This window comes from Actinomycetospora sp. NBRC 106375 (assembly GCF_030269665.1).
Classification (GTDB): Bacteria; Actinomycetota; Actinomycetes; order Mycobacteriales; family Pseudonocardiaceae; genus Actinomycetospora.
Window position 1 is genome coordinate 113,020 of the sequence record NZ_BSTS01000010.1, and the last position, 56,492, is coordinate 169,511.

54 protein-coding genes (2 of these 54 only partly in view) are annotated in these 56,492 nt (G+C 74.6%); 26 read left to right on the forward strand and 28 right to left on the reverse strand.

What is annotated here, in order from left to right:
* The 3 genes in view from QSK03_RS17905 to QSK03_RS17915 are tightly spaced (at most 60 nt apart) and all read right to left on the reverse strand, a layout consistent with a single transcriptional unit that may run on beyond the window.
* A protein-coding gene (locus QSK03_RS17905) for a class II 3-deoxy-7-phosphoheptulonate synthase (protein ID WP_502872186.1) crosses the window boundary here: on the reverse strand, window positions 1–268 show its beginning. 1,133 nt of this gene lie to the left of the window's left edge; the window shows 268 of its 1,401 coding nt (coding positions 1–268); the start codon lies at window positions 266–268; its stop codon lies beyond the left edge, outside the window.
* 60 nt (window positions 269–328) lie between these two features.
* The gene (locus QSK03_RS17910) at window positions 329–847 is read right to left on the reverse strand and encodes a polyadenylate-specific 3'-exoribonuclease AS (protein ID WP_285654618.1); all 519 of its coding nucleotides are present in this window, start codon (window positions 845–847) and stop codon (window positions 329–331) included.
* A gap of 57 nt (window positions 848–904) precedes the next feature.
* Window positions 905–1,597 (reverse strand): lysophospholipid acyltransferase family protein, encoded by a 693-nt coding sequence (locus QSK03_RS17915; RefSeq protein ID WP_285654620.1) that lies wholly within the window; start codon window positions 1,595–1,597, stop codon window positions 905–907.
* Between the two features lie 258 nt (window positions 1,598–1,855).
* Between QSK03_RS17915 and QSK03_RS17920 the strand changes: the two genes are divergently transcribed.
* The gene (locus QSK03_RS17920) at window positions 1,856–2,683 is read left to right on the forward strand and encodes an alpha/beta hydrolase (protein ID WP_285654621.1); all 828 of its coding nucleotides are present in this window, start codon (window positions 1,856–1,858) and stop codon (window positions 2,681–2,683) included.
* A complete protein-coding gene (locus QSK03_RS17925; protein WP_285654622.1) occupies window positions 2,680–3,297 on the forward strand; it encodes a hypothetical protein in 618 nt (205 codons plus the stop codon). The genes QSK03_RS17920 and QSK03_RS17925 overlap by 4 nt, the downstream gene beginning before the upstream one ends.
* On the opposite strand, the gene QSK03_RS17930 is transcribed toward QSK03_RS17925, so the two are convergent.
* From QSK03_RS17930 to QSK03_RS17950, 5 genes are all read right to left on the reverse strand, one after another.
* Window positions 3,294–4,235 (reverse strand): ROK family protein, encoded by a 942-nt coding sequence (locus tag QSK03_RS17930; protein ID WP_285654623.1) that lies wholly within the window; start codon window positions 4,233–4,235, stop codon window positions 3,294–3,296. The genes QSK03_RS17925 and QSK03_RS17930 overlap by 4 nt on opposite strands.
* Window positions 4,229–5,458 (reverse strand): hypothetical protein, encoded by a 1,230-nt coding sequence (locus QSK03_RS17935; protein WP_285654625.1) that lies wholly within the window; start codon window positions 5,456–5,458, stop codon window positions 4,229–4,231. The genes QSK03_RS17930 and QSK03_RS17935 overlap by 7 nt, the downstream gene beginning before the upstream one ends.
* Entirely contained in the window at window positions 5,455–6,687 is a 1,233-nt protein-coding gene (locus QSK03_RS17940; protein ID WP_285654627.1) for an ArsA family ATPase, read from the reverse strand. Before QSK03_RS17940 ends, QSK03_RS17935 begins: the two co-directional genes overlap by 4 nt.
* The gene (locus QSK03_RS17945) at window positions 6,688–7,116 is read right to left on the reverse strand and encodes an SRPBCC family protein (protein ID WP_285654629.1); all 429 of its coding nucleotides are present in this window, start codon (window positions 7,114–7,116) and stop codon (window positions 6,688–6,690) included.
* 107 nt (window positions 7,117–7,223) lie between these two features.
* Window positions 7,224–7,628 carry a polyketide cyclase / dehydrase and lipid transport gene (locus tag QSK03_RS17950; protein WP_502872190.1) on the reverse strand — a complete coding sequence of 135 codons (405 nt, stop codon included), beginning with the start codon at window positions 7,626–7,628 and terminating at the stop codon, window positions 7,224–7,226.
* 136 nt (window positions 7,629–7,764) lie between these two features.
* Between QSK03_RS17950 and QSK03_RS17955 the strand changes: the two genes are divergently transcribed.
* Window positions 7,765–9,606, forward strand: coding sequence for an AMP-dependent synthetase/ligase (locus QSK03_RS17955; protein WP_285655043.1), 1,842 nt, complete (start codon window positions 7,765–7,767; stop codon window positions 9,604–9,606).
* 82 nt (window positions 9,607–9,688) lie between these two features.
* Here the strand turns inward: QSK03_RS17955 and QSK03_RS17960 are convergent, their stop codons facing one another.
* The 5 genes from QSK03_RS17960 to QSK03_RS17980 form a co-directional block, all read right to left on the reverse strand.
* A complete protein-coding gene (locus QSK03_RS17960; RefSeq protein WP_285654633.1) occupies window positions 9,689–10,834 on the reverse strand; it encodes a glycosyltransferase family 4 protein in 1,146 nt (381 codons plus the stop codon).
* 53 nt (window positions 10,835–10,887) lie between these two features.
* Entirely contained in the window at window positions 10,888–11,775 is an 888-nt protein-coding gene (locus QSK03_RS17965; RefSeq protein WP_285654635.1) for an alpha/beta fold hydrolase, read from the reverse strand.
* Window positions 11,776–11,838: 63 nt separating this feature from the next.
* A complete protein-coding gene (locus tag QSK03_RS17970) occupies window positions 11,839–12,858 on the reverse strand; it encodes a C40 family peptidase (protein WP_285654637.1) in 1,020 nt (339 codons plus the stop codon).
* A gap of 352 nt (window positions 12,859–13,210) precedes the next feature.
* Window positions 13,211–13,570, reverse strand: coding sequence for a hypothetical protein (locus tag QSK03_RS17975; protein WP_352232014.1), 360 nt, complete (start codon window positions 13,568–13,570; stop codon window positions 13,211–13,213).
* Between the two features lie 60 nt (window positions 13,571–13,630).
* Entirely contained in the window at window positions 13,631–15,058 is a 1,428-nt protein-coding gene (locus QSK03_RS17980) for an NYN domain-containing protein (protein WP_285654640.1), read from the reverse strand.
* 105 nt (window positions 15,059–15,163) lie between these two features.
* Here QSK03_RS17980 and QSK03_RS17985 point away from each other — a divergent pair, with 105 nt between their 5' ends.
* Window positions 15,164–16,915 (forward strand): DEDD exonuclease domain-containing protein, encoded by a 1,752-nt coding sequence (locus QSK03_RS17985; RefSeq protein ID WP_285654642.1) that lies wholly within the window; start codon window positions 15,164–15,166, stop codon window positions 16,913–16,915.
* A 70-nt stretch (window positions 16,916–16,985) separates the two neighbouring features.
* Window positions 16,986–17,264: an Lrp/AsnC family transcriptional regulator gene (locus tag QSK03_RS17990; RefSeq protein WP_285654644.1), complete on the forward strand. Its 279-nt coding sequence runs from the start codon at window positions 16,986–16,988 to the stop codon at window positions 17,262–17,264.
* A 35-nt stretch (window positions 17,265–17,299) separates the two neighbouring features.
* On the opposite strand, the gene trpD is transcribed toward QSK03_RS17990, so the two are convergent.
* The gene (gene trpD, locus QSK03_RS17995; protein WP_285654647.1) at window positions 17,300–18,364 is read right to left on the reverse strand and encodes an anthranilate phosphoribosyltransferase; all 1,065 of its coding nucleotides are present in this window, start codon (window positions 18,362–18,364) and stop codon (window positions 17,300–17,302) included.
* Window positions 18,361–18,777: a response regulator transcription factor gene (locus tag QSK03_RS18000; RefSeq protein ID WP_285654650.1), complete on the reverse strand. Its 417-nt coding sequence runs from the start codon at window positions 18,775–18,777 to the stop codon at window positions 18,361–18,363. Before QSK03_RS18000 ends, trpD begins: the two co-directional genes overlap by 4 nt.
* 231 nt (window positions 18,778–19,008) lie before the next feature.
* Between QSK03_RS18000 and ctaE the strand changes: the two genes are divergently transcribed.
* The 4 genes from ctaE to qcrB all read left to right on the forward strand — a co-directional run bounded on the left by ctaE (window position 19,009) and on the right by qcrB (window position 23,461).
* On the forward strand, window positions 19,009–19,632 hold the full coding sequence (gene ctaE, locus QSK03_RS18005; protein ID WP_285654653.1) for an aa3-type cytochrome oxidase subunit III: 624 nt from the start codon (window positions 19,009–19,011) through the stop codon (window positions 19,630–19,632).
* 78 nt (window positions 19,633–19,710) lie between these two features.
* Window positions 19,711–20,538 (forward strand): cytochrome bc1 complex diheme cytochrome c subunit, encoded by an 828-nt coding sequence (gene qcrC, locus QSK03_RS18010; RefSeq protein ID WP_285654656.1) that lies wholly within the window; start codon window positions 19,711–19,713, stop codon window positions 20,536–20,538.
* A complete protein-coding gene (qcrA, locus tag QSK03_RS18015) occupies window positions 20,535–21,773 on the forward strand; it encodes a cytochrome bc1 complex Rieske iron-sulfur subunit (protein WP_502872187.1) in 1,239 nt (412 codons plus the stop codon). Before qcrC ends, qcrA begins: the two co-directional genes overlap by 4 nt.
* The gene (qcrB, locus tag QSK03_RS18020; protein WP_285654659.1) at window positions 21,770–23,461 is read left to right on the forward strand and encodes a cytochrome bc1 complex cytochrome b subunit; all 1,692 of its coding nucleotides are present in this window, start codon (window positions 21,770–21,772) and stop codon (window positions 23,459–23,461) included. Before qcrA ends, qcrB begins: the two co-directional genes overlap by 4 nt.
* Before the next feature lie 736 nt (window positions 23,462–24,197).
* On the opposite strand, the gene QSK03_RS18025 is transcribed toward qcrB, so the two are convergent.
* Both QSK03_RS18025 and ctaC read right to left on the reverse strand, forming a co-directional pair.
* Window positions 24,198–24,596 carry a cytochrome c oxidase subunit 4 gene (locus QSK03_RS18025; RefSeq protein WP_285654662.1) on the reverse strand — a complete coding sequence of 133 codons (399 nt, stop codon included), beginning with the start codon at window positions 24,594–24,596 and terminating at the stop codon, window positions 24,198–24,200.
* Window positions 24,597–24,624: 28 nt separating this feature from the next.
* Entirely contained in the window at window positions 24,625–25,515 is an 891-nt protein-coding gene (gene ctaC / locus QSK03_RS18030; protein ID WP_285654665.1) for an aa3-type cytochrome oxidase subunit II, read from the reverse strand.
* 317 nt (window positions 25,516–25,832) lie between these two features.
* On the opposite strand from ctaC, the gene asnB reads away from it, so the two are divergent.
* The gene (gene asnB / locus QSK03_RS18035; RefSeq protein WP_285654668.1) at window positions 25,833–27,740 is read left to right on the forward strand and encodes an asparagine synthase (glutamine-hydrolyzing); all 1,908 of its coding nucleotides are present in this window, start codon (window positions 25,833–25,835) and stop codon (window positions 27,738–27,740) included.
* A gap of 95 nt (window positions 27,741–27,835) precedes the next feature.
* On the forward strand, window positions 27,836–28,825 hold the full coding sequence (locus QSK03_RS18040) for an adenosine kinase (RefSeq protein ID WP_285654671.1): 990 nt from the start codon (window positions 27,836–27,838) through the stop codon (window positions 28,823–28,825).
* A gap of 62 nt (window positions 28,826–28,887) precedes the next feature.
* Here the strand turns inward: QSK03_RS18040 and QSK03_RS18045 are convergent, their stop codons facing one another.
* A complete protein-coding gene (locus QSK03_RS18045; protein WP_285654676.1) occupies window positions 28,888–29,259 on the reverse strand; it encodes a HesB/IscA family protein in 372 nt (123 codons plus the stop codon).
* A 146-nt stretch (window positions 29,260–29,405) separates the two neighbouring features.
* A complete protein-coding gene (locus QSK03_RS18050; protein WP_285654679.1) occupies window positions 29,406–30,581 on the reverse strand; it encodes a glycerate kinase family protein in 1,176 nt (391 codons plus the stop codon).
* A gap of 45 nt (window positions 30,582–30,626) precedes the next feature.
* Between QSK03_RS18050 and QSK03_RS18055 the strand changes: the two genes are divergently transcribed.
* The 4 genes from QSK03_RS18055 to QSK03_RS18070 are packed head-to-tail and all read left to right on the forward strand — an operon-like array spanning window position 30,627 to window position 33,643.
* A complete protein-coding gene (locus QSK03_RS18055) occupies window positions 30,627–31,280 on the forward strand; it encodes a DUF3043 domain-containing protein (RefSeq protein ID WP_285654681.1) in 654 nt (217 codons plus the stop codon).
* 11 nt (window positions 31,281–31,291) lie between these two features.
* On the forward strand, window positions 31,292–31,816 hold the full coding sequence (cobU, locus tag QSK03_RS18060) for a bifunctional adenosylcobinamide kinase/adenosylcobinamide-phosphate guanylyltransferase (RefSeq protein ID WP_285655051.1): 525 nt from the start codon (window positions 31,292–31,294) through the stop codon (window positions 31,814–31,816).
* Window positions 31,817–31,869: 53 nt separating this feature from the next.
* The gene (locus tag QSK03_RS18065) at window positions 31,870–32,886 is read left to right on the forward strand and encodes a nicotinate-nucleotide--dimethylbenzimidazole phosphoribosyltransferase (RefSeq protein ID WP_285654684.1); all 1,017 of its coding nucleotides are present in this window, start codon (window positions 31,870–31,872) and stop codon (window positions 32,884–32,886) included.
* 1 nt (window position 32,887) lies between these two features.
* The gene (locus QSK03_RS18070; protein ID WP_285654686.1) at window positions 32,888–33,643 is read left to right on the forward strand and encodes an adenosylcobinamide-GDP ribazoletransferase; all 756 of its coding nucleotides are present in this window, start codon (window positions 32,888–32,890) and stop codon (window positions 33,641–33,643) included.
* 6 nt (window positions 33,644–33,649) lie between these two features.
* Here the strand turns inward: QSK03_RS18070 and QSK03_RS18075 are convergent, their stop codons facing one another.
* Both QSK03_RS18075 and QSK03_RS18080 read right to left on the reverse strand, forming a co-directional pair.
* A complete protein-coding gene (locus QSK03_RS18075; protein WP_285654689.1) occupies window positions 33,650–34,750 on the reverse strand; it encodes a branched-chain amino acid aminotransferase in 1,101 nt (366 codons plus the stop codon).
* 10 nt (window positions 34,751–34,760) lie between these two features.
* Entirely contained in the window at window positions 34,761–36,119 is a 1,359-nt protein-coding gene (locus QSK03_RS18080) for a PLP-dependent cysteine synthase family protein (protein WP_285654691.1), read from the reverse strand.
* A 29-nt stretch (window positions 36,120–36,148) separates the two neighbouring features.
* On the opposite strand from QSK03_RS18080, the gene QSK03_RS18085 reads away from it, so the two are divergent.
* Window positions 36,149–36,808 carry a DUF2461 domain-containing protein gene (locus QSK03_RS18085; RefSeq protein WP_285654693.1) on the forward strand — a complete coding sequence of 220 codons (660 nt, stop codon included), beginning with the start codon at window positions 36,149–36,151 and terminating at the stop codon, window positions 36,806–36,808.
* A gap of 51 nt (window positions 36,809–36,859) precedes the next feature.
* Here the strand turns inward: QSK03_RS18085 and QSK03_RS18090 are convergent, their stop codons facing one another.
* A complete protein-coding gene (locus QSK03_RS18090) occupies window positions 36,860–37,348 on the reverse strand; it encodes a cupin domain-containing protein (RefSeq protein ID WP_285654694.1) in 489 nt (162 codons plus the stop codon).
* Window positions 37,349–37,358: 10 nt separating this feature from the next.
* Window positions 37,359–38,483 (reverse strand): glycine cleavage system aminomethyltransferase GcvT, encoded by a 1,125-nt coding sequence (gcvT, locus tag QSK03_RS18095; RefSeq protein ID WP_285654696.1) that lies wholly within the window; start codon window positions 38,481–38,483, stop codon window positions 37,359–37,361.
* A 69-nt stretch (window positions 38,484–38,552) separates the two neighbouring features.
* Here gcvT and QSK03_RS18100 point away from each other — a divergent pair, with 69 nt between their 5' ends.
* From QSK03_RS18100 to QSK03_RS18130, 7 genes are all read left to right on the forward strand, one after another.
* On the forward strand, window positions 38,553–40,103 hold the full coding sequence (locus QSK03_RS18100; RefSeq protein ID WP_285654699.1) for a leucyl aminopeptidase: 1,551 nt from the start codon (window positions 38,553–38,555) through the stop codon (window positions 40,101–40,103).
* A 117-nt stretch (window positions 40,104–40,220) separates the two neighbouring features.
* Complete coding sequence (lpdA, locus tag QSK03_RS18105) at window positions 40,221–41,597, forward strand: dihydrolipoyl dehydrogenase (protein ID WP_285654701.1); 1,377 nt, start codon at window positions 40,221–40,223, stop codon at window positions 41,595–41,597.
* Between the two features lie 34 nt (window positions 41,598–41,631).
* Window positions 41,632–43,575, forward strand: coding sequence for a 2-oxoglutarate dehydrogenase, E2 component, dihydrolipoamide succinyltransferase (gene sucB, locus QSK03_RS18110; protein ID WP_285654704.1), 1,944 nt, complete (start codon window positions 41,632–41,634; stop codon window positions 43,573–43,575).
* A 176-nt stretch (window positions 43,576–43,751) separates the two neighbouring features.
* Window positions 43,752–44,642 (forward strand): TIGR01777 family oxidoreductase, encoded by an 891-nt coding sequence (locus QSK03_RS18115; RefSeq protein WP_285654707.1) that lies wholly within the window; start codon window positions 43,752–43,754, stop codon window positions 44,640–44,642.
* Window positions 44,639–45,913: an NAD(P)/FAD-dependent oxidoreductase gene (locus QSK03_RS18120; protein ID WP_285654710.1), complete on the forward strand. Its 1,275-nt coding sequence runs from the start codon at window positions 44,639–44,641 to the stop codon at window positions 45,911–45,913. Before QSK03_RS18115 ends, QSK03_RS18120 begins: the two co-directional genes overlap by 4 nt.
* The gene (lipB, locus tag QSK03_RS18125) at window positions 45,910–46,659 is read left to right on the forward strand and encodes a lipoyl(octanoyl) transferase LipB (RefSeq protein WP_285654712.1); all 750 of its coding nucleotides are present in this window, start codon (window positions 45,910–45,912) and stop codon (window positions 46,657–46,659) included. The genes QSK03_RS18120 and lipB overlap by 4 nt, the downstream gene beginning before the upstream one ends.
* 181 nt (window positions 46,660–46,840) lie before the next feature.
* Window positions 46,841–47,833, forward strand: a complete 993-nt coding sequence (locus QSK03_RS18130; RefSeq protein WP_285654714.1) for an LLM class flavin-dependent oxidoreductase — start codon at window positions 46,841–46,843, stop codon at window positions 47,831–47,833.
* Window positions 47,834–47,888: 55 nt separating this feature from the next.
* Here QSK03_RS18130 and QSK03_RS18135 read toward each other — a convergent pair whose 3' ends face one another.
* The gene (locus QSK03_RS18135; protein ID WP_285654716.1) at window positions 47,889–48,821 is read right to left on the reverse strand and encodes an LLM class F420-dependent oxidoreductase; all 933 of its coding nucleotides are present in this window, start codon (window positions 48,819–48,821) and stop codon (window positions 47,889–47,891) included.
* A 133-nt stretch (window positions 48,822–48,954) separates the two neighbouring features.
* On the opposite strand from QSK03_RS18135, the gene lipA reads away from it, so the two are divergent.
* Together lipA and QSK03_RS18145 are read left to right on the forward strand one after the other, a co-directional pair.
* The gene (gene lipA / locus QSK03_RS18140; protein ID WP_285655054.1) at window positions 48,955–49,947 is read left to right on the forward strand and encodes a lipoyl synthase; all 993 of its coding nucleotides are present in this window, start codon (window positions 48,955–48,957) and stop codon (window positions 49,945–49,947) included.
* 31 nt (window positions 49,948–49,978) lie between these two features.
* Entirely contained in the window at window positions 49,979–50,731 is a 753-nt protein-coding gene (locus QSK03_RS18145; RefSeq protein WP_285654717.1) for a DUF4191 domain-containing protein, read from the forward strand.
* A gap of 9 nt (window positions 50,732–50,740) precedes the next feature.
* Here the strand turns inward: QSK03_RS18145 and QSK03_RS18150 are convergent, their stop codons facing one another.
* Complete coding sequence (locus tag QSK03_RS18150; RefSeq protein ID WP_285654719.1) at window positions 50,741–51,256, reverse strand: RDD family protein; 516 nt, start codon at window positions 51,254–51,256, stop codon at window positions 50,741–50,743.
* A 241-nt stretch (window positions 51,257–51,497) separates the two neighbouring features.
* Here QSK03_RS18150 and glnA point away from each other — a divergent pair, with 241 nt between their 5' ends.
* Window positions 51,498–52,919, forward strand: a complete 1,422-nt coding sequence (gene glnA / locus QSK03_RS18155; RefSeq protein WP_285654722.1) for a type I glutamate--ammonia ligase — start codon at window positions 51,498–51,500, stop codon at window positions 52,917–52,919.
* A 67-nt stretch (window positions 52,920–52,986) separates the two neighbouring features.
* On the opposite strand, the gene QSK03_RS18160 is transcribed toward glnA, so the two are convergent.
* The 3 genes from QSK03_RS18160 to QSK03_RS18170 form a co-directional block, all read right to left on the reverse strand.
* Window positions 52,987–53,199, reverse strand: a complete 213-nt coding sequence (locus tag QSK03_RS18160; RefSeq protein ID WP_285654725.1) for a hypothetical protein — start codon at window positions 53,197–53,199, stop codon at window positions 52,987–52,989.
* Window positions 53,200–53,220: 21 nt separating this feature from the next.
* The gene (locus QSK03_RS18165; protein ID WP_285654728.1) at window positions 53,221–53,547 is read right to left on the reverse strand and encodes a hypothetical protein; all 327 of its coding nucleotides are present in this window, start codon (window positions 53,545–53,547) and stop codon (window positions 53,221–53,223) included.
* Between the two features lie 338 nt (window positions 53,548–53,885).
* Window positions 53,886–56,492, reverse strand: partial view of a bifunctional [glutamine synthetase] adenylyltransferase/[glutamine synthetase]-adenylyl-L-tyrosine phosphorylase gene (locus QSK03_RS18170; protein ID WP_285654731.1) — the 3' portion only. Its footprint extends 477 nt past the window's final position; 2,607 of the gene's 3,084 nt are visible here — the last part of the coding sequence; the start codon falls outside the window, past its right edge; its stop codon occupies window positions 53,886–53,888.

Below are 56,492 nucleotides of genomic sequence, written 5' to 3' on the forward strand. Positions count from 1 at the left end.
TCTCGGCGCAGTCGCCGCCCTGCAGCAGGAACGCCTCCCCGCGGGCGACGGCCGCGAGCTGGGTCTGCAGACGGTCGACCTCGGCGGGCACGGTGATCGGCGGGACGTGCTCGAGCACCGTGCGGACGTCGGTCACCGCCTGCTCGTCCGGCCACTCGGGCTGCTGCGCCGCGGGGCGCGCGAGGGCGGCATCGAGACGCTCGCGCAGTTCGGCGGAGAGCGGGGGCAGGCCGGGCAGGGCATCCACGGGAAGGTCGACGGACCACACGTCGCCCAGCGTAGTCGTGGCCCGTCGGGGCCGGACGTGTTCCCCGCGACGCCCGGCCCGTCACCGCCCCGCGGGCGCCGTCCCGTCGTGGAGCCGCTGCCACGCGGCGTCGATGACCTGCCACCGCGCGAGGTTGTGCCGGGCGTCGGCGAGGGCGTCGTGCGCGTCCGCGGGCGCCGGCGGGAGCTCGGGGCGCCCGACGTCGTCCCAGCGCTGGCGCAGGTCGCGGGTGAAGCGCGGCAGCGCGCGCGGGAGGTCCGGCATCGCGCCCCAGAGCTGGGCGATCGCCACGTGGTCGTACGCCGCGTACCAGGCCCACAGCTCGACCGGGCCCTCGCCGGCGGTCACGAACTCGTAGAACGCCTCCCGGATCGCCAGGCGGCTGCGCCACGCCGGGTCCGAGGTCGGGGGCAGCTTGTCCAGGACGTTCTTCCGCACCCACGGACCGGCGCGCATCGGGTCGAACTGGCGCGAGATCGCGTAGAACTCGTGGCCCTGCTCGTCGACGACACCCACCGAGACCAGCTCGATCGTGGTCCCGTCCTCGATGAACTCGCAGTCGTAGAAATAGCGGGCCACGGGCGCATTCTGTCCGCAGCGGCCCCCGACCGCGTGACGGGGCCGCTCACGACGGGCTCAGGCCGCCTCGGCGTCGGCGCCCTTGTCCTTCATCGTGCTCGCGTAGACGTCGACGTACTCCTGCTCGGAGAGCGCGCGCACCGCGTCCATGACCTCGTCGGTGATCGCCCGTTCGACCTGCCGGTCGTCGGTGATCCCGTGGAAGCGGGAGAAGTCGAGGGGCTCCCCGATGCGGATGCCGATGCGGCAGGGCCGCCAGAAGCGGGAGCCGACGGGGTTGGCCCGGTCCGTGCCGATCATGGCGACGGGGACGACGGGCACGCCGGCCTCGAGCGCCATCCGGGCGACGCCCGTGCGGCCCTTGTAGAGACGTCCGTCGGGCGACCGGGTGCCCTCCGGGTAGATGCCGAAGAGCCGCCCCTCGCGCAGCACGCCGATCCCGGTGTCGAGCGCCGCCCGCGCCGCGCGGCCGTTGCCCCGCTCGATCGGCACCTGGCCCATGCCGGTGAAGAACCAGCGCTTGAGCGTGCCGACCGGGCCGGGCTGGGTGAAGTACTCGGACTTGGCCGGGAAGGCCATCCGCCGGGGCACCATCAGCGGCAGGACGAACGAGTCGATCACCGCGAGGTGGTTCGACGCGACCAGCGCCCCGCCGCGGCGCGGCAGGTGCTCGGCGCCCTCGACCTGCGGGCGGAACGCCACGCGCATGAGCGGCCCGAGCAGGGCATATTTCATGATCCAGTACAGCACCCGGGCTCCGTTCCTCGCCGCCGTCGACACCGGTCCGTGGTGGCGTCCTCGACCCACTGTCGACCCTCTGTCGACCCATCTGCCCGTCGGTTGCGCCGAGCGTAGGCGTCCCCGGACCGGTCCGGGGAACCGTCCGGCGCGACACGACCCCCACCGCGTGACCCGGACGTGTGGGACGTGCCACGATGGTGGTCCCGATCCGCTCCCCCGCCCGCCCGGCGGGTGCCGACGTCGCGCCGCCGCGCCCGGAGGAACCACGTGCCCGTGATGCCCGGAGCCGAGCCGTTCGCCTCCGATCCCCGCGACGGCTCACGGGACATCGGCGTCGTGCTCAGCCACGGGCTCACCGGCACGCCGCAGAGCATGCGCGCCTGGGGCGAGTACCTGGCCGGCGAGGGCGTCGGCGTCCGTGGGCCCCGCCTGCCCGGGCACGGCACCCGGTGGCAGGACCTCAACCGCACGCGCTGGCCGGACTGGTACGCCGAGGTGGAGCGCGCGGTCGACGACCTGCGGGGCGAGTACCGCTCGGTGTTCGTGTTCGGGCAGTCCATGGGCGGCACGCTGACGTTGCGCCTCGCGCAGGAGCGCGGCGACGACCTGGCCGGCATCGCCCTGGTCAACCCCTCGGTCACGACGCTGCGGCGCGACGCCGCGATCGCGCCGTACATCCAGTGGGTCGTGCCGTGGGTGCCGGGCGTCGCCAACGACATCCGCAAACCGGGGGTCACCGAGCTCGCGTACGACCGGCTGCCCACCCGTGCGGCCGTGTCGCTCACGGCGCTGTGGCGGCTGGTGCGCGCCGACCTGCCGCGGGTGCGGTGCCCCGTGCTGCTGTTCCACTCGCCGTCCGACCACGTGGTCGAGCCGGTGAACAGCACGCTCGTGCTCGAGGGCATCGGCTCCGACGACGTCACCGACGTCGTGCTTTCCGACAGCCACCACGTCGCGACCCTCGACAACGACGCCCCGACGATCTTCGCCGACAGCCTGGCGTTCGTGCGCCGCGTGCACGCCGACCGCACCGGCGTTCCGACCGACTCCATCTCCGGCACCACCGCCGGGACCACCACAGGGACCACCGCATGACCGCGCCCGAGCCCGACGGTCCGGACCAGACCCGCCCCGACCCGGCGGGACGCGACGCGGGTGGTGCCCGCCGTCCGGACCTGCCCGAGGACGTCGACGCCGCCTTCGCCTCGATCGTCGCCGACTGGGCCGCCGACGGCGCGCCCCGCTGGCCCGACGAGGCGCCCGACGTCCCCGAGGCGCCCCGCCCCGCGACCGACCCGCGCGACGACGGTCCGTCCTCGGGGCTCGGCACCGCCACCCCGCCCGGCGGGCAGCCCGCCCCGCGCGACCTGCCCGGGCGGCGTGCGCCGCGCCCCGGCACGGGTCCCCGCGTGGACCCGCCGGTGCCCGACGCCCGGCGGTCCCCGCCCGCGCGGCCCACCGAGGACGAGCACTACGTGCCGCCGGACCCGCCGCCGCTGCCCCGACTCGGCCTGAGCAGCCTGCTCGGCATCGGCCTGCTGATCGTCGGGGTCGTCCTGCTGGCGGTGCCCGGCTTGCTCGGCGGACCCATCGGGCTGGGCATCGTGCCCGGCCTGCTCGCGATGACCGCCGGCCTGGGCTGGCTCGTGTTCGGGCTCCGGCGCGGCCGCGGGTCCGACGACGGGTCGGACGACGGCGCCATCCTCTAGCCGCCCGCACGCTCCCGGGCGTCCAGCGCCGCGCCGATCACGCCCGCACGCCCGCCGAGCTCGGCGGTCCTGATGTCGGCCAGCCGGCGGTGTCCGTTGCCGGTGACCTCCTCGGCGTAGCGGCGCCGGGCGCGCTCGAGGTAGAGCGGCGCCGACGCGGACACCTCGCCGCCCACCACGACGACGTCGGGGTCGAAGACGTCGGCGACCAGGGCGAGCGCCTGTCCCAGCCAGTCGGCGAACTCCGCGACCACCCGCAGGGCCAGGGCGTCGCCCTGCTCGGCGGCCCGCGCGACGTCGCGGCCGGTCAGGGGCTCGGCCCGTTCCCAGGCGGCGCGCAGCACCGAGAGGTCGTCGGTCGCGGCGACCAGCTCCTCCGCCGACCGGCCCAGCGCGCTGCCGCTGCAGTACCGCTCGAGGCAGCCGGACTTGCCACAGGGACAGGGACGACCGCCCCGCACCACGGTGAGGTGCCCGAGCTCGGGCGCCACGCCGTGGGCGCCCCGGAACACGGCCCCGTCGATCAGCAGGGCCGCGCCGATCCCGGTGCCGAGCGCCACCAGGACGGCCACCGAGGCGCCGGCGGCGGCGCCGACCCGGTGCTCGGCCAGCCCGGCGGCGTTCGCGTCGTGCTCGATGACCACCGGCAGGGCCAGCCGTTCGGCCAGGCGGTCGACCACCGGGTCGTCGCGCCACGGCAGGTGGGCCCCGAAGGCGACCGTGCGCCGGTCGGGGTCGACGAACCCGGCCACGGCCAGGCCGACCGCGCGGACGGGGTGGGTCGCGGCGAGCCCGCCGACCAGCTCCACCACCGTGTCGTCGAGCGCCGACGCCGCGCGGGCGGTCGGGGCCGCGGCCTCGGCCAGGACCCGGCCCTCGCCGTCGACCACCGCGGCGCGCACCGACGTCCCGCCGATGTCGACGCCGACCGTCAGCACAGCGGCTCGGTGTCGCTGGTGTCCCCGGGCGCGGCGCCGGACCGCCGTGGCGGGCGACGGATCGCGATGCGCTGGACGGACGGACGCGCTGGGGCGGTGGGTGTCCCGTCCCGTCCCGGCCTGGCGGTACCCGACGCGGCCGAGCGGGCGGTCTCCGGTGCCGTCGTCGAACGGGTCGCGGGCGGCGGGGTCCCCGGGGATCCCGCTGCCGCCGCTGATGTCGGCGTCGGCGCTGGCGTCGCCGCGGCGGTCGCCGCGGGCCGCGGGGTCGCCGCGGGCCGGGCGCTCGCCCGGCGCGGTGCCGGTCGGGGCCCGGCGCCGGACGCCCGGGGTCCCGGCCGCGGTGCGCCGACCGGGGCGCCGTCGTCCGGCGTGGCGTCCTGCTCGGGACGGGCGTCGGTCGGGGCGGCGCGGCGCGCGGCGTCGCGGCCGGCGGTGCTCGTGCCCGGCGTCGCCTCCGCCGCCGACCTCCCGGCGCCTTCGGGGTCACGGAAGGCGGCGGACCGCGGCGAGGCCCGGCGGATCGGCACCCGGCGCCGCGCCCGGGCGTCCGCGGCGGAACCGACGTCCCGGACGTCGCCAGGGGCCGCAGGCGTGCCCGACGGCACCCCGTCGCCCGTCTCGTCGGGGACCGTCTCGTCGGGGACCTCGTCATCCACGGCGGGGACCTCGTCGTCCACCGCGGGGTCCTCGTCGTCCACGGCGGGGACCTCGTCGTCCACGGCGGGGACCTCGTCGTCCACCGCGGGGTCCTCGACGGAGCCGGGACTCGCGCCCCAGCCGTCCCATGCGCCCCACTCTGCCGGCCAACCGGGCGGCGGCCCGCTGCCGGGGCCGGGGGTCGCCTCGGGAGCCGGCCCGCGACCGTGCCCGTGCCCGCCGTCCTGGTGGGTCTGCAGCATGAGCCGCAGCAACATCATCAGCCCGGACGCCTGCTCCGCGAGGCGCGCCGTCAGCTCGGGCTGCTCGCCGCGCAGGGCCGCGACGAGGGCGCAGACCGGGCACCACGCGCACGGGCCGGGGCTCTGCGGCGGGCGCATCCCCAGCCGGCGCGATCCGGTCACGCCGTCGGATCCCGGGGGCCGGGCCGCGGCGTCGGTCGGCACGTCCATCCGCGTGCCGAGCCAGTCGAGCAGGGCCGACGCCGTCGCGCGGGCCTCCTCGGTCAGCCGCTCCTGCGCCGCCCGGCCGGCGTCGCCCGCACCGCCCCCCTGGCCGGTCACCGCATCCACACCGACGGGTCGGGGCGGAAGACCACCGAGAGCAGGTCGTCGGCGAGGTCCGCGCCGGTCACCTCGCAGCGGCGCAGCACGGGCGGCAGGGCGACCGCCCGGCGGCGGCCGTCGACGGTGACGGCCAGCTCGTCCCCGATGCGCGCGAGATCGACGTCGGCGTCACCGATCCCCGCGACGTGCAGGTCGAGCACGAACTCGCTCTCCTGCTCCGTCCCGGTGCCGGCGGTGCGCCGCACGGCCACGAGGGCCCGCCCGATCGGCCCGTCGAGCGGGTCGTCGTCGCCGTAGAGGGTGTCGGCGAGATCGGCGAGGGCGTCGACACCGACGGGCTCGCCCGGGTGGTGGGCGACACGCCGGACGGGGACGTCGCCTCCGGCGCCGGCGAGGTCGGCGAGCACCGTCTCCTGCTCGGCGCGCCGGGCCCGGACCCAGTTCGCGGCCGCGCCCCGTCCTTTGCCGGCGTCCGGGACGAGCCGGTTGGCCACCATCCCGTCGACGTGCAGGCCGTGCAGGGCCAGCGCGGTCAGGGTGCGTCGTGTCTCGGCGGCGACGACCCGTTCGGGGGTGAGGACCAGGCGGATCGTGGTGGTGCGGTGGTCGCCGAGCAGGTCGCGCAGGCCGGCGAGCTGCTCGGCCAGCCGCGACAGCGACGCCGCCGCGGCGTCCCACTTCGCGACCGTCGCGCTGCTGCCGGCGAGCCCGGCGAGGACCCCGCGGACCGCCCGGCGGTGCGCGGGGAACAGCCGCTCGAGGTAGGAACCGAGGGCCTCGGGCAGAGCGAGCAGCCGCAGGGTCTCGGCGGTCGGTCCGCAGTCGACGACCACGACCTCCCAGGGACCGTCGACGGTCGCACGCCGTACGTCCTCGAGGGCGAGGAGCTCCTCGACGCCCGGCAGCACGGTCAGCTCGTCGGCGACCATCTCGTCGACCCCGGCCCCCGCGAGCAGGGTGCGCAGCTGGGTGCGGAGAGGTTCCCAGGCGTCGTCGACCAGCGCGCGGGTGTCGATGTGGGCCGCGAAGAGGCCCGGGAAGGTCTCGGGCGCGACCTCGGTGGGCGTGCCGTCGAGACGGGCGGCGAACGCGTCGCCCAGGGAGTGCGCGGGGTCCGCGGACAGGACGAGCACCTTGCGCCCGCCACGGGCGAGCGCGACCGCCGTCGCGGCCGCCGTGGTGGTCTTCCCGACCCCGCCCTTGCCGGTGAACAGCAGGACCCGCACTCAGCCCTCCACGCGACGCTTCAGCCCGGTCAGTGCCTGATCCATGATCCGCTTCTCGGCGCGTCGCTTGAGCATGCCGGGCAGCGGCACGGCGAGATCCACCGACAGGGTGTAGGTGACCTCGGTGCCGTCGCCGGCCTCCGCCAGCCGGTAGCGGCCGCGCTGGGAGCGCTGCATCTGCCCGGAGACGAGGTCCCAGGTGACGCCGTCGTCCTGCCAGTCGTAGGCCAGCACGTAGGTGTCCTTGATCGGCCCGGCGTCGAGGGAGAAGCGGACCTGCTCCGGACGTCCCTCGTCGTCGTGCGTGAGCACCGAGGCCGAGGTGATCGAGTCAGCCCACTCCGGGTAGGCCGGGAAGTCGGCGATGACCCCGAGGACATCGGAGGCCGGGGCCGCGATGGTGATGGACTGGGTCGACTCGTCGGCCATGGCGCGGAAGGCTACCGCCGAGCCCGACGCGCACGTCACGCCCGGTGCACCCCGTCCGGAGCGCCGTGACCAGGCCCTCACCGGGCCGGATCGGCGTGATCGGGCCCTCACCGCTCCCCGGTCGGGAGCGGTGGCACGCCCGGCGATCGGCCGGCCTCGAGACGGTCCTTGAGCGCGAACGCCAGTGCCTTCGCCGCGCGCTGGCGGCGGACGCCCTCCCGGGTCGCCGCCCGCCGCGAGAGGGTCCCGTCGGCCGGGTCGACGCGCAGGAAGTAGTGCAGCACCGTGCCGTCGCCGACGGCCTCGAGCCAGACCTCCATGCTGCCCCGCCACGCGTCGCCGACGACACTCCAGCGCACGCCCTGGGGGCCGCGGTCGGCGAAGACGCGCAGCGCGAGGTCCGGCCAGAGCCGACGCCATGCCGCCGGGTCGGCGAACTCGGCCGCCAGGCGCTCGGGCGGCACGGCGAGGAACGTCTCGTCCACCACATCCACGCTCGCCACGGGTCCCAGCGTCCCAGGACCCCTCCTTCTCCGTCCGTCACGCCCCGCGCGGCTGGGCGAAATGTCCGGCTACCGGGAGGTAGACCCCGCGACTAGGGTCACAGCCGGACGCAGCGAGGCGCGCGGGGCAGGAGTGGTGGACGAGATGCAGCAGTACACGGAGCCGGCGATCGCGAAGGTCGCCGACGACGACAACCTCACCGCCGCACCCTGGGCGAACGCCGACGCCCACGGCGGTGACGTCGCCTACAAGCGCCTGCTCCGCGGCACGCAGCGCAGCGGAGCTGCCGCGCCGGAGGCCGACGACAGCGACCAGTGGCAGGACGTCACCTTCGCCGCTTTCCGCGACGAGGTGGTCGCGACCGCCAAGGGCTTCGTCGCCGCGGGCATCCAGCCCGGCGACCGCGTCGGGCTGATCTCGAAGACCCGCTACGAGTGGACCCTGCTGGACTACGCGCTCTGGGCCGCCGGCGCGGTGACCCTGCCGATCTACGAGACCTCCTCGTCCGACCAGGTCGAGTGGTGCCTCTCCGACTCGGGCGCGCGCGGCGTGATCGTCGAGTCCGACGAGCACCTCTCGATCGTCTCCGCGCTGCGCGAGAAGCTCCCGGAGCTGGAGCACGTCTGGCAGATCGACGGCGCCGACGGGGCCGTGGGCGGCCTGCGCGAGGCCGGCGCGGACGTCGACGACGCGACGCTCGAGGCGCGGCGCACGGCCGTGCACGCCGACGACCTCGCGACGCTGATCTACACCTCCGGCACCACCGGGCGCCCGAAGGGCTGCGAGATCAGCCACCGCAACCTGCTGTTCGAGGTGCGCGCCGTGGCCGAGACCTTCGGCGACCTCATGACCCCGGGCAACTCGACGCTGCTGTTCCTCCCCCTCGCCCACATCTTCGCCCGCGTCATCCAGTGCGCGGCGCAGGAGTACCGCTACACCATCGGCCACTTCGCCGACACCAAGAAGCTGACCACCGAGCTCCCGCGGTTCCGGCCGGACTTCCTGCTCTCGGTGCCCCGGGTGTTCGAGAAGGTCTACAACGGCGCCAAGGTCAAGGCCCACAACGACGGCAAGGGGCGGATCTTCGACGCCGCCGAGGCCACGGCCGTCTCCTACAGCGAGGCCCTCGACGCCGGCGGTCCGGGGATCGTCCTGCGCCTGCAGCACGGGCTGTTCGACAAGCTCGTCTACGGCAAGCTCCGCGCGGCGCTGGGCGGGCGGTGCATCGGCGCGGTGTCGGGCGGCTCGGCGCTCGGCGCGCGCATCGGCCACTTCTTCCGCGGCATCGGCGTGCCGATCCACGAGGGCTACGGCCTCACCGAGACCAGCGCGGCGATCACCGCGAACCCGAGCGGCCACATCAAGGTCGGCACCGTCGGCAAGCCGATCCCGGGCATCACGGTCGCGATCGGCGAGGACGGCGAGATCCTCGCGAAAGGCGACGTCGTCTTCCGCGGCTACTGGAACAACGAGGAGGCCACGAGGTCGACGATCGTCGACGGCTGGTTCCACACCGGCGACCTCGGCAGCCTCGACGACGAGGGCTACCTCTCGATCACCGGCCGCAAGAAGGAGCTCATCGTCACCGCGGGCGGCAAGAACGTCGCCCCCGCCGTGCTCGAGGACCGCGTCCGGGCCCACCGCCTGGTCAGCCAGGCGCTCGTCGTCGGCGACAACCGGCCCTACGTCGGCGCGCTCATCACCCTCGACCCCGAGGCGCTGCCCGGCTGGAGCACCGAGCACGGCAAGGACTCCTCCGACGCCGCCGCCCTCGCCGACGACCCCGACGTCCGCGCGGAGATCACCGCGGCGATCGACGACGCCAACAAGGCGGTCTCGAAGGCCGAGGCCATCAAGCAGTGGCGCATCCTCTCGACCGACTTCACCGAGGAGAGCGGCGAGCTCACGCCGACGATGAAGCTCAAGCGCAACGTCATCGCCGAGAAGCGCGCCGCCGACATCGACGCGGTCTACGAACAGCGCTGAGGCCCGGGGTTTCCGCAGCGAACGGGTATCTCGCTGCTTCTCGGCGCCCGAAGTCCCCGTTGATCACCCGTCCGCGGGGTGCTCAGCCGGCGGCGAGGGCGCGCAGGCGCGCGGCGCGGGACTCCCAGGTCCACTCGTCGCGCATCCACCGCCGACCCGCCTCGCCCATCGCCCGGGCGGCGTCCGGGTCGACGAGCAGGTCGGCGAGGGTGTCGGCGACGTCGCGGCGGTCGCGGCCGTCGACGAGACGCCCGGTCCGGCCGGGGCGCACAGTCTCCGGGGCGCCGCCCGAGCGGCCGGCGACGACGGGCACGCCGCTGGCCTGCGCCTCGAGCAGGACGATGCCCAGGCCCTCGACATCCAGCCCGCCCCCGAGGGTGCGGCACGGGAGGGCACCGACGTCGACGGCGGCGTGGTGCGCCGGGACCTCGTCGGGCGCCATGGGGCCGGTGAACACGACGTCGTCAGCGACACCGTGGGTGCGCGCGAGGCGCCGCAACCGATCGCGATCGGGCCCGTCGCCCGCGATGAGCAGCGCGACACCGGGCACGCGCCCGCGCAGGCGGGGCAGCGCGGCGATCAGCACGTCCTGACCCTTGCGACGCACGAGCCGCGAGACACAGCCCACGAGCGGCCGCTCCCCCAGCCCGTACCGGCGCCGGATCGCGTCCCGGGCGCCGGGGTCGGGCCGGAAGCGTTCGCCGTCGATCCCCGACGGCAACGGTTCGAGGGCGGCGTCGGGGCCGAGGGCCGGGGCGATCCGGCCGCGGGTGTAGCGGCTGACCGTGGTGACGACGTCGCTCGCGCGCCCGATGTGCCCCAGCGCCTGGCGGCTGCCCGGCAGCATCGACCACCCGACCTCGTGGCCGTGGGTGCTGGCCAGGACCCGGCGTACCCCGGCCCGGCGCAGCGCGGGCGCCATCAGCCCGAGCGGAGCCGCCGCGCCGAACCACGCGGTGTCGATCTCGCGCGTGCGCACCAGCTCCGCCGCGCGCCGCGTCGCGTCCGGCGTCGGCAGCATCATCGTGGTGGGCAGGCGGTGGATCTCGAAGCGCTGGTCCGCGTCGAAGCGCCGGCACGCCGCCCGCGCCTCGTCCGTGCGCTGCCAGGTGGAGGCGAGGACGACGAGCTCGTCAGCGGGGAGGCGGGTGGCGAGCGCGTGGAGGTAGGACTGGATGCCGCCCGGCCGGGGCGGGAAGTCGTTGGTGACCAGCAGCGTGCGCGCCACGCCGCGGAGCCTCGCACGAACCCCCGCGGCGCCAGCCACGGGCCGGAACGCCGCTAGGACGACCGGCGCAGGAACTCCACGACGGCCGCGTTCACGACCTCCGGGTGCGTCGCGCTGAGGAAGTGCTGGCCCCCGTCGACCACCCGCAGCTCGGCCTGCGGGGAGTTCGTGAACCGCCCGATCTCGTCCTCGGCGTTGGCGACCGAGTACACGCGGTCGTCGGTGCCGTGCAGCCAGAGCACCGGGCAGCGCACGGCGTCGAGCCGCGCGTGGAGCCCGTCGCGGTCCCGCAGGTTGATCGAGCTGGTCCGCAGCCGCCTGCGCCCGGCGTCGCCGGTGTAGTTCCGCTGGTGGGTCGCGTGCCAGAAGGCGCGCTCCTCGGGGTCGACGTCCTCACCGAAGCCCTCCGCGAGGACGGCGTCGACGAGCTCCACAGGGATGACCCAGTCCTCGCCGACGGGCTCGGCGAGGGCGTCGATCGCCGGGCTGAGGAACGCGATGCCGTCCCAGCACCCGAGATCGCGGCTGCGGGGGCTCTCGAAGTCCATCGAGGTGCCCAAGGGGATCACGCCGCGGACGACGTCCGGGGCCAGCAGGGCCATCCGGACCGCGATCCAGCCGCCCTGGGACGTGCCCAGCACGAACGCCCGGTCGATCCCGAGGGCGTCGAGCACCTGGAGCGCCGCCGCGGCGCTGTCCCAGTAGGTGTAGTCGGCGTAACCGGCTCGCGTGGCGCCGTGGCCGTAGGGCTCGATCGCGAGGAGGTTCGCGGTCCGGATCAGCTCCTCGCCGGCGAGCTGCGGGCGGTACAGCTCCACCGAGGTCGTGAACGAGTTGACCAGGACGAGGGTCGGGAGCGACGCGTCGTACGGGCCGCCGAGGGCGTACCCGATCGCCGAGGAGCCGAGGTGGGGCACGGTGATCGTCTGGGCGGGGTCCACGAGCGCGAGCCTGTGACCCGGGACACGGCGGTGTCAATCACCGGCGGCGGCCGGGCCGACGTCTCACAGGACGATGCGCCGCACGCCGGTGAGGCTGGAGCGGACCTGGGAGACCTTGACGACGTCGCCGGACTGCGGTGCCTCGAGGAACTTGCCGTCGCCGACGTAGAAGCCGACGTGGGTGACGGGGTCGTTGAAGAACAGCAGGTCGCCGGGGCGGGCGTCGGCCATCGAGACCGGAACACCGACCAGGGCCTGCTGGCGCGACACCCGGGGCAGCCCGACCCCGACCTGCCGGTAGGCCCACTGCACCAGCCCGGAGCAGTCGAACGTCGAGGGCCCGGTGGCGCCCCAGACGTAGGGCTTGCCCTGCTGGGTCAGCGCCGCGCGCAGCGCCTCGACCGCGATCCCGGAGCCGGGGACGTTCGTGGGGAACTTCGTGGTGCCGCCCCGCCGCAGTGCGGCCAGCGTCGCCGGGGACGCGTCGGCGAGGGCCGCCTCGGCCGCGGCGACCTCGCGGTCGGCGTCGTCGCGGCGCCGCTGGGCGTCGTCAGCGCTGCGCTGCGCGTCCGAGGCCGACCGGTCGGCGTCGGTGGCGCGGGCGTCGGCGTCGCGCTCGGCGCCCTCGGCAGCGGCGGCGGCGTCGAGGAAGCGCTGGACGAACCGCTGGTTCTCGGTGGAGATCGTGTCGAGCAGGCTCGTGCGCTCGAGGTAGGCCTGCGGGGACTCGCTGCCCAGCAGCGCGCCGAGCGCGTCGAGCTGGCCGCCCTGGAACGCCGCGGCGGTGACCGGGTCGACCTCGGCGAACGCGTCGTCGCGGGCGGCGCGGGCGGCGTCGGCCGCCTCGCGGGCGTCGTCGGCCTCGCGGCGCGTGCGGTCGGCCTCGGACCGGCGCACCCCGAGCTGCTCGGCCGCGTCCATCGACGCCTCCGTGGCGTCGGCCGCACGGGCGTTGGCCTGGGCGAGGGCCGTGACGGCGTCGGAGGCTCCGGGCGGGACGATGGGGTCGGCCCGTGCGGTCCCGGCGGGCGCGGCCCCGACCACCGCACCGGCCGCGAGCAGGACCGCGAGCAGGAGGAGCACGACCCCTCTCCCGAGGAGCGTGGGGCGTCCGGCGGGGTGCTCGGTGGGGCGTCGTGCGGAACGGGGGGACACCACCGCGTCGTCGGGTCCTCTCTGCGCAGCCCGGCACGACCGCGTCCCCGGACCCGCCGGTGGCCGTCGGCCGTCCTCGGGCCGGACACGTCGGCCCCCGACGGCCTCGATCCGGAGCCCCCGTCGGCGCATCCGGCGCCACGTGGGTGGGCGGAGATTATCGAAGGCCTGATGACGTCCCGCAGCGGGCGGTGTCGAACGGCGGGCGCCCGGACGGCCCACGATCCGGCGCGCACCGGGCGAAGCGGACTCCGCCGTGACGTGACCCTGACCAGAGCCGTCACCCGGCGTCCCGTGCCCGGCGCGGACGCGGCGCGCCCCGCTGCTCGCGCGGGGACCCGGGCGGCGGGGCCGGCGGCACGAGCCGCAGCCGCGGGATCAGCCCGTGGTCGGCGAGGACCTCGAGCGCCCGCTGCTCGACGGGCCCGAACTCCAGCGGCAGGGGGCCGCCGGGCGCGGCGTCGCTCGGCACCACCGACCCGTCCGCCGGCGGGGCGGACGGCACGGACGGCGTGCCGAGCAGGACGCCGACGACGCAGTCGTGGCAGGCGATGTCGCGGACGGCGCAGGAGTCGCAGTCGATGAGCACGGTGGCCTCCCGGTCAGGAGTCCCCGGCGGGTCCGGGGTCGTGGCACGCACGCTAGGAGCGACCCCCGACAACGCCGCCCGCGTCGACCCGCGGCGCGACGAACACCCAGGTCAGATGCGTGACAACCGGCTGAGCAGGACGCTCGAGGGCACCGGGTGCGCGCCCGAGCGCCGGACCGAGTCGACGACCGCGCGGTCCGAGGTGACCACCACCAGGGGACGGCCCTCGGGCTCCGCTCCGACGAGCGAGCGGATGAGGTCGTCGGCCAGGACGCCCGGGTCGCTGAAGAGCACCCGCACCCCGCGCACGGAGTGCGTCGGCACGTTCGTGATGCCGGCGCCGTCGAACACCAGGGTGGTCTCGGCTCCCGTCCGAGCCGCGAGGGGCGCGACCGCCGCGACGAGGCGTTCCCGCTGCGTGGCCAGGGACAGCTCCGGCCAGCCGGTCTTCGTGACGTTGTAGCCGTCGACGACGAGGTGCACCTCGGGCAGCGCGAGCAGCCGGTCGAGGGCGGCGGGGTCGGTGACGCGGGCCTTCGGCGCCCCGCCGGACCCGGCGCCGACGAGCTCCGCCGGCCGCGCGCCCGGGTCGGCGGCCCGCAGGCCCAGCTCGTGGCGCAGGCCCTCGGCGGCACCCGCGACGGTGTCGACGAGCAGGGCGAGGCGCGCCTCGTCGGCCCGGCGCGCCTCCAGCGAGGCCCGCCGTGCCCCCGCGAGCTCCTCGGTGGCGCGGCGCGCCCGGTCCTCGGCGGCGGCCGCGGCGTCCCGCCGGCGGTCCCGGTCGCGGCGCAGTTCCTCCAGCTCGGCGCGCAGCCCGCCGTCGCCCGCCTCCTGCGCCGCCCGCAGCGCCGCCGCCTCGTCCTCGGCCCGGCGCACCCGCGTGCCCTGGTCGCGCAGGCGGGCACGCAGCTTGGCGACCTCGTCGCGGTTCTCCTCGCCGGCGGACCCCACCGCGGCGCGGGCCTCGTCGCGCTCGGCGGTGAGCCTGCGCACCTCCCCCTCGAGCCGGTCGACGCGGGCGAGCGCCGCGTCGCGCTCGGCGCGGGCCCGGACGGCGTCCTGCCGGTCGCCCACGTCGCGGACCAGCCCGGACCCCTCCTCGCGGCCCTCGAGCACGGCGACGGCGGCCGCGTGCACGGGATCGGGCGACGGCGGGCTCCAGCCGTCGGGACGTTCCTCGGTCCACCAGCCGACGATCCGTGCGGCGAACCCCTCGGTGCGCCCGACGGCGGCGAGCAGGGGCGCCGCGCCGGCCCGCGCCCGTTTGGCCGGGGCGAAGCGGGCGATGGCCCGGACCGGCGGGGGCAGCTCCGTCACCGGGATGTTGCCGACGGCGACCGACGCCAGCTCCGCCACCTTGGCCCGCACCGGATCGGGGGCCTGCTCCAGGAGGCGGGTGCGCACCGCGGCACGGGCCGCGTCGTCCGCCGTGTCCTCCGCCGCGTCACCGTGACCGTCGCCGTTCTGCGCCCCGTCCGGCGCGTCGGGGGGTGCCGTCGTGCCCGGGCGTCGCCCCGGGTCGTCGCCGCCCTCCTCCATGACCGGTCAGGCTAGCCCCGGCGCGACCCCACGACCGGGCCCGTCCGCGCCCGTCCGATCCATCGCGCCGGGACTGTCGGGGGTCGCTCGTAGCGTCCCGCCGCGATGGACGCACCCGCCCGTCCGGTCACCGGGCCGGACCCCCAGCTCTCGTTCGGCGAGCTCGGCACGCCGCTGTCGGCGGTCACGTTCGTGGTGGTCGACCTGGAGACGACGGGCGGCCCTCCCGACTCCGACGCGATCACCGAGATCGGCGCGGTCAAGGTGCGCGGCGGCGAGGTGGTGGGCGAGTTCGCCACGCTGGTCGACCCCGGGGTGTCCGTGCCGCCGGCGATCATCCAGCTCACCGGCATCACCACGGCCATGGTCACCGGCGCTCCCCGCCTGCGGGAGGTGCTCGGCGCGTTCCTCGAGTTCTGCGCCGGCGCCGTACTCGTCGCCCACAACGCCCCGTTCGACATCGGACACCTGCGCGCGGCCTGCCGGCGCCACGGCCCGTCGTGGCCGCGCCCGGCGGTGGTGTGCACGGCGCGGCTCGGGCGCCGCGTGCTGACGCGCGACGAGGCCCCGTCGTGCCGGCTCTCGGCGCTGGCGACGCTCTTCGGAGCGCGGACGCGGCCCATCCACCGCGCCCTCGACGACGCGAAGGCCACCGTCGACGTGCTGCACGGGCTGCTCGAGCGCGTCGGCGGGCGCGGGGTGTCGACGCTGGAGGACCTCCTCGCGCTGCAGGTGGAGGTCAGCCCCGCGCAGCGGGCCAAGCGCCACCTCGCCGACGCGGTGCCCGAGCAGCCCGGCGTCTACCTCTTCCGCGGCCCCGGCGACGAGGTGCTCTACGTGGGCACCAGCGGCGACCTGCGCCGGCGCGTGCGCTCCTACTTCACCGGCGGCGACAAGCGGGCCCGCATCAAGGAGATGATCGGTCTCGTCGAGCGCGTCGACTGGGTGGTGTGCGCCCACGCCCTCGAGGCCGAGGTCCGCGAGCTGCGCCTGCTCGCCGGGCACGCCCCCCGGTACAACCGCCGCTCGCGCTTCCCCCACCGCGGGTGGTGGGTGGCGCTCACCGACGAGCCCTTCCCGCGCCTGTCGGTGGTCCGGACGCCCCGGGCCGACGCGATCGGTCCCTTCACGCGGCGCCCGAACGCCGTGGACGCGGTCGCCGCCCTCCAGGACGCGGTGCGCCTGCGGCCGTGCACCCAGCGGATCCCCGCCCGCGGGGCGTCGGGCACGCCGTGCGCCCTGCACGAGATGGGCCGCTGCGCCGCCCCGTGTGCGGGCCACCTCGACGTCGAGGCCTACCGCCCGGTGGTGGACGACGCCCGGGCGCTGGTGCGGGGGAACGACGACGCGGGGCTGCGACGCCTCTCGGCCACCGTCACCGAGCTCGCGGCGGCCGAGCGGTTCGAGGACGCGGCCGCCCACCGCGACCGGCTCGCCGAGCTCGCCCACGCCCTCGGCCGGGTCCAGCGCCTGTCCGCGGTCGCCGCGGCGCCGGAGATGATCGCGGCGCGGCCGGACGGCGAGCGGGGGTGGGACCTCGCCGTGGTCCGGCACGGCCGCCTCGCCGCGGCCGGGCGCGCCCGTCGCGGGGTGCCGCCGATGCCGGTCGTCGAGTCGCTCGTGGCCTCCGCCGAAACGGTCCGGCCCGCCGTCGGCCCCTTGTGCGGCGCGCCGCCCGAGGAGGTCGCCGTCGTCACCCGGTGGCTCGAGCGGCCGGGCACGCGGATGGTGCGCACCACGACGCCCTGGGCCATGCCCGCCGCCGGCGCCGGGGCGTGGGGCGCGTGGGTCGGGCGGGCGCGGGAGGCGCGCCACACCGACCCCGAGCGCGCGGGGACGTCCCGCGAGCCGCCCTAGACTCCCGGCCACCCGGGGCCGGCCGGTCCGCCCCGGCGCCGAGCGACCCGCCGAGCACCGAGGAGCGCCCGTGATCACGGCCTTCGTGATGGTCCACGCCGACGCCGACCGCATCCCCGAGACCGCGCAGGCCATCGCGGACCTCGAGGGCGTCGCGGAGGTGTACTCCTGCGCCGGCGACGTCGACCTCGTCGCCGTGGTGCGCGTCCGCGAGCACGAGCAGCTCGCCGACGTCATCGCCGGGGGCCTGTCCAAGGTGCCCGGCGTGCAGAGCACGTCGACGCACATCGCGTTCCGGTCCTACTCGGCGCGCGACGACGCGTCGGCCTTCTCCGTCGGGCTCGACTAGACCTCGACCAGCTCGCCCCCCGGGCCGCCTCCGGACTAGCCGCGCGCCTCCCGCGCCACGGCCGACCAGCGCTCGAGCAGCGCGGTGACCGCCCCGGAGTCGACGGCCTCGGCGGCCCGGCGCTGCCCGGCGGCGACGCCCGCGTGCAGGTCGGTCATCGCCGTCCCGGTGACGGCCTCCTCGTAGGCGGCGAGCGCGGCACCCGCGTTGAGCAGCACGGCATCGCGGACCGCGCCCGGTTCGCCGGCGAAGACCGCGTGGGCGACGGTGGCGTTGTGCGCGGCGTCGCCGCCCCGCAGGGCCCCCTGGCCCGAGGCCGGCACACCGAGGGCCGCGGGGTCGAGGGTCTCGACGCGGACCCCGGCCGGGCCGGCGTGCCACACGGTGGTGGTCGTGGCGGTGGTGACCTCGTCGAGCCCGTCGTCGCCGCGCACCACGACGGCGCGGTCGCCGCGGGCGGCGAGGACCTCGGCGAGGATCGGGGCGAACCGCACGTCGGCGCACCCGATGAGCGCGGCCCCCGGCCGCGCCGGGTTGGTCAGCGGGCCCAGCAGGTTGAACGCGGTCGGGACGCCGAGCTGGCCGCGGACCGGGCCGGCGTGCCGCATCGCGGGGTGGAACACCTGCGCGAAGCAGAAGCCGATGCCCACCTCGGCGACGCAGCGCGCCACGGCGTCGGGGCCGAGATCGACCGGGACGCCGAGGGCCTCGAGCACGTCCACCGACCCGCTCTGGGACGACGCGGCGCGCCCGCCGTGCTTGACCACCCGCGCCCCGGCGGCCGCCATGACGACGGCGGACATCGTCGAGATGTTCACCGTGTGCGCGCCGTCGCCCCCGGTGCCCACGATGTCGACCACCGGCGGCGGCACCTCGACCGACCGGGCGTGCGCCAGCATCGCCGTCGCCAGCCCCGCGATCTCGGGCGCCGTCTCCCCTTTCGCGCGCAGGGCGACGACGAACCCCGCGACCTGGGCGGGCGACGCCTCGCCGGACATCACCTGGTCCATCGCCCACTCGGTGTCGCCGGCGGCGAGGTCCTGGCCCGCGAGCAGGCGCCCGATGAGCGCGGGCCAGGTCGGCGGCACGCCGGCGGTCATCCCCGGACGGCGGGGCGGGCGCGCTCGCGCAGGACCGTGGCCACGGTCTCGGCCGCGGTCACGGGGTCGAGCGGCTGCACCAGCACGGCGTCGGCCTGCGACCAGGTCGCCAGCCAGTGGTCGTCCCGGCGGCGGACGGCGACGATCACCGGCGGCGGGTCGGCGCTCTCGTTCTTGAGCTGCCGGCACACGCCCATCCCGCCCGTGGGCTGGGCCTCCGCGTCGAGCACGGCGAGATCGATCTCGCCGGCGTCGGCGGCACCGAGCACGTCCGCCACGTTCGCGGCGTCGACGAAGCGCAGGCGCGGCAGGTCCGGCGCGGGCCGGCGGCCGACCGCGGTGGCGATGGCCTCGCGCACCTCCGCGCGATGACTCATCACCACGACCGTGAGGGTGGGGCCCGGAGCGGTCATCGCGTGTCCTCCATGGTCGGCGATGCTAGCGGTCACCGGAGGAGAGTCACGAGCACACGGCACGCGGGCGGCCGAACCGTACGACGGGCCGACGTACGACGGCGGGTAGGAGAACTCGCAGGTGAGAGGCGGTGCAGGTCGGCACGGGTACGGACCCGGTCGCACGGGCCGCCGCGACGCGACACCGCGGGGGCTCGCCCCGACGGGCTGGTGTCGGTCGGAGGTGTCATCATGACGCCCGTGACGACCGCCCAGGGTGCGCCGGCGCCTTCTTTCAGCGCGAGGATTCATTCCCTCAACCGGCCCAACGTCGTGAGCGTGGGGACCATCATCTGGCTCTCCAGCGAGCTGATGTTCTTCGCCGGGCTGTTCGCCATGTACTTCGTCGCGCGGGCGAACGCCACCGAGGGCTGGCCACCGGAGCCCACCGAGCTCGACATCCCCTACGCCCTGGTGAACACGATCATCCTCGTGGCGTCGTCGTTCACCTGTCAGTACGGGGTGTTCGCGGCCGAGCGCGGCGACGTGTTCGGCCTGCGGCGCTGGTACGCGGTGACGTTCGTGATGGGCCTGATCTTCGTGCTCGGGCAGGTGAACGAGTACCACACGCTCGTCACCGAGCACGCGACGACGATCTCCAGCAGCTCCTACGGCTCGGTCTTCTACATCACCACCGGGTTCCACGCGCTGCACGTCACGGGCGGCCTGATCGCGTTCGTGCTGCTCGTGTCCCGCACGTTCCTGAGTCGGTTCACACCGGCGCAGGCCACGGCGGCGATCGTCGTCTCGTACTACTGGCACTTCGTGGACGTGGTCTGGATCGGCCTGTTCGCCGTCATCTACTTCATCCGCTGACCGATGGCAGCGACACCACCACCCCGGTCGCCGGACCCCCAGGACCATCAGCGAGGAGAGCTCGAGGTTGGGCACCCGATGAGTGACGAGAAGCCCCGCCCCGCCCGCACGCGGGCGCGTCGCGGGAGCAAGGTGCGGCGACGCCTGTCGGGGCTGCTCGCCCTGGGCGTCGCCCTGGTCGCCGTCGGCGGCCTGTACACGGTGCTCACGCCGAAGCCGGACGCCGCGCAGGCCGCCGACCCGGCGATCGTCCGCGAGGGTCAGCAGCTCTACGACAACTCCTGCATCACCTGTCACGGCACCAACCTGCAGGGCGTGCAGGGACGGGGGCCCAGCCTCGTCGGCGTCGGCGAGGCCTCGGTCTACTACCAGGTCTCGACGGGCCGCATGCCGCTCGCCGCCCAGGGCGCGGAGGCCGAGCGCAAGCCGCCCCGCTACGACGAGGCCCAGATCGACGCCCTCGGTGCGTTCGTCCAGGCCAACGGCGGCGGACCGGTGACGCCGGCCGTCGCGAACGGTGCGGAACTGCGCGGCGAGGACCTCGGTCGCGGCGGCGAGCTGTTCCGCCTCAACTGCGCCTCCTGCCACAACTTCACCGGCCGCGGCGGCGCGCTGTCCCAGGGCAAGTTCGCACCGGTGCTCGACCCGGCGAGCGAGACGCAGATCTACGCGGCGATGCTGTCGGGCCCGTCGAACATGCCGACGTTCGCCGACTCCCAGCTCTCCCCCGAGGAGAAGCGCGACATCATCGGCTACATCAAGTCGGTGTCGAGCAACAACACCGGCGTCAACCCGGGCGGCAACGGCCTCGGCGGCTTCGGTCCGGTGCCCGAGGGCCTGGTCGCCTTCTTCGTCGGCATCGCCGCCCTCGTCGGCATCTCCCTCTGGATCGGATCCCGCCAGTGAGCCCCGCTGACCACGGCGCCAACGCGCCCACGGAAACCCGCCCGTCCGACGGCCCGCGCATCCCCTCGGACGCCGAGCTCGCGCAGATGAGCACCGACGACCTCGTCCGTCTGGGCAACCAGATCGACGACATCGAGGTCGTCTCGGGCCGCGAGCGCTTCCCGGTGCCCGGCACGCGGGCCGAGAAGCGCGCGGTCCGCCAGGTGGCCGGCTGGTTCATCCTCGCGGCCGTCGCGGGCCTGCTCTTCATCGTCGCCTTCATCGCGTGGCCGTGGGAGTACCGCCCGGGCAGCGACGAGGGCGCCTGGATCTACGCGCTCTACACGCCGATCATCGGGACGACGTTCGGCGTCGCGGTCCTCGCCACCGGCATGGGCGTGATCGCGTACTCGAAGAAGCTGCTGCCCGAGGACCTCACGATCCAGCAGCGTCACGACGGCCGGTCCTCCGAGCTCGACCGCCGCACCGCGGCGGCGCGCCTCGTGCAGACCGGCCAGCAGAGCGGGATCGCCCGCCGCAAGCTGATCATCCGCTCGGTCGGGGCCGCCGGCGGCGTGCTGGGCATCGGCGTCCTCGTCGCGGCCTTCGGCGGGCTCGTCAAGAACCCGTGGAAGGAGGGGCCGAACTCCCCTCTCCTGGTGACGCAGTGGAAGTCGCTGCACGGCGAGCGCGTCTACGTGCGCAAGTTCGACGGCAACTCCAAGGACGTCGTCCTGGTGCGCGCCGGCGATCTCGAGCCGGGCGCCATGGAGACCGTGTTCCCGTTCCACGCCGACGAGGTGAAGGACCCGGCCGTGTTCGCGGCGTTCCTCACGGCCGGCGCCAACGGCGGGGAAGCGGTCCTCACCGAGGACGAGCTCGTCGACCCCGAGCACGTGGCCGAGACGGTCCGCTCGTCGGACTCGCCGGTCATGCTCATCCACCTCCGGCCGAACGTGCCCGTGATCAAGCGGGCCGGCCAGGAGGACTTCAACTACGGCACGCTCTTCGCGTACTCGAAGATCTGCAGCCACATGGGGTGCCCCACGTCGCTGTACGAGGACCAGACGATGCGCATCCTGTGCCCCTGCCACCAGTCGCAGTTCCAGGCCAACGAGTTCGCCAAGCCGGTCTTCGGCCCGGCCACGCGCCCGCTGGCGCAATTGCCCATCACCGTGGACGATCAGGGTTACCTGTACGCACGCAGTGACTTCATCGAACCGGTGGGGCCGGCGTTCTGGGAGCGGAATTCATGAGTTCGATCACCACACCCACCCGGAAGGGCGGCGGCACGGCCATGAAGCTGGTCGGCACGGCCGCCGACGAGATCGACAGCCGCATCCACCCGGCCGGCGGCGTCCGTCGTCAGATCAACAAGGTCTTCCCGACGCACTGGTCGTTCATGCTCGGCGAGATCGCGATGTACAGCTTCATCGTGCTGCTGCTGTCGGGCACGTGGCTGGCGGTCTTCTACGACCCGTCGATGGCCGAGACGACCTACGACGGCAACTACCCGGGCCTGCAGGGCGTCACGATGTCGATGGCCTACGAGTCGACCGTCAACATCTCGCTCGACGTGCGCGGCGGCCTCTTCATCCGTCAGGTGCACCACTGGGCGGCGCTGCTGTTCGTCGCGGCGATGATCGTCCACATGATGCGGACGTTCTTCACCGGAGCGTTCCGCCGCCCGCGCGAGACCAACTGGGTGCTCGGCGTCGTCCTGCTGCTCACGGGCATGATCGAGGGCTTCATCGGCTACTCGCTGCCCGACGACCTGCTCTCGGGCACCGGCATCCGCACCGGCCTCTCCGCGATCGTCCTGTCGATCCCGGTCATCGGCACGTGGCTGCACTGGGCGATCCTCGGCGGCGAGTACCCGGGCACGATCATCATCCCGCGCCTGTACATCGTCCACGTCTTCCTGCTCCCGGGGATCATCACCGCGGTCATCGCGATCCACGTGGCGCTGGTGTGGTTCCAGAAGCACACTCAGTTCCCCGGGCCGGGGCGCACCGAGCGCAACGTCGTCGGCGTCCGCATCCTGCCGACGTTCGCCAGCAAGGGCGGTGGCTTCACGGCCGTCGTCGTCGGCGCGACCGCGATCATGTCGGGCTGGTTCCAGATCAACCCGATCTGGAAGCTCGGCCCGTACGACCCGACGCAGGTCTCCGCCGGCTCGCAGCCCGACTGGTACATGGCGCTGTTCGACGGCGCGGTCCGGCTCTGGCCCTCGTGGGAGATGTACCTGTTCGGCCGGTACACGATCCCGGCGATCTTCTTCCCGGCCGTGATCGGGATGGGCATCCTCACCACGCTGCTCGCGCTCTACCCGATCATCGAGCGCAAGCTGACCGGCGACGACGCCCACCACAACCTGTTGCAGCGTCCGCGCGACGTCCCCGTGCGCACCGCCACGGGCATGATGGCCATGACCTTCTACTTCTGGCTGGTCCTGGCGTGCGGCAACGACATCTTCGCCTACACGTTCGACATCTCCCTGAACGTGATGACGTGGATCGGGCGCATCGGACTGCTCGTTCTCCCGCCGCTGGTCTACTTCGCGACCTACCGGATCTGCCTGGGCCTCCAGCGCAGCGACCGCGAGGTCCTGGAGCACGGCATCGAGACCGGGCACATCAAGCGGCTGCCGCACGGTGAGTTCATCGAGGTGCACCAGCCCCTGGGCGGGGTCGACGAGCACGGTCACGCCCTCCCGCTGGCCTACCAGGGCGCCAAGGTGCCGAAGCGCATGAACGACCTGGGCTCCGCGGGCAAGCCGCTCAAGGGCGGCTGGTTCCGCCCGGACCCGGCCGACGAGCAGGACCAGCTCACCGGCGGGCCCCACGGTGGCGACCCGCTCGAGGTGGAGCCGAGCGCCTCCACCGAGTCCCGCGAGCTCGCCGGGCGTCCCGACGCCGGCCGCCCGCGCGACATCCAGGAGTAGCACCACCCGCACGTCCGACACGGGCCGGGAGCGTCACCGACGCTCCCGGCCCGTCGTCTGTGTGCCCGGAGCCCCTCCCCTGTACGAGGAATGCGGCTTTCCTGGCGTGTGACGCCAGGATCGCCACACCCTCGCCGCGCCGACACGCCGCACCGGGCACTGACCCGCGCTCGCGGCCCGCCGGCACTCCGTCGACGCACCGCAAGGGGCAAGTACCGCATGATCGAGAGGCCGCGCGAGGTGCCGAACGTGCCCTTCGCTCTCCGAGCAGGCCCTCGCCCCCGCGCGCTCCGGAGATCACGAGCACCTGGTGCACCGCCGCAGCGCCCGCGGGGTGCATGACGCGCCCCTGATCTCCGCTGCCGCGCATGGCCGGCGGACGTGGGCCGCTTCCCGTCGTCGAGGCCGCCCTCCCGGCAACATCACGCGCCCCCGGGTGGCCCTCAGTACTCCTCGGCGCCCCGGACCCCCGGACCCCACTGGTCGGCCCTCCGGCACCCGTGGTCGCCTCGGGCCGCGGATGGCCTTCAGGCGCCCATCGGGCGCCTCGGTGCCCAGGTGCGGCCCTGCAGGCGCCTTGGGGGGCCTCGGGTGCGCCCGTCTCGCCCCGCCCCGCCCGCCCGTCCGCCGGTCCACCTCGCCCCGGCCAGGACACGCCACGGGCACGGCACGACCCCGCACACACGCCGGCCCCGCTCCGAGGCACGGAGCCGGGGCCGAGGTGAGTGGGTGGGACCTAGTGGGCCGAGGGGCCCGCGTGGTACTCGAAGACGAGGCCGCAGATGGCGATGAGCAGGCCGATGCCGGCGAGGACGATCAGCCACCACTGCCACATGGCGACACCGAGGCCGGTGAAGGCCACCCCGCCGGCGACGGCGATGGGCCAGTAGCTGCCCGGGCTGAAGAAGCCCAGGTCGCCGGCGCCGTCGGAGACCTCCGCCTCCGGGTTGTCCTCCGGGCGCTCCTCGAGGCGCCGGGCGACGAACCGGAAGTACGTCCCGACGATGAGGGTCAGGCCGCCGGTGAGGGTGAGGCCGACGATGCCGACCTCCTCACCGGAGAGGATCCCGTACACGATCGCGCAGACGAAGCAGAAGACCGTGAGGATCTCGAAGATGCGCGATTCGACCTTCATCGGGTCCTCGCTCTCTGGGTGCGCATGATCACTTGAAGGCCTGGCGGGCGGTCGGGTTCGGGTCGAACGGCGCCGTGGTGACCGCCTCCGGGTTGCACAGCTCGCCACAGTTCAGCGCCGCGAGGGCGTCCGGCGTGGTGTAGCCCTGGCCGGTCTGCGGGTTCACCTGCGTGCGCAGGCGCAGGAACTGGTCGAACTGGGCCGGCGGCAGCGCCCGGACCTCGAAGTTCATCATCGAGTGGTACGCCCCGCAGAACTCGGCGCAGCGGCCGACGAAGGCCCCCGGACGCTCGATGCGGTCGATGACCCAGGTGTTCTTCTGGTCGTTCTTCTCCGGGTCGGGCAGGACGTCGCGCTTGAAGAGGAACTCCGGCACCCAGAACGAGTGGATGACGTCCTGCGAGTCCTGGGTGAAGGCGATGGGCCGGTCGGTCGGGAGCACGAGCAGCGGCACCTGGCCGGTGGAGCCCACGGTGGACGCCGGGAGGCCGTTGGGGCCGCGGGTGTCCGGGTACGAGAACTCCCAGTTCCACTGGAAGCCGATGACGTCGACCTTGAGCTCGTCGCCGGTCGCGGTGCGGTCGACGACGTTCTGCACGACGACGGTGAAGTAGAAGAGCACCGCGACGATGATCAGCGGGACGACGGTCAGCACCAGCTCGAGCGGCAGGTTGTACTGGAACTGCCGCGGCAGGTCCGACTCGCCGGCCTTCTTGCGGTGGAACGCCACGGTCCAGGCCGTCGCCCCCCACACGAGGACACCGACGACCAGCGCGGCGACCGCGGCCCAGGTCCACAGCGTGCGCATCTGCGTGGCCTCGGGGGTGACCCCGATCGGCCAGCCGAAGCGCAGGACCTCCTCGACGGAGCAGCCGGAGGTGGTCACGGCGACGGCGACGGCCGCCGCAGCCAGGCCCACGGCCCGGCGCACGCGACCGGTGCGGCTCCGGACCGGCGTCCCATCTCGGCGCACTGCTGGCTGCCTTCCTCCTCGGGCGGGTCCCCCGCGTCGCCCCTGGTCATCCGACCCGACGGCGCCGTGGTGGGCGGCCCGGCGGATGCGGGCCCCGACGTCGGTGCGGAGACTAGCCGAGCGAGCCACTACGCGCTGTCGGAGGGGCGCGGCGGGTCGCCCACAGGCGGGGCCGTGGAGCACTGTCGGCATACTGGAGCGGCCCCGCGGCACCCCGTCGCGGCGGAACGGCGACCCCGGCAGACGGAGGTGTCAGCGGACGCGTGTGCGGCCTGATGGGATTGATCACGCCCGACGGATCCGGCGCGGCGCGGGCCGACGCGGTGCGCGGGAGCCTCGAGTGCATGCGCCACCGCGGCCCGGACGAGTCCGGGACGTGGCACGACGACGACGTGGTGCTCGGCTTCAACCGGCTGTCGATCATCGACGTCGAGGGCTCGCACCAGCCCCTGACGTACGCGAGCGACCGCTACCGCATCGTCTTCAACGGCGAGATCTACAACTACCTCGAGCTGCGCGAGGAGCTGGCCCGCGACCACGGGGTCACGTTCGCGACCGAGGGTGACACCGAGGCCATCGTCGCCGCGTACGACGTCTGGGGGCAGGACGCGGTCCGCCGGCTGCGCGGCATGTTCGCGTTCCTCATCTGGGACACGCACGAGAAGGTGCTCTTCGGCGCGCGCGACCCGTTCGGCATCAAGCCGCTCTTCCTCGCCGCCGGCCCGCACGGTGTGGCGTTCGCCAGCGAGAAGAAGAGCCTGCTCGAGCTGGCCAAGGCCCTCGGCGAGCCCACCACGGCGCCCGATCCCACCGCGCTGCAGCACTACCTCCAGCTGCAGTACGTCCCCGAGCCGCTGTCGCTGCACCGCTCGATCCGCCGCGTCGAGTCGGGGACGAGCTTCACCGTCTCCCCCGGCGAGCCGCTCGCGGCCGAGCGCTACTTCGTGCCGCAGTTCGACGCGAAGCCGGTCGACGACGAGGCGCGCCTGCACGCCGAGATCACCGAGGTGCTGCGCGACTCGGTGGCCAAGCACATGCGCGCCGACGTCACCGTCGGGGCGTTCCTCTCCGGGGGCGTCGACTCGACGGCGATCGCGGCGCTGGCCCGCGAGCACAACCCGGACCTCATCACCTTCACCACCGGCTTCGAGCGCGAGGGCTACTCCGAGGTCGACGTCGCGAAGGAGTCGGCCGAGGCCATCGGCGTGCGGCACCTGGTCCGCACGGTCTCCGCCCAGGAGATGATGGACTCCCTGCCGCTGATCGTCTGGTACCTCGACGACCCGGTGGCCGACCCCGCGCTCGTGCCCCTGTGGTTCGTGGCGCGCGAGGCCCGCAAGCACGTCAAGGTCGTCCTCTCCGGCGAGGGCGCCGACGAGCTCTTCGGCGGCTACACGATCTACAAGGAGCCGCTCTCGCTCGCGCCGTTCGAGAAGCTGCCCGGCGCCGTCCGCAAGCTCGCCGGGGCGCTCTCGACGCGGCTGCCCGACGGCATGCGCGGCAAGGATCTGCTGCGCCGCGGGGCGCTCCCCCTCGAGCAGCGCTACTACGGCAACGCCCGCATCTTCCGCGACGACCAGCTCGGCGCGGTGCTGCGCGGGCACGACCCCGAGCTCTCGCACGTCGACGTCACCGCGCCGCTCTACGCCGACTCGGGCTCCTGGGACCCGGTGGCGCGCATGCAGCACGTCGACCTCTTCACCTGGCTGCGCGGCGACATCCTCGTCAAGGCCGACAAGATGACCATGGCGAACTCCCTCGAGCTGCGCGTGCCGTTCCTCGACAAGGAGGTCTTCGAGGTCGCGTCGCACCTGCCCACCGAGCAGAAGGTCGCCCACGGCACGACGAAGTACGCCCTGCGCCGGGCGATCGACGGCATCGTCCCGCCGCACGTGCTCCACCGGCGCAAGCTCGGGTTCCCCGTCCCGATCCGGTACTGGCTCGCCCACGACATGCTCGACTGGGCGCGCGGCATCGTCCGTGACTCGCAGACCGACGCGATCATCGACAAGGCCGCGGTGCTGCGCCTCATCGACGAGCACCGCGCGGGCCCGGTCGACCACTCACGGCGCATCTGGACACTGCTCGTGTTCATGCTCTGGCACGGCATCTTCGTCGAGGAGCGCATCCGCCCGGAGATCCCGGAGCCCAACTACCCGGTGTATGCGTGAACGTGCGCCACGCAACGGTCCGGTCCCGGTCGCGCTGAGTTTCACCTAGGGTCGCAGGTTGGTCCGAAGGACGTAGTGCGATTCGAGAGGTAGGCATGGACGTACTGGGGATCGGCAACGCCATCGTCGACGTGCTGTTCCGCACGGACGACGACACCATCCGTGCGCACGAGCTGCCCAAGGGCGGCATGACGCTCATCGACGAGGCCCAGGCCGAGAAGCTCTACACCGAGGCCGGGGACACGACGGAGCGCTCGGGCGGCAGCGTCGCCAACACCATCGCCGTCGCGGCGGCCCTCGGCGCCGACGCCGGGTACGTCGGCAAGGTCTCCGACGACCGGCTCGGCACGTCGTTCACCGAGTCCATCCGCTCGCACGGCGTGCACTTCACGACGCCGGCGCTGTCGGGCAGCCCGGCGACCGCCCGCTGCCTGGTCATGGTCACCGCCGACGGCGAGCGCACGATGTCGACCTTCCTGGGCGCCTGCACGGCGCTCGGGCCCGACGACATCGAGCAGGACGACGTCGCGGGCTCCAAGGTCAGCCTCATCGAGGGCTACCTGGCCGACACGGAGCAGGCCCGCGCCACCATCGGCAAGGTCGTCGACGCCGCGTCGAAGAGCGAGGCCCGGGTGGGCCTGACGCTGTCCGACGCCGGCTGCGTCGAGCGCCACCGCGAGTACTTCCGCGAGCTCCTGCGCGAGAACGTCGAGATCCTCATCGCCGACGAGGACGAGGTCGCGGCGCTGGTCGGGTCCGACGAGATCACGTCGCTGCTGCGCGGCCACGGCGGCAACGCCGAGGTCGTCGTCGTCACCCACGGCCCCAAGGGCTCGACGGTGTACGACGCGAACGGCTCGGTCGAGGAGGTCGGGGTCCGCGACGCCGACGAGCTCGTCGACACCACCGGGGCCGGCGACGCCTACGCCGGCGGGTTCCTCTACGGCTGGACCCACGGGCTCGACCACGCCACCTCGGGGCGGATCGGCGCCGTCGCGGCCTCGCACGTCGTCGCCCAGCTTGGCGCCCAGCCGCCGGAGAAGCTGCGCGAGAAGGTCGCGGCCGAGGTGCCCGGCCTGACGTAGCAGCCGTCAGACACACGACGGCCCCGGACCTCGACGAGGTCCGGGGCCGTGGTGCGTGTGCCTCAGTTGAAGCTGTCGCCGCAGGCGCACGATCCGCCCGCGTTCGGGTTGTCGATCGTGAAGCCCTGCTTCTCGATGGTGTCGACGAAGTCGATGACCGCGCCCTGGAGGTACGGGGCGCTCATGCGGTCGACGGCGACGGTCAGGCCGTTGAAGTCGCGCTGCAGATCGCCGTCGAGGCTGCGGTCGTCGAAGAAGAGCTGGTAGCGCAGCCCCGCGCAGCCACCCGGCTGGACGGCGATGCGCAGCGACATGTCGGTGCGACCCTCCTGGTCGAGCAGGGCCTTCGCCTTGCCCGCGGCCGTGTCGGTCAGCTCGACGCCATGCGGCTTGGCCTCGACCTCGGTCGGCGCGGCAGGGTTCTCGACGGTCATGGTTCTCCCTTGAGCTCCCGGGACGCAGTGCACGTACTCGGCACAACTGGTCGCGGTGCCGTGTATTCCCGCGGGTCCGGTGTACCCGCCCCGCGGCCTCTCCCCATGCTCGCACACCTGCGGCCGTGCCTCATGCGTGCGCGGGATCACCCGTCCCGACGGGTCGAGCTCCCCTCCGGTCCGTCTCCCGGCGGACGCGCACCCCAGTGCCGCGCCACGCCCTCGGCGAGGTCGGCCAGCCGGCCGGCGGGGTCGGCCAGCGCGGCCTCGACCGACCCGGCGTCGGCCGCCACCGAGTAGGCGCCCTCGATCCCGGCCTCGAGCGCCTGGTTCCCGCCCAGGTGCACCTGCCCGGCCAGCGCGATGCACGGCACCCCGTGCTCGCGGGCCCGGTCGGCCACCACCGAGACGAGCTTGCCGTGCAGCGACTGCTCGTCGAGCGCGCCCTCGCCGGTGACGACGAGGTCCGCGCGGTCCAGGGCCTCGTCCAGCCCGGCGACCTCCCGGACGAGCTCGCCGCCGGCGACACGCCGGGCCCCCAGGGCGGCGAGCGCGGCGCCGAGCCCCCCGGCCGCCCCGGCGCCCGGCCGGCCCGCCAGGCCCGGGTCCCCGCAGGCCTCCCCCAGCACGGCACCCCAGGTGGTCAGGGCCGCGTCGAGCGCCGCGACGGTGTCCTCGTCCGCGCCCTTCTGCGGCCCGAACACCGCGGCGGCGCCCTGCGGGCCGGTCAGCACGTGGTCGACGTCGGCGGCGACGACGAGGTCGATCCCCGCCAGCGCCCCGAGGGCGTCGCGCAGGCCGTCGAGGCGTGCGACCGCGGCCAGCGCGCCGCCGCCGTCGGACAGGACCGTCCCGTCCGCATCCCGCGGGGCGGCGCCGAGCGCCGCGAGCAGACCGGCGCCGCCGTCGGTGCAGGCCGAGCCGCCGAGGCCGACGACGATCGATGCGGGCCCGGTCGCGGCGGCCGCGGCCACGAGCTCGCCGACACCGCGGCTCGTGGCGGCGGCGGCGGTCTGCGGGGTGCGGTCGGCGACCAGGTGCAGCCCGCACGCCGACGCCGACTCGACGTAGGCCGTCGACTCCAGCTCGAGCCACGTCGCCGTCGTCGGCTCCCCGAGCGGGCCGGTGACCTCGACGTCGTGCCGGGTGCCGCCGCGGGCGGTGTGCAGGACCTCGACGAACCCCGTCCCGCCGTCCGCCAGCGGCAGCAGCACCGTCGTGTCGGCCGGCACGGAGCGCGCCCAGCCCCGCCCCATCGCGGCGGCGGCCTCGGCGGCGGTGAGGCTGCCGCCGAAGGAGTCGGGGGCGAAGAGGACGCGCATGGCGAGCACGGTAGGGGGTGCCCCGCATGTCCTATCCTGGGCGGCGTGAACTTCCTGCGCCGCGGTTCCGCGTCCGCCTCCGACGAGCCCGTCGACGACACGACGGACGACGAGGGTCGCGAGACGGTCGTGGTCGGCGACACGCGCGCGCAGACCGTCGGCAAGGGCCGCCCCACGCCCTCGCGCCGGGACGCGCAGGGCAAGCGCCGCGGGCCCGTCGCCCCGGCGCCGAAGACACAGCGCGAGGCCATGAAGCGCGCCAAGGCCTTGCGCGGCACCAAGGAGGACCGCAAGGCCAAGGCCGACGACCGTCGCAAGCGCATGATGGCCGGCGACGACTCGGTGCTGCTGCCCCGCGACCGCGGTCCCGCCCGGGCCTACGCCCGCGACCTCGTCGACGCCCGGCGCAACCTCATGGGCCTGTTCATGCCGCTCGCGATCGTGATCTTCGTGACGGTGATCGTCCCGGTGCCCCAGGTGCAGACGTTCGGCAGCCTCGTCTGCCTGGTGATGCTCGTGATGATGGCGCTCGAGGGCGTCATGCTCGGGCGCTACGTCGTCACGCGCGTGCGGACGAAGTTCCCGAACGAGCAGGTCGGCGGCCTGTCCTTCGGTTGGTACGCCTTCACCCGCGCCACCCAGCTGCGCCGCCTGCGCATGCCCAAGCCGCGGGTCGCCCGCGGCACCAAGATCGACTAGCGGGCCCCGGGATCGCCCGCACGCTCGTCCTCGGCGGCACCCGCTCGGGCAAGTCCGCGTACGCCGAGGGCCTGCTCGACCCGGCCGCCGCGGCGCTCTACGTCGCCACCGCCCGGGGCGTCGACCCCGAGGCCGACCCGGAGTGGGCCGACCGCGTCGCCGTGCACCGCGCCCGCCGTCCCGGCGGCTGGCGCACCGTCGAGGACGCCGACCTGCCCGCCGTGCTCGACGCGGCGCCGGCCGATCCGGTGCTCGTGGACGACCTGGCCACCTGGGTGACCGGTCTCCTCGACGACGCGGGCTGGGAGCGCGACGCGCCGTCGGTGGCGGCGGCGCGCGCCGCGCTCGTCACGGCGGTGTCCGGCTTCGCCGGCGAGCTGGTGCTCGTCTCGGCCGAGGTCGGGCTGGGCGTCGTGCCGTCCACGAGCGCGGGCCGGCGCTTCCGCGACGAGCTCGGCGCGCTGAACGAGGCGCTCGCGGCGGTGTGCGACGAGGTCTGGCTGCTGGTGGCCGGGCTGCCCCTGCGCCTGAGGTGACCACGTCCTCCGGCTACGGTCGGTCCACCCCTGCGCCCGCGAAGGAGACGTCCGTGCACCCCGTGGTCGACGGCTCGACGGCCGGCGCCGCCCGCGCCGGCGTGGCGCCGCCCGACGAGACGGCCCGCCGCGAGGCCGCCGCCGATCAGCCCGGGGGCAGCTACGGGCGTCTCGAGGAGCTGGCCGCCTGGCTGGCCGCGTGCCAGGGCCGGGCGCCGGCCCGCGAGCCGCGCCGGGTGCGGGCCGTGCTCTTCGCCGCCGACCACGCGATCGCCGCGGCCGGGGTCTCCGCCCACGAGCCCGGCGAGACGGCCGCCCGCGTGACCGCCGTCCGGGACGGCTCGGCGCCCACCTGCCGGTTCGCCGAGGCCGCCGGGGCGGGCCTGCGGGTGGTCGACGTCGGGCTCGCCGCACCGGCCGTCGGGGACGCCCGTGACGACCGCGCCGTGGTCCGCGGCGGCGGGCGCCTCGACGTCGAGGACGTGCTCACCGACGACCAGGCCGCGGCCGCCCTGCGCGCGGGCCGCGAGGTGGCCGACGAGGAGGTCGACGAGGGCGCCGACCTGCTCGTCGTCGGCGAGCTCGCCGTGGGCGTCAGCACCCCGACCGCGGTCCTCGCCGCGGCGTCGACCGGCCGCGAGCCGGTGGCCGTGGTCGGGCGCGGCAGCGGGATCGACGACCGGCGGTGGATGGTCAAGGCCGCGGCGGTCCGCGACGCCCTGTGGCGCACCCGCGCCGTCGGCCGCGACCCGCAGGGCCTGCTGCGCGTCGCCGGCGGCGCGGACCTCGCGGCGCTGACCGGTTTCCTCGCCCAGGCCGCGCGCCGGCGCACCCCGGTGGTGCTCGACGGCGCGGCGACCAGCGTGGCCGCGCTGCTCGCCGACACCGAGGCCCCGGGCGCCCGGGCCTGGTGGGTCGCCGGCACGCGGTGCACCGAGCCCGCCCAGGCGCTCGCGCTCGACGTGCTCGCCCTCGAGCCGCTGCTGGACCTGCAGATGCGCGCCGGTCAGGCGACGGGGGCGCTCGCTGCCGTCGGGCTGCTCCGGGCGGCCACCGCGATCACCGCCTGACGTGGCGGCCGTCCGCGCCGGCGTGGCGCTGGCCGTCGCGATGTTCACGGTCGTGCCGCTGCGGGCCACGCGGGTCGACCGCCCCGCGGCGGGCGTCGCGATCGCCGTGGTGCCGCTGGTCGGCGTCGTCCTCGGCGGCGTGCTGGGTGCCGCGGCGGCCGGCCTGGTCGCCGCGGGCGCGCCGGAGCTGCTCGCGGGGCTCGTGGCCGTCGGTCTCGGTGCGGCGGCCACGCGCGGCCTGCACCTCGACGGGCTCGCCGACCTGGCCGACGGGCTCGGCAGCCACGGCGACGCCGCACGCACGCTGGCGGTGATGCGCGACCCGGGCACCGGGGCGTTCGCCGTGGTCTGGCTGGTCGTCGTGCTCGGGGTGCAGGCCTCGGCGTTCGGCGCGCTCGCCGGTCAGGGCGTGCTCGTCGCGGCCGTCGCCGGCGGGCTCGCCCTCGGGCTCGGGCGCGCGGCGTTCGCCTGGGTCGCCCGCCGCGGGGTGCCGGCGGCGTCGCCCGACGGCCTCGGTGCGCTCGTCGCCGGCACCCAGCCGGTGTGGGTCGCCCCGGCCTGGGCCGTCGTGCTGGCGGCGGCCGCGGTCCCGGTGCTCGACGTGCGGGCACCGGGCGCCGCGCTGCTGGCCGCCGTCGTCGTCGCGGGAGTCGCCGCGCACGCCCGGCGGCGCCTCGGGGGCGTGTCGGGCGACGTGTTCGGCGCGTGCGCCGAGCTCGCCGTCACCGCCGCCCTGGTCGTGTCGACCCTCGGCTGACGGCGTCTAGAGCAGGCGCCGCATCCAGCCGCGGTGGTCCTCGGCGGCGCCGCGCTGGATGGCCGTGAGGCGCTCGCGGAGGCGCTGGGTCATCGCGCCGGGCTTGCCGTCCGCGATGTCGTACTCGCCGCCCTCGTGCTTCACGGTCCCCACCGGCGTGATCACCGCCGCGGTACCGCAGGCGAACACCTCGGTGAGGTGCCCGGCCGCGACCTCCTTCTCCATCTCGTCGGTGGAGATGCGGCGCTCGGTGACCGTGGCGCCCTCCTCCTTCGCCAGCTCCAGCAGCGACCGCCGGGTGACGCCGGGCAGCAGCGAGCCGGACAGCTCGGGGGTGACGACCTCGACGGCACCCGAGGAGTCGGTGAACACGAAGAAGAGGTTCATGCCCCCCATCTCCTCGATCCACCGGTGCTCGAGGGCGTCGAGCCACACCACCTGGTCGCAGCCCTGGGCCGACGCCTGGGCCTGCGCGGCGAGGGAGGCCGCGTAGTTGCCGCCGCACTTCGCCTCGCCGGTGCCGCCGGGCACGGCGCGGACGTAGTCGGTGGAGAGCCACACCGTCACCGGCGCCAGGCCGCGCGGGAAGTACGCGCCGGCCGGGGAGGCGATGAGCAGGTAGAGGTACTCCTCGCTGGGCCGCACGCCCAGCCCCGTCGACGACCCGATCATGAACGGCCGCAGGTAGAGCGCGTCCTCGCCGCCCGCCGCGGGCACCCAGCGGTGGTCGACGGCCAGCAGCTCGTGCAGCGACTGCACGAACAGCTCGCGCGGCAGCGGCGGCATCGCGAGGCGCTCGGCCGAGCGGGCCATCCGGTCGGCGTTGGCCTCGGGGCGGAACGCGTGGACCGAGTCGTCGGCCCAGCGGTAGGCCTTGAGGCCCTCGAAGATCGTCTGGCTGTAGTGCAGGACGACCGACGCCGGGTCCATCGACAACGGCTGGTACGGGCCGACCTGGGCGTCGTGCCAGCCCTCGGCGGCGTTCCAGGAGATCGTGACCATGTGGTCGGTGAAGAACTTCCCGAACCCGGGTGCGGCGAGTACCTCCGCCACACGCTCCGCGGTCGCCGGGGCGGGGTGCGGGGTGTGGGCGAAGGTCGTACTCATGCCTCGCACACTAGCCCGCCGGGGCAAGCACGTCCCGCGTCACCAGACCGACGACCCGACCGTCACGGATCACCCACGCCGCCGCCGCGTCGCCGAGCGTGCCGCGGGCCGACGGGAGGCTCTCCCCCGCCCCGACGCTCGGCGGGGCCGGCCGGGCGAGGTCGCGCACGGGGGTGTCCTCGGGGCGACCGTCGAGGTCGGCGGCGGTCACCGCGCCCAGGATCTCCGAGGGCGCCGGGGGACCCTCGCGATCGCGGGCCACGGGGGCGGGTGCCGAGCTCGCGCCCAGCTCCGTCCGCGCCCGTCCCACCGTCCACGACGCCCGGACCACCGGTAGCGGGGCGATCGACAGCTCGTCGACCAGCGGCGACGGGGCGTCGGGACCGGGCTCGGTGAGGAAGCCGAGCCGGCGCAGCCACCCGTCGTCGAAGTACTTCGACAGGTAGGCCCGCCCCGAGTCGGGCGCGACGACCACGACGACGTCGTCGGGGCCGAGGTCGCGGGCGACCCGCAGCGCGGCGGCCACGGCCGTCGCCGACGACCCGCCCAGCAGCAGGCCCTCCTCGCGGGCCAGCCGGCGGGCCGTGAGCATCGTCGTGCGGTCGTCGACGCGGACGACCTCGTCGGCCACCGCGCGGTCCCAGTTGGCGGGCCAGGGGTCCTCGACGGTGTCGGGGTGGCGGTAGTGCCCGATCGCCTCGACGTAGTACGGGCTGCCGTCCCCGCCGCCGTAGGCCGAGGTCATCGGGTCGACGCCGACGACGCGGACCGGGCCCTTCTCCTTGAGCGCGGTCCCGGTGCCCGACAGCGTGCCGCCGGTGCCGATCCCGGCGACGAAGCAGGTCACCGCGCCGCCGGTCTGCTCCCAGATCTCCGGCGCGGTGGTGTCCCGGTGGGCCTGCGGGTTGGCGGGGTTGTCGTACTGGTCGGCGAGCCAGCCGCCCGGGATCTCGCCGGCCAGGCGGGCCGCCAGGTTCATGACGTGGCGCGGGTCCTCGCGGGCGAGCCCCGCCGGTGTCGGGACGACCTCCGCGCCGTAGGCCCGCAGCGTCGCCACCTTCTCGACCGCCGTCGTGTCCGGGATGACGATCACGGTGCGGTAGCCGAGGTACCCGCCGACCAGCGCGAGCCCGATGCCGGTGTTCCCCGACGTCCCCTCGACGATCACGCCACCCGGCCGCAGCGCCCCGGAGCGCTCGGCGGCCCGCACCATCCACAGCGCGGCCCGGTCCTTGACGCTGCCGCCGGCGTTCTGCCACTCGGCCTTCACGTAGACGCGCGGCGCGAGACCCTCGGTGACCCGGCGCAGCCGGATCAGCGGGGTGGCCCCGATGGCGTCGAGCACCGACTCGTGCACGCTCCCGGACACGGCTCGTGTCTACACGCCAGGATGGACCCGTGACGTTCCCGGGCTTCGGCGAGGCGGTCGTCGACTTCTACGAGGGCCTCGAGGCCGACAACACCAAGGCGTACTGGACCGACAACAAGACGATCTACGACGAGCACGTGCGGGCGCCGATGCTCGCGCTGCTCACCGACCTCGCATCGGAGTTCGGCGCGGGCAAGGTGTTCCGCCCCTACCGCGACGTGCGGTTCGCGGCCGACAAGACGCCCTACAAGGTGCAGTGCGGCGCCACGGCGGGCCACCACTACGTCCAGGTCTCGGCGGACGGGGTCATGGTCGCGACCGGGTACTACCGGATGACCTCGGCGCAGGTCGCCCGCTTCCGGGCGGCGATCGACGACGACCGCCACGGGCCGGCGCTGGCGTCGATCGTCGAGGGTCTGCGCGCCGAGGACTTCACGATCGCCGGCGAGCAGCTGAAGTCCCGGCCGCGCGGCGTCGACCCCGAGCACCCGCGCCTCGACCTGATGCGGCACAAGGCGCTGTTCGCCTGGCGGTCCTGGCCGCCGTCGGACGAGCTGCACACCCCGGCGCTCGCCGACCGCGTCGCCAACACCTGGCGCCGGCTCGAGCCCCTCGGGCAGTGGCTCGACGAGCACGTCGGCGTCGACCTCGACGACACCGCCGAACGCCCCGGCGGCCGTCGCCGCTGACCCTTCTGTGAGCAGTTGGCGCCCCGGCCGGGGCGCCAACTGCTCACGTGGTCACGCGGGGACCGGCTCGTGCGGCCAGTCGCGCAGGTTGACCTGGTCGCACTCGAGGGCGAAGGCGTCGATCTCGTCGGTGCTCGCGCCGCGGGCGAACAGCTCGGCGAGGCCGCGGAAGTACTTCTCCCGCGGCGCGCCGGGCACGAACAGGATGAGGAACCGCGCGGTCTCGTCGCCGACCGCGTGGAAGCCGTGCACACCGTTCACCGGCACGTGCGCGAAGTCGCCGCTGCCGAGCACCCGCCAGCCCGTCCCGCTCATCACGGCGAGCCGCCCCGAGATCACCCAGAACGACTCGGTGAAGCCCTGGTGGTAGTGCGGGATCGCGCCCCAGCGGCCGGGCTCGGCGGCGTTCTCGAAGAGGCCGTAGCCGCCGCCGACGACGTCGGACGGGGCGGTGAACCGTACCGGGCCCGCCTGCTCGGCCTCGGAGCGGGACCGGTAGATCCCGGGCTCGGACGGTGGGAGGTCCGTGGGGAAGCTCACCGGGACATCGTCACCGGACGTGCGACGGGACGAAAGGCGGGCTGACGACCTCGCACTCCAGCGCCCGGCCGCGCACGTCGACGGCCAGCACGTCGCCCTCCTCGATCCCCGCCGCGGTGTCGAGGAGCGCCAGCGCGATGCCGGTCTTCAGCGTCGGGGAGAACGTCCCCGAGGTCGTCTCGCCGACGGCGTCCTCACCGCGCCGCACCGTCATGTGCCCGCGCGGGACACCGCGGCCCGTGGCCCGCAGACCCCACGAGCGGCGCCGGGGGCCGGCCTCCCGCTCGGCGACGAGGGCATCGCGGCCCCAGAACTCGTCCTTCTTCCACCCGACGGCGAAACCGCACCGCGCCTGCAGCGGGGTGATGTCGGGTCCGAGGTCCTGGCCGTGCAGCGGCAGCCCCGCCTCCGTGCGCAGCGTGTCGCGCGCCCCGAGCCCGGCCGGCAGGCCGCCCTTCTCCGCCACGACGGCCGCCAGCGCGTCCCACAGCTCCCCCGCCCCGTCCGCCGGCGCGATCAGCTCGTAGCCCCGCTCGCCGGTGTAGCCGGTCCGGCACACGCGCACCGGCCGCCCCTGCCACTGCGCGTCGACGAAGGCCATGTAGTCGAGCGGGTCGGGATCGGTGAGCAGCCCCACCTCGGCGAGCACCGCCGGCGACGACGGGCCCTGCACGGCGAGGACCACGTGGGCGTCGTGCTCGTCGTCGACGGCGATCCCGTCCGGCGCGACCTCGGCGAGGCGGCGACCCACGCCCGCGGAGTTGGCGGCGTTGGGCACCGCGAACACCTCGTCGGGGCCGACGAGGTAGAGGATGAGGTCGTCGACGACGCCGCCGTCGGCCGCGCAGCACAGCGTGTACTGGGCCTTGCCCGGCACGATGCGTTCCAGCGAGTTCGTCAGGCACCGGTCGACGAACGCCGCCGCGCCGGGGCCGTGGATCCGCACCTTGCCCAGATGGCTGACGTCGAACAGGCCGACGGCCTCCCGGGTCGCCGTGTGCTCGGCCACCGTGCCCCCCACACCGTCACGGCTGTACTGGACGGGCATCTCCCACCCGCCGAACGGCGCGAACGACGCGCCGAGGGCGACGTGGTGGTCGTGCAGGGGGCTGCGGCGGGAGTCGGGGTCGGACACCCGCGGCACCGTACGGGAGCGGGCGCGGTCCTAGCATGTGATCGACACCGCGCGAAGGAGAGGCACGACGTGAGCAGCACCCCCCACCTGGAGCTCCTCGGCGCCGAGCCGGGCGCGGACGCCCTGACGGGCGCCGACGCGCTCGTCGTGGGCGTCCGCCCTGGTCAGGACGGTGCGGACCCCGTCGTCGTCGGCGGCACGGCGGCCCTCGGCGAGCTCGCCGGCGAGCTGCCCGGGCTCGTCGCCCTGCTCGGCGGCACCGGCAAGGCCGAGGAGGTGACGCGCGTCCCCACGCGCGGCGCCCTGGGCGTCCCGGTGGTGCTGGCGGTGGGACTCGGACCGGAGCCCGCGGCCGACGCCGGCGCGGGCGAGGCGCCCGACCTGGCCGAGCAGGTCCGGCGGGCGGCCGGCGCCGCGGCGCGCGCCCTGCACGGGCACGCCACGCACGTCGTCACCACCCTCTCGACGCTCGACCTCGCGGCCGCGGTCGAGGGCACGCTGCTGGGCGACTACGGCTTCACCGCCTACAAGAAGACCCCGTCGACGGCGCCGACCGAGCTCGCCCGGGTCGGGCTGGTGAGCGCCCACGGCTCCCACGGCGCCCACCAGGAGCCCGGCGACACCTCCGAGCTCACCCGGGCGACGGCCGTCGCCCGCTGGGTCGCCGCCGCGCGCGACCTCGTCAACACCCCGCCCAACGACCTCTACCCCGACGCGTTCGCCGAGCGGGCGCGGACGCTGGCCGAGGGCGCCGGGGTGTCCGTGGAGATCCTCGACGAGTTCCAGCTGGCCGAGCACGGCTACGGCGGTGTCCTCGGGGTCGGCGGGGGGTCGTCACGGCCGCCGCGCCTGGTGCGCCTCACCTACCGGCCCGCGAACCCGGTCAAGAAGATCGCCCTCGTCGGCAAGGGCATCACGTTCGACACCGGCGGCATCTCGATCAAGCCGGCCGCGAACATGGACCACATGACCTCGGACATGTCCGGGGCCGCGGGCGTCGTCGCCGCCACCTGCCTGGCCGCCGAGCTGGGCCTGGACGTCGAGGTCGTCGCGACGGTGCCGATGGCCGAGAACATGCCGTCGGGCACCGCGTACCGACCGGGCGACGTGCTGACGATGTACGGCGGGACGACGGTCGAGGTGCTCAACACCGACGCCGAGGGCCGGCTCGTCCTCGGCGACGCGATCGCCCGCGCCTGCGAGGACGCGCCGGACTACCTGCTCGAGACCTCGACGCTCACGGGTGCGCAGCTCGTGGCGCTGGGGTCGCGGACCCCGGGCGTCATGGGCACCGACGCGTTCCGCGACCGCGTGGCCGCCCGGGCCGTCGCGGCCGGGGACGGCGGCTGGGCGATGCCGCTGGCCGAGGAGCTGAGGGGCGACCTCGACTCCCGGGTGGCGGACCTGGCCAACGTCACCAACCACCGTTTCGGCGGGATGCTGGTCGGCGGGATCTTCCTGCGGGAGTTCGTCGCCGACGGCGTGCCCTGGGTGCACCTCGACATCGCGGGCCCGGCGTTCAACACCGGCGGCCCGCACGGCTACACGCCCAAGGGCGGCACGGGCGTCCCCGTACGGACGATCGCGGCGGTGCTGGATGACATCGCGCACCACGGCTGATCGGCACCGACGGCGGCCGGGGCGAGGTGGAAGGATGAGTCCCGACATCGCCTCACCGGCGCCACAGCACCGGGTCGAAGGCACCGCACGCCACACGCCGACGCGGGAGAAGCAGCAGTGAGCGACACGTACGACGTCATCATCCTCGGAGCGGGGTCGGGCGGTTACGCCTGCGCCTTCCGGGCCGCCGAGCTCGGCCTGTCGGTCGCGCTGGTGGAGAAGGACAAGGTCGGCGGCACCTGCCTGCACCGCGGCTGCATCCCCACCAAGGCGCTGCTGCACGCCGCCGAGGTGGCCGACTCGGCGCGCGAGGGCGAGCAGTTCGGCGTGAAGAGCTCGCTGTCGGGCATCGACATGAGCGGCGTCAACTCCTACAAGGACAACGTCGTCTCCCGCCTCTACAAGGGCCTGCAGGGCCTGGTGAAGGCGAACAAGGTCACGCTGATCGAGGGCGCGGGCAAGCTCGTCGGCCAGGACACCGTCGAGGTCGACGGGCAGCGCTACCAGGGCCGCAACATCGTCCTGGCCTCCGGCTCCTACTCGAAGACGCTGCCGGGCCTCGAGCTCGGCGGCCGGGTGCTGACCTCCACCGAGGCGATCAACCTCGACGACGTCCCCGAGCGCGTGGTCGTGCTCGGCGGCGGCGTGATCGGTGTCGAGTTCGCCAGCGTCTGGAAAAGCTTCGGCTCCGAGGTCACCATCGTCGAGGCGCTGCCGAACCTCGTGCCCAACGAGGACGAGTTCCTCTCCAAGCAGCTCGAGCGCCAGTTCCGCAAGCGCAAGATCGCGTTCAAGACCGGCACGAAGTTCACCGGCGTCTCCCAGACCGCCGACTCGGTGACGATCTCACTGGAGAACGGCGAGGAGATCGAGGCCGACCTGCTGCTGGTCGCCGTCGGCCGCGGGCCGAACACCGCCGACCTCGGCTACGAGGAGAACGGGGTCACCCTCGACCGCGGCTTCGTCCCGACGAACGACCGCCTGCACACCGGCGTCGCCAACATCTACGCGGTCGGCGACATCGTGCCCGGCCTGCAGCTGGCCCACCGCGGCTTCCAGCAGGGCATCTTCGTCGCCGAGGAGATCGCCGGGCTGAACCCGCCGGTCATCGACGAGAAGGGCATCCCGCGCGTCACGTACTGCGAGCCGGAGGTCGCGTCGGTCGGACTCACCGAGGCGCAGGCCAAGGAGCTGTACGGCGAGGTGAAGACGATGACCTACGACCTCGCCGGCAACGGCAAGTCGCAGATCCTCAAGACCGCCGGGGCGGTCAAGCTCGTCAAGGGCGGCACCGCCGACGACGACCCGGTGGTCGGCGTCCACATGATCGGCTCGCGGATGGGCGAGCAGGTCGGCGAGGCCCAGTTGATCTACAACTGGGAGGCGCTGCCCACCGACGTCGCCACCCTCATCCACGCCCACCCCACGCAGAACGAGGCTCTCGGGGAGGCGCACCTCGCGCTCGCCGGCAAGCCCCTGCACAGCCACAGCTGACCCCCGAGACCGAGCGACGAGGAGTACGAGCACGATGGCCTACACCGTCCAGATGCCTGCTCTCGGGGAGAGCGTCACCGAGGGCACGGTCACGCGGTGGCTCAAGCAGGAGGGCGACCACGTCGACGTCGACGAGCCGTTGCTCGAGGTCTCGACCGACAAGGTCGACACCGAGATCCCCTCGCCCCAGGCGGGCGTGCTGCAGCGGATCGTGGCGCAGGAGGACGACACCGTCGAGGTCGGCGGCGACCTCGCCGTGATCGGCGACGAGGGCGAATCCGCCGGGTCGTCCGGGGGTGACGGCGGTGGCGCCGCGCAGCCCGCGGAGTCGTCGCAGCCCGAGCCGGCGCCCGAGCCCGAACCGGAGCCGGAGCCGGCCCCGCAGCAGTCCGACCCGGAGCCCGCGGCGGCGTCGTCGTCCTCGTCGGGCGGGTCGTCCTCGGGGGGCTCGTCCGGCGGGACGACCGTCGAGATGCCGGCGCTGGGCGAGTCGGTCACCGAGGGCACGGTGACGCGCTGGCTCAAGGCGGTCGGCGACTCCGTCGACGTCGACGAGCCGCTGCTCGAGGTCTCCACCGACAAGGTCGACACCGAGATCCCCTCGCCGGTCGCCGGCACGGTCCTCGAGCTCAAGGCCGGCGAGGACGACACGGTCGAGGTCGGCGGTGCGCTGGCGGTCATCGGCGACGCGTCGCAGGCCTCGGGTGGAGGTGCCGCGGCGCCGGCGCAGGAGCAGCAGGCCCCCGCCCCGGCGCAGGAGCCGGCCGCGCAGCAGACCGAACAGCCGTCCCAGCCGTCCCAGCCCTCGCAGCCCGAGCCGCAGCAGGCCGTGGCCGCGTCCGGCGCCGACGACTACGTCTCCCACGAGACCGAGCAGCCGACGACCGCGAGCGGTCCCGCCAACGCCGGCGCGACCCGGCCCCGGGACTCCTCGCAGGGCAACGGCGCGTCGGCGCCCACCGAGTCCGGCTCGCCGTACGTCACGCCGCTGGTGCGCAAGCTGGCCGCCGAGCGCGGGGTCGACCTGTCGACGCTGTCCGGCACCGGGGTCGGCGGCCGCATCCGCAAGCAGGACGTCGTCAAGGCCGCCGACGAGCAGGACCGGAGCGCGGCCGCCCCGGCGGACGACGCCCCGGCGCAGGCGACCGCCTCGGGCGGGTCGGGCGGTGGCGCGGTGCACGCCGGCGAGGTGCAGAAGCCGTCGGCCTCGGGCTCGCGCGGCTCGTCGGGCGCTCCGGCGCCGGACACCTCGGGCCTGCGCGGCACCACGCAGAAGCTCTCCCGGCGCCGGGCCACGATCGCCAAGCGCATGGTGGAGTCGCTGCAGGTCTCCGCGCAGCTCACGACGGTCGTCGAGGCCGACGTCACCCGGATCGCGCGTCTGCGCGACCGGGCGAAGGCCGACTTCCAGGCCCGCGAGGGCGTGAAGCTCTCGTTCCTGCCGTTCATGGCGCTCGCGACCGTCGAGGCCCTCAAGGCCCACCCCTCGGTCAACGCGATGATCGACACCGAGAAGGGCGAGGTCACCTACCACGGCGCCGAGCACCTCGGCATCGCCGTCGACTCGCCGGCCGGGCTGATCGTGCCCGTCGTCCACGACGCCGGGGACCTCAACCTCGCCGGGCTCGCCCGCAAGATCGCGGACGTCGCCGAGCGCACCCGGGCGAACAAGATCACGCCGGACGAGCTCTCGGGCGGCACGTTCACGATCACGAACACCGGCTCGCGCGGTGCGTTGATCGACACGCCGATCATCAACCAGCCCCAGGTCGGCATCCTCGGGACCGGCGCGGTCGTGAAGAAGCCCGTCGTGCTCCAGGACGACTCGGGCGGCGACGTGATCGCCGTGCGCTCGATGGCCTACCTGTGCCTGTCGTACGACCACCGCATCGTCGACGGTGCCGACGCGGCGCGGTTCCTGACGACGATCAAGGACCGCCTCGAGGGCGGCGCCTTCGAGGGCGAGCTGGGCCTGTAGCGCGCACGGGCGACGCGGCTGGGCCGCACGCCGCCCACCTCGCGGAACGAACGGCGCTCTCGCTGCTTCGGTAGCAGCGAGAGCGCCGTTCATTCGTCTCTCGCCCCGCCGCCGTCGCTCGGCCCCGTCCGCCACCCCGGGTCGCGGCGGCCCGGACACTCCGCGACGATCACCCCATGCGCGTCGTCATCGCCGGGTCCTCCGGGCTCATCGGCACCGCCCTGGTCCCGCGTCTGCGCGAGAGCGGCCACGAGGTCGTGCGTCTCGTGCGGCGCACACCCCAGGCCCCCGACGAGCGCGGCTGGGACCCCGCGGCCGGCCACCTCGCGCCGGGTGCCCTGGAGGGCGCGGACGCGGTGGTGAACCTCTGCGGCGCAGGGATCGGCGACCAGCGATGGACCGGCGCGCGCAAGCAGGAGCTGCGCGACAGCCGCATGATCCCGACCGACGTGCTCGCCCGCGCGGTGGTGGAGCACGGGATCCCGACGATGGTCAGCGGCTCGGCGGTCGGCTGGTACGGCGACACCGGCGCCATGGCCGTCGACGAGACCGCCCGCCGGGGCACCGGCTTCCTCGCGGACCTGTGCCGCGACTGGGAGAACGCCACCGCGCCGGCCTCCGAGGGCGGGGCACGCGTCGTGCTGGTGCGCACCGGCCTGGTGCTCTCCCCCTCCGGCGGGCTGATGGGGCGGATCAAGCCGCTGTTCCAGTTCGGGCTCGGCGGGCGGCTGGGGTCGGGCTCCCAGTTCTGGCCGTGGATCTCCCTCGACGACGAGGTGGGCGCGATCGTCCACGCGCTCGAGCACGACACCGTGTCAGGACCGATGAACGCCACCGGGCCGGACCCGGTGAGCAACGACGAGTTCACCCGCGTGCTGGCCGCGCAGATGCACCGCCCCGCGCCGTGGGTCGTGCCCGGGTTCGCCATGCGCACGGTGCTCGGGCAGTTCGCCGACGAGGGCGTGCTCGTCAGCCAGCGCGTCATGCCCGGGGTGCTCGAGCGCGAGGGCTTCACCTTCCGCCACGCCACGCTCTCCGAGGCCCTGGCCGCGGTGCTCGACGGATGAGCAGCGCGTCCCTCCCCGACGCCGTCGACGTCGTCGTGGTCGGCGCCGGGCTCGCGGGTCTGCGCGCGGCTCGGACGGTCGCCCGCGCCGGGCGTTCGGTGATCGTCTGCGAGGTCGGCGACGGTGTCGGCGGGCGGGTGCGCACCGACGTCGTCGACGGGTTCCTCGTCGACCGCGGGTTCCAGATCCTCAACACGTCGTACCCGGCGCTGCGCAGCGAGATCGACCTGGATGCGCTCGACCTGCGCCGCTTCGTGCCCGGTGCTGCCGTCCGTGACACCGACGGGCGGCTGCACCGCCTGGCCGATCCCCGCCGCGTGCCGTCCTGGGCGCCGCGCACCGCGGCCGACCGCCTGCTCGGTGCGGGGGCGAAGGCCCGGATCGCCGCGCTCTCCCTGCGTTCCCTGGTCGTCCCGCCCGCGCGGCAGGCGCGGGCCCCCGAACGCACGACGGCCGAGGAGCTGGCGCACTGGGGGCTCGGCGGGACGCCGACCGAGGCGTTCCTGCGACCGTTCCTCGCCGGCGTGCTGGGCGACCGCGACCTGGAGACGTCGTCGCGGGTGTTCTCGCTGTTCTGGCGCAGCTTCGCGCGCGGCGACCTCACGCTGCCCTCGCGGGGCATCGGTGCCGTCCCGGCCCAGCTCGCGGCGCGGCTGCCCGCCGGGACCGTGCTCACCGACACCCCGGTCGAGCGGGTGGCGCCCGGTCTGGTCGAGACCCCGCGCGGCCGGGTCCGCGCCGGCGCCGTGATCGTCGCGACGGAGGGCACGGACGCCGCGGCGCTCCTGCCCGGCCGCCTCCCGACGCCGCGGACGTTCGCGCTGACCACGCACGTCCACGTCGCCGACGAGCCGCCGACGCGCCAGGCGCTGCTGCACCTCGACGGCGCCGGCGGCCCGGTCGTCAACACGATGGTGCTGACCGCGGCGGCGCCCTCGTACTCCCCCGATCACCGCCACCTCGTCGCGAGCACGGTCCTCGGCCCCGACCCGCTGCCCGAGTCCGAGCTGCGCCGCGAGCTCGCGCGGCTATGGGGCACGCCGGTGGGTGCGTGGGACGAGCTGGCGACGGTCCGCGTTCCCCGCGCGCTGCCCGCGACCACGCCGCCGACCCCCGAGGGTCTGCGCCGGCCCGTGGACCTCGGCGACGGCCTGTTCGTCGCCGGCGACCACCGCGACACCCCGTCGGTGCAGGGCGCGCTGGTCAGCGGGCGGCGTACGGCACAGGAGGCCCTGCGCCGTCTCGGGAGCGGGGTAGCGTCGGCGTCGTGAGCCGCTCCAGCCGTGCCGCCGCCGAGCCCGTCCGGGTGCACGAGCTCGGCACCGTCGACTACCTCGAGGCCTGGGACCAGCAGCGCGCCCACGCCGACGCGCGGGTCGCCGGCACGGGCCCCGACGTGCTGATGCTGCTCGAGCACCCCTCGGTCTACACCGCCGGGCGCCGCACGCTGCCCGAGGAACGGCCCGTCGACGGCACCCCGGTGATCGACGTCGATCGCGGCGGCAAGATCACCTGGCACGGCCCGGGCCAGCTCGTCGGCTACCCGATCATCCGGCTCGCCGAGCCCGTCGACGTCGTCGAGCACGTCCGGCGCCTCGAGCAGGCGCTGATCGCCGTGTGCGACTCCTACGGCCTGGACGTCGGGCGCATCGACGGCCGCAGCGGCGTCTGGCTGCCCGCCGACGACCGCGGTCCCGCCCGCAAGATCGCCGCGATCGGCGTGCGCGTCGCCCGCGGCGTCACGCTGCACGGGTTCGCCCTCAACGCCCAGCCCGACCTCGCCGGCTTCGGCGCCATCGTGCCCTGCGGCATCCGCGACGCGGGCGTCACCAGCCTCACCGCCGAGCTCGGCCGCCGCGTGGGTGTCGAGGAGGTCCGGGACGCGACCCGCGACGCGGTGCTCGCGGCGCTCGACGGCACGCTGGAGATCACCGACCGGACGCTGCCCGTCGCCCCCGACGGGGCGCAGGACGTCACCGTCGGCGGCCTCACCGTGCGGGTCGGCGCCGCGCGCTGACGTCCGCCCGAGCGCGCGCGGTCCGCGGGGGCCGCCTCCTGGCTGGTATCGCTCGCCCAGCGAGGGATACCGGCCAGTAACCGGGAGGGACCGGGCTCGGCGCAGCCCGGACCGTCTTGACACGACGTCCACGGCACCGCGAGTGTGCGGTCGGTCACACGCTGCCGCCGGAGGAGTCGCCGTGGACGTGTCCGTCGCTTTCCCGACCGCCCTGAGCTCGCCGGACGACATCGCGCTGGCCGAGGAGCTCGGCTACGCGCGGGCGTGGGTGTACGACACGCCCCAGCAGAGCCCGGACGTGTGGATGACGCTCGCTCTCGCCGCCGAGCGCACCGAGCGGATCGGGCTGGGTCCCGGCGTCCTCGTGCCGACCCTGCGCCACCCCATGACGAACGCCGCGGCCACCGCGACCCTCGCCGCTCTCGCGCCAGGACGCGTCGCCGTCGCGTTCGGCACCGGCTTCACGGGCCGCCGCGCGATGGGCTACCGGGCGATCCCGTGGTCGTTCATGGACGCCTACATCCGCGCCTACCGCGGGCTGCTGCGTGGCGAGGTGGTCGAGTGGGAGGGCGCGTCGATGCAGATGCTGCACCCCGACGGCCACGCCCCGGCCCGTCCCGTCGACGTGCCCGTGCTCGTCGGCGCCCTCGGGCCGAAGGGCGACGCGGTGGCGCGCGAGCTGGGCGACGGGCTGTTCGTCACGCTCGCGCAGCCGGAGTTCATGTCGGCGTACTCCTGGGTGCCCTACCTCGCGTGGGGCACCGTCCTCGACGACGACGAGCCCCAGGACTCCGACCACGCGAAGGTCACGGCGGGCCCGGGTTGGGCGCTCGCGTACCACGGCGCCTACGAGTTCGGCGGGGCCGACGCGGCGCGCGAGCTGACGGGCGGGCCGGAGTGGATGGGCGTCGTCGAGAAGTCACCGCCCGAACGGCAGCACCTCGCGGTCCACGCCGGGCACTGCGTCGAGCTCAACGACGCCGACCGCGCGGCCTGGGACGCGGGCGGGCACGCGATGCTGCGCGACGCGACCCTGTCCGGCACGCGCAGCGAGGTCCGCGCCAAGATCGACGCGCTCGCCGGCGCGGGCGTCACCGAGATCGTCTTCCAGCCGTGCGGGCCGGACACGCGCCGCGAGCTCGAACGCTTCCACGACGCCGCGACCTCGCGGTGATCGAAGTACCGATACGGACGCTGAGCGTCTGTGACGGCACTTCGCTGACACGTCCTCAGACCTGGCGAGCGATCTCCGAGGCGACGAGGTCGAGGTGGTCGAGGTCGGAGAGGTCGAGCACCTGCAGGTAGATGCGCTGCAGTCCGGCGCGGGCGGCGAAGGTGCCGATCTTGTCGACGATCTCGGCCGGGGTGCCCGCGAGCCCGCTCTTGCGCAGCTCCCCCGGGTCGCGCCCGATGGCGTCGGCGCGGCGGGCGACCTCGGCCTCGTCGCGGCCCGCGCACACGACCTGGGCGGTGGAGCGGCCCAGGGTCGCCGGGTCGCGGCCCAGCGCGCGGCAGGCGTCGTCGGCGCGCTCCCGGCCGGCGGCGAGGTCGTCGACGCCGGCGAAGGGCATGTTGAACTCGGTGCCGTAGGCGGCGGCGAGCGCCGGGGTCCGGCGGGGCCCGTTGCCGCCGACGACGATCGGCGGGTGCGGGGTCTGGATCGGCTTCGGGAGCCCGGGGCTCTCGGAGAAGCGGTAGTGCTCGCCCTCGTGGGAGTACGTGACGCCCACGGGCGTGCGCCAGGAACCGGTGAGGATCTCCAGCTGCTCGGCGAGCATCGAGAAGCGCTGCGCGAGCGGCGGGAAGGGGATGCCGTAGGCGCGGTGCTCGGCCTCGTACCAGCCGGTGCCGAGCCCGAGCTCCACGCGTCCGCCGGACATCTGGTCGACCTGCGCGACCATGACGCCCAGCGGGCCCGGCAACCGGAACGTGGCGGCCGTCATGAGCGTGCCGAGCCGGATGGTGCTCGTCTCACGCGCCAGCCCCGCCAGGGTGACCCACGCGTCGGTCGGGCCCGGCAGGCCGTTGGCGTCGCCCATGGCGAGGTAGTGGTCGGACCGGAAGAACGCGTCGAAGCCCGCGTCCTCGGACGCCCGTGCCACGCGGAGCAGGTCGTCGTAGGCGGCGCCCTGCTGCGGCTCGGTGAAGATCCGAAGGTCCACACGATCAGGGTAGTCACTCCGTCACCCTCCGAACCGTCCCCGGGGCCACATCCGGCCGACGCGTTGGGACGTGCGGCGTAGGGTCGGGCGCGTGACGGTCGCTCCCAGCCAAGATCCGTCGAGCCCGCGGAAGATGTTGCGGCTCGAGGTCCGCAACTCCCAGACGCCCATCGAGCGCAAGCCGGAGTGGATCCGGACGCGCGTGGCCACCGGACCCAACTTCACCGAGCTCAAGGGCCTGGTGAAGGGCGCCGGTCTCGCCACCGTGTGCGAGGAGGCCGGCTGCCCGAACATCTTCGAGTGCTGGGAGGACCGCGAGGCCACCTTCCTCATCGGCGGCGAGCAGTGCACCCGCCGGTGCGACTTCTGCCAGATCGACACGGGCAAGCCCTCGCCGCTGGACACGATGGAGCCGCGGAAGGTCGCCGAGTCGGTCCGGCAGATGGGCCTGCGCTACTCGACGATCACCGGCGTCGCGCGCGACGACCTCGACGACGGCGGCGCGTGGCTGTACGCCGAGACCGTGCGCCAGGTCCACGAGCTCAACCCGGGCACCGGTGTGGAGCTGCTCATCCCCGACTTCGACGGGCGTGACGAGCAGCTCGGGCCGGTGTTCGACGCCGCCCCCGAGGTGCTCGCGCACAACCTCGAGACCGTGCCGCGCATCTTCCGCCGCATCCGTCCGGGGTTCCGCTACGAGCGGTCCCTCGACGTGATCCGGAAGGCTCGCGCGGCCGGTCTCGTCACCAAGTCGAACCTCATCCTCGGCATGGGCGAGACCCCCGAGGAGGTCACCGCGGCGATGCAGGACCTGGTCGACGCCGGCTGCGAGCTGCTGACGCTCACGCAGTACCTGCGCCCGAGCCTGCGCCACCACCCCGTGGAGCGGTGGGTCAAGCCCGAGGAGTTCGTCGAGCACCGCGACGCGGCGCTCGCCATGGGTTTCCCCGGCGTCATGGCCGGCCCGCTGGTGCGCTCCTCGTACCGCGCCGGCCGGCTCTACGCGCAGGCCAAGCTCGCCCGCGGCGAGGAGCTGCCCGCGGGCATGGCGGAGCTCGCCGAGGAGGGCCCGGCCCGCCAGGAGGTCGGCGAGGTGCTGGCCCGCACGGGCCGCACGCACGGCTGACGTCATGCCCCCGTAGGGCAGAATGGGACGCATGGCGAAGCAGGGCTCCGGCGCGGCGAGCAAGGAAGAGAAGAAGGCCGCGAAGCAGGCGGCGCGGGCGGCGCGCAAGGAGCGGTTCAGCCAGATCTGGCAGGCGTTCCAGATGCAGCGCAAGGAGGACAAGGCCCTCCTGCCGCTGATGATCGGCGCGGTCGTCGTCACGGCGGCCGTGCTGTTCGGCATCGGCCTGCTCATCGGCCAGCAGTGGTTCCTGCTGCCCACCGGCATCCTGCTCGGCGTCCTCCTCGCGGTGATCATCTTCGGGCGCCGCGTGCAGCGGAACGTCTACGCGAAGGCCAACGGCCAGCCCGGCGCGGCCGGCTGGGCGCTCGACACCATGCGCGGGCAGTGGCGCGTCACCCAGGCCGTCGCGGGCACCACGCAGCTCGACGCCGTGCACCGCGTCATCGGCCGGCCGGGCGTGATCCTCGTGGCCGAGGGCGCCCCGCACCGCACGAAGAGCCTCGTCGCCCAGGAGAAGAAGCGCGTCTCCCGCATCATCGGGCAGGTGCCGATCTACGAGATCTCCGTGGGCGAGGAGGAGGGCCAGGTGCCGCTGGCCAAGCTCCAGCGCCACGTCACCAAGCTGCCGCGCAACATCGACAAGGACCAGATGGACACCGTCGAGAAGCGGCTCGCGGCGCTCGCCAACCGCGGCGGCCCGGCCGTGCCCAAGGGGCCGGTGCCGAAGAACGCCCAGCAGATGAAGGGCATGCAGCGCACGGCCCGCCGCGGCGGCCGCTGAGCAGGCCCGCTACCGGGTCCGCACCACGACGGTGCGGCTGGCGCGGTCCTGGATGCCACGCGCGTCACGGTCGACGATCAGCGCGGGGATCACGAAGAACACCGAGAAGGTGCGCACCACCGTCCAGAGCAGGCCCACACCGGCGGACCCCGGGCGGTCGAGGCGCACCACGCGCAGGCCCAGCAGCGCCATGGCCGGGGTGGTCCCGACCACCGCCACCGGCACGATCATGATGATCGCCCAGGTCAGCAGGCTCCAGTTCTGCGGCAGCGCCGGGTAGGTGAAGATCGCGGCGAGCAGGCCCGCCAGCACGGCGTCGAGGACGAACTGCCCGCAGCGGCGCGCGAGCGTGGCCACCGAGCCCGGCCCGCTCTCGGGCAGACCGAAGCGCTCCCCCGGGTAGGCCGGGACCGTGTCGTCGTCGCGGCCGGTGGGGCGCCGCGTGTCGACGGGACGCTCCGGAGCGGCGTTCCCCGCGGTGGGACGCACGTCGCCGCCGGTGAGCCATTCACGAAACCACGACACCGTGACAGGCTACGGCTGGCCGAGCGGGACGGCGGGCGGGACGGCGCTGCGTCGTCGACCGAGCACCCAGCGCTCGTTAACTGCTGTGAAACATGCTGGTGACGGCCGAGCAACAGCACCGACCTAGCGTCGGGATCACCCGGACCGGTCACGGTCGACGCCCCCGATCAGTGGGTACGGTGCGACCCGCTGACCACCGACCCCCGTCGTCCCCGGCAAGCGTGTGAAGGAGCCACCGAGGGTGTTCAACAATCAGGACGAGGTCTTCAAGTACATCTCCGACGAGGGGGTGAAGTACGTCGACGTCCGCTTCTGCGACCTGCCGGGGCAGATGCAGCACTTCACCGTGCCGGCGTCGGAGTTCAAGGAGAGCGTCTTCACCGACGGTCTGGCCTTCGACGGCTCGTCGATCACCGGGTTCCAGAGCATCAACGAGTCGGACATGACGCTGCTGCCCGACGTGGCGACGTCGCGCATCGACCCGTTCCGGGCCCAGAAGACCCTGAACGTCAACTTCTTCGTGCACGACCCGCTGACACTCGAGGCCTACAGCCGCGACCCGCGCAACGTCGCCCGTAAGGCCGAGAAGTTCCTCTCGACCGTCGACGTCGCGGACACCTGCTTCTTCGGTCCCGAGGCGGAGTTCTACATCTTCGACTCGATCCGCTACGACTCGAAGCCGAACGGCACGTTCTACGAGGTCGACTCGATCGAGGGCGCCTGGAACGCCGGCCGTGACGAGCCGGGCGGCAACAAGGGCAACAAGATCGCCTTCAAGGGCGGCTACTTCCCGGTCGAGCCCACCGACCAGAGCTCCGACCTGCGCGCCGCGATCGGCACCAACCTCATCAACGCCGGCTTCGAGCTCGAGAAGCTGCACCACGAGGTCGGCACCGGCGGCCAGGCCGAGATCAACTACAAGTTCAACACGCTGCTGCACGCCGCGGACGACCTGCAGCTGTTCAAGTACATCGTCAAGAACACGGCAGCCCAGGCCGGCAAGACCGTGACCTTCATGCCGAAGCCGCTCGCGGGCGACAACGGCTCGGGCATGCACTGCCACCAGTCGCTGTTCAAGGGCGGCGAGCCGCTGTTCTACGACGCCAACGGCTACGCGGGCCTGTCGGACATGGGCCGCCACTACATCGGCGGCATCCTGCACCACGCCCCCTCGCTCGTCGCGTTCACCAACGCCACGGCGAACTCGTACCACCGCCTGGTGCCCGGCTTCGAGGCCCCGATCAACCTGGTCTACTCGAACCGCAACCGCTCGGCGTGCGTCCGCATCCCGATCACCGGTGACAACCCGAAGGCCAAGCGCCTCGAGTTCCGCTGCCCCGACTCGTCGGGCAACCCGTACCTGGCCTTCGCCGCCATGATGATGGCGGGCCTCGACGGCATCCGGAACAAGATCGAGCCGCCGACGCCGGTCGACAAGGACCTCTACGAGCTCCCGCCCGAGGAGGCCGCCAACATCGCGCAGGTCCCGGCCAGCCTGGACGCCGCGGTGAACAACCTCGAGGCCGACCACGACTACCTGCTCGAGGGCGGCGTCTTCACGTCCGACCTCATCGAGAAGTGGGTCGAGCTCAAGCGCGACGACGTGACGGGCCTGCGCCTGCGGCCGCACCCGTACGAGTTCGAGCTGTACTACAACTGCTGAGCCCTCAGCGGTCTGCGACGGCCCGGTACCCCACGCGGGGTGCCGGGCCGTCGTGCGTCTCCCGGGCCTAGAACTGCTGCTTGGGCGGCACGTTCGACCGGACCCGCAGCATCGCCACGGTGACGACGACCGAGCCGATCGCCCCGAGGACGAAGAGGACGATCCCGATCTCCGGGCTGACCGTGAAGATCAGCGCGAGGCCGGCGAGGAGCACCACGGCACTGATCACCCAGCCGGTGACGCAGCCGCGGATCGTGGTGAGACCGAGGGCCGAGAACATGCCCACCATGCTTCCACGCGCTCAGGGTGACCGGCGGTCCGGCACGTCCTCGCGTGGGGACAGCGCCGCCGCCACGACGTACTGGTAGACGTAACGGATCTCCTCGCCGCGCCGGACGGGCAGGCAGACCCACCCCACCCACTCCCCCGTCGTCGTGCGGCGCCACCCCAGCAGCTCGCCGGGCACGCGGCTCTGGAGGTCGACGCCCTCGGGCATCGGCCGCACCGGCCGGTCCGGCGGACGCGGGTAGGCGACGGCGAGGTCGACCCAGACACGCTTGACCTCGTCGCGCTGCAGCGCGCCGGACCGGTCGTTGCGGCGCTGCGCCGGACCCCGCTCGTCGAACACGTGTTCGATGGTCGGGGATGAGCGTTCCGGACGCCACCCACACGACCGTGCGTGTCCGGAGATCGCGGCACACCTCACGTCGCCGGTCCACCACGGACGCACGCGCCGACCGGACCGTCGACAGGCAGGATCCGGAATGACGAGAGAGATCAGGAGCACGTCATCCACGGCGTCCGCGCGCCGGAGGTGCACCACGCGCTCGTGATCTCGCGAGGGCGTCGTGACCATCCCGGCGCGTTCCGCGCGGTACGCGCCCCTCGCCCGTGCTGTCGACCGACGGTGCCCTCCGCTCGGAACCAGCAGGACCACGCGCGACCTCACCGCGCTCGCCCGCCGACTCAGTCCACCAGGTAGAAGATCCGGTCGACGACGGCGCGGGCGCGGCGGGTGACGCGGCGGTACTCGTCGAGGAACTCGCCGGGATCGGCGTCCGGGTCGTGCCCCAGCGCCGCGGCGACGGCGGCGAGGTCGCGGCCCGAGTGGGGCACCTCGTCGGTGGGCCGCCCGCGCACGAGCGTCGCGGCGGCGCGGGCGTGGGTCGCCATGGTCCAGCCGGCCGCGAGCGCCTCGGCGTCGGGAGGCTCGACGAGGCCGGCCTTCGCCGCCGCGTCGAGGGCCTCGAGCGTCGAGGGCGTGCGCAGCGACGACACCGCCCCGGCGTGCTGGAGCTGCAGCAGCTGCACGGTCCACTCGACGTCGGAGAGCCCGCCGGTGCCCAGCTTGGTGTGCAGGGCCTTGTCGGCCCGGCGCGGCAGCCGCTCGTTGTCGACGCGGGCCTTGATCCGCCGGATCTCGATCGCCTTCTCGTCGGGGAGCCCGCCGTCCGGGTAGCGGTAGGCGTCGATCGCCGCGACGAACGCCGCGCCGAGGGCCTCGTCGCCCGCGACGGGACGGGCGCGCAGGAGCGCCTGGTACTCCCACGTGTCGGCGAGCTTCGCGTAGTACTGCCGGTAGGAGTCCAGCGTCCGCACGAGCGGCCCGCCGCGGCCCTCGGGACGGAGCTTGGTGTCGACCTCGAGCGGCGGGTCGGGGCTCGGCGCGCCCAGGGCGGCGACGGCGGCCTCGGCGACGGCCTTGGCGTAGCGGACGGCCTCGGTGTCCTCGACACCCTCGGCCGGCTCGCACACGAACAGCACGTCGGCGTCCGAGGAGTAGCCGAGCTCGGCCCCGCCGAGGCGCCCCATCCCGATCACGGCGATGCGGGCGGGCGCCGGGCCGTCGCCGGCCTGCCCGCGCTCGGCGGCGGCGAGCGCGGCCTGGAGCACGGCGACCCAGATGCTGGACAGCGCCCCGCACACCGCGGGCACGTCGAGCAGCCCGAGGAGGTCGGCGCAGGCGACGCGGACGAGCTCGATCCGGCGCATGGAGCGCCCGACCTGCCCGGCCGACTCCGGGTCGGTGTGCCGCCCGACGGCGTTGCGCAGCGAGGCGGCGACCTCCTCGGGGCGGCGGGCGACGAGCTCGGCGTTCGGCCCGTCGCCGGCGAGCAGGCGCAGCACCTCCGGCGTGCGCGGCATCATCTCCGCGACCCAGCGCGAGGTGCCGAGCACCCGCATCAGCCGCTCGGCGGCCACGCCCTCGTCGCGCAGGTAGCCCAGGAACCACGGGGTGTCGGCGAGCGCCTCGGACACCTTGCGGTAGGCGAGCAGCCCGTGGTCGGGGTCGGCGGTGTGCCCGAGCTCGTCGAGCAGCACCGGCAGCAGGGCCCGCTGGATGCGGCTCGCCCGGCTCACCCCGCCGATCAGCGCCTGCAGGTGGCCCAGCGCGCCCTGCGGCGACGTCCACCCGAGCGCCTTGAGCCGGCGCATCGCCGACTCCGAGGTCAGCACGAGGTCCTCGCCCGGCACGCGGGCCACCGACTCGAGCAGCGGGCGGTAGAAGAGCTTCTCGTGCAGCCGCCGCACGCGCACCGTGTGCCGCGAGCGCTCGTGCTGGAGCACGCCGACCGCGTCGCGGGACCCGTCGGGGCGCAGCTTGGCGGCCCGGGCGAGCCAGCGCAGGCCGGCGGTGTCGTCGTCGGGCGGGAAGAGGTGGGTGCGGCGCATCTTCTGCAGCTGCACGCGGTGCTCGAGCATCCGCAGGAACCGGTACGACGCAGCGAGGTTGGCGGCGTCGTCGCGCCCGACGTAGCCGCCGTCGGCCAGCGCGGCCAGGGCCTCGAGGGTGTTCTGGCTGCGGATCGACTCGTCGCCGCGGCCGTGCACCAGCTGGAGCATCTGCACGGCGAACTCGACGTCGCGCAGCCCGCCGCGCCCGAGCTTGATCTCGCGGTCGGCGTGGTCGGCGCGGATGTGGTCCTCGACGCGCCGGCGCATGGCCCGGACGTCGGCGACGAAGTCGTCGCGGTCGGCGGCGCTCCACACCATGGGGTCGAGCGCCTCGCAGTACTGCCGCGCGAGCTCCTCGTCGCCGGCCACCGGACGGGCCTTGAGCAGCGCCTGGAACTCCCAGGTCTTCGCCCAGCGCCGGTAGTAGGACACGTGCCCGTCGAGCGTGCGCACGAGCGCGCCCTGCCGGCCCTCGGGGCGCAGGTTGGCGTCGACCTCGAGGAAGGCCTCGGTGGCGACGCGCATCATCGTCGAGGCGAGCCGGGTGGCGACGTCGGTGGCGCCCTCGGCCACGAAGATCACGTCGATGTCGCTGACGTAGTTGAGCTCGCGGCCGCCGCACTTGCCCATCCCGATCACGGCGAGCCGGCACGGCAGCGGATCGCCGGGCTCGCGGCCGTCCTTGCTCCCCAGCGCGTCAGCGACCGTCGCGTCGGCGACGGCCAGCGACGCCCGCAGCCCCGCGGCGGCGAGGTCGGCGAGCTGCGCGGCGACGACCTCGACGGGCACGACCGGGAGGTCCGGCTCGCAGACCGACTGCAGGTCGGCGGCGGCGAGCGCGAGGACCTCGTCGCGGTAGGCCAGGCGCAGCACGCCGATCCCGGCCGGCTCGAGCAC

What these genes read in the sequence shown, in the direction of transcription:
- QSK03_RS17925 (WP_285654622.1), top strand. Translation starts at nt 2,680, where the DNA reads ATGACCGCGCCCGAGCCCGACGGTCCGGACCAGACCCGCCCCGACCCG.
- QSK03_RS18040 (WP_285654671.1), top strand. Translation starts at nt 27,836, where the DNA reads ATGGACGTACTGGGGATCGGCAACGCCATCGTCGACGTGCTGTTCCGC.
- trpD (WP_285654647.1), bottom strand. Translation starts at nt 18,364, where the DNA reads ATGACCGCCGGCGTGCCGCCGACCTGGCCCGCGCTCATCGGGCGCCTG.
- QSK03_RS17945 (WP_285654629.1), bottom strand. Translation starts at nt 7,116, where the DNA reads ATGGCCGACGAGTCGACCCAGTCCATCACCATCGCGGCCCCGGCCTCC.
- QSK03_RS17955 (WP_285655043.1), top strand. Translation starts at nt 7,765, where the DNA reads ATGCAGCAGTACACGGAGCCGGCGATCGCGAAGGTCGCCGACGACGAC.
- QSK03_RS18050 (WP_285654679.1), bottom strand. Translation starts at nt 30,581, where the DNA reads ATGCGCGTCCTCTTCGCCCCCGACTCCTTCGGCGGCAGCCTCACCGCC.
- sucB (WP_285654704.1), top strand. Translation starts at nt 41,632, where the DNA reads ATGGCCTACACCGTCCAGATGCCTGCTCTCGGGGAGAGCGTCACCGAG.
- qcrB (WP_285654659.1), top strand. Translation starts at nt 21,770, where the DNA reads ATGAGTTCGATCACCACACCCACCCGGAAGGGCGGCGGCACGGCCATG.
- QSK03_RS17985 (WP_285654642.1), top strand. Translation starts at nt 15,164, where the DNA reads ATGGACGCACCCGCCCGTCCGGTCACCGGGCCGGACCCCCAGCTCTCG.
- QSK03_RS18160 (WP_285654725.1), bottom strand. Translation starts at nt 53,199, where the DNA reads ATGTTCTCGGCCCTCGGTCTCACCACGATCCGCGGCTGCGTCACCGGC.
- ctaE (WP_285654653.1), top strand. Translation starts at nt 19,009, where the DNA reads ATGACGCCCGTGACGACCGCCCAGGGTGCGCCGGCGCCTTCTTTCAGC.
- QSK03_RS17980 (WP_285654640.1), bottom strand. Translation starts at nt 15,058, where the DNA reads ATGGAGGAGGGCGGCGACGACCCGGGGCGACGCCCGGGCACGACGGCA.
- QSK03_RS18075 (WP_285654689.1), bottom strand. Translation starts at nt 34,750, where the DNA reads ATGAGTACGACCTTCGCCCACACCCCGCACCCCGCCCCGGCGACCGCG.
- QSK03_RS18115 (WP_285654707.1), top strand. Translation starts at nt 43,752, where the DNA reads ATGCGCGTCGTCATCGCCGGGTCCTCCGGGCTCATCGGCACCGCCCTG.
- QSK03_RS18145 (WP_285654717.1), top strand. Translation starts at nt 49,979, where the DNA reads ATGGCGAAGCAGGGCTCCGGCGCGGCGAGCAAGGAAGAGAAGAAGGCC.
- QSK03_RS18025 (WP_285654662.1), bottom strand. Translation starts at nt 24,596, where the DNA reads ATGAAGGTCGAATCGCGCATCTTCGAGATCCTCACGGTCTTCTGCTTC.
- qcrC (WP_285654656.1), top strand. Translation starts at nt 19,711, where the DNA reads ATGAGTGACGAGAAGCCCCGCCCCGCCCGCACGCGGGCGCGTCGCGGG.
- QSK03_RS18120 (WP_285654710.1), top strand. Translation starts at nt 44,639, where the DNA reads ATGAGCAGCGCGTCCCTCCCCGACGCCGTCGACGTCGTCGTGGTCGGC.
- lipA (WP_285655054.1), top strand. Translation starts at nt 48,955, where the DNA reads ATGTTGCGGCTCGAGGTCCGCAACTCCCAGACGCCCATCGAGCGCAAG.
- QSK03_RS18045 (WP_285654676.1), bottom strand. Translation starts at nt 29,259, where the DNA reads ATGACCGTCGAGAACCCTGCCGCGCCGACCGAGGTCGAGGCCAAGCCG.
- QSK03_RS18000 (WP_285654650.1), bottom strand. Translation starts at nt 18,777, where the DNA reads ATGACCGCTCCGGGCCCCACCCTCACGGTCGTGGTGATGAGTCATCGC.